This window comes from Acinetobacter sp. YH12231, from assembly GCF_013417755.1.
GTDB classification, from domain to species: Bacteria; Pseudomonadota; Gammaproteobacteria; order Pseudomonadales; family Moraxellaceae; genus Acinetobacter; species Acinetobacter amyesii.
Genome location: NZ_VPDJ01000016.1, coordinates 1 through 57,671, shown reverse-complemented (window position 1 = coordinate 57,671; position 57,671 = coordinate 1). Strand labels below are relative to the sequence as shown.

Annotated in this window: 50 protein-coding genes and 3 pseudogenes (1 of these 53 running past the window's edge); 21 read left to right on the top strand and 32 right to left on the bottom strand. The window is 40.2% G+C overall.

Annotated elements, in window-relative coordinates; genetic code table 11:
• The 4 genes from FTV11_RS11100 to FTV11_RS11085 form a co-directional block, all read right to left on the bottom strand.
• Window positions 1-228, bottom strand: partial view of a benzoate/H(+) symporter BenE family transporter gene (locus FTV11_RS11100; protein ID WP_180074002.1) — the beginning only. 942 nt of this gene lie to the left of the window's left edge; only the first 228 of its 1,170 coding nucleotides appear in the window; it begins with the start codon at window positions 226-228; its stop codon lies off the left edge, out of view.
• A gap of 254 nt (window positions 229-482) precedes the next feature.
• Window positions 483-1,133, bottom strand: coding sequence for a leucine efflux protein LeuE (gene leuE / locus FTV11_RS11095; protein WP_180026435.1), 651 nt, complete (start codon window positions 1,131-1,133; stop codon window positions 483-485).
• Between the two features lie 73 nt (window positions 1,134-1,206).
• Window positions 1,207-2,196, bottom strand: coding sequence for a transaldolase (gene tal, locus FTV11_RS11090; protein ID WP_078191801.1), 990 nt, complete (start codon window positions 2,194-2,196; stop codon window positions 1,207-1,209).
• 89 nt (window positions 2,197-2,285) lie between these two features.
• Window positions 2,286-3,176 (bottom strand): LysR family transcriptional regulator, encoded by an 891-nt coding sequence (locus tag FTV11_RS11085; protein ID WP_180026433.1) that lies wholly within the window; start codon window positions 3,174-3,176, stop codon window positions 2,286-2,288.
• 117 nt (window positions 3,177-3,293) lie between these two features.
• Here FTV11_RS11085 and aceI point away from each other — a divergent pair, with 117 nt between their 5' ends.
• Window positions 3,294-3,719 (top strand): chlorhexidine efflux PACE transporter AceI, encoded by a 426-nt coding sequence (gene aceI / locus FTV11_RS11080; protein WP_168377760.1) that lies wholly within the window; start codon window positions 3,294-3,296, stop codon window positions 3,717-3,719.
• Window positions 3,720-3,923: 204 nt separating this feature from the next.
• Window positions 3,924-5,022 (top strand): annotated as a pseudogene (locus tag FTV11_RS11075) (OmpW family protein).
• 68 nt (window positions 5,023-5,090) lie between these two features.
• Here the strand turns inward: FTV11_RS11075 and FTV11_RS11070 are convergent.
• Window positions 5,091-6,611 (bottom strand): acetyl-CoA C-acetyltransferase, encoded by a 1,521-nt coding sequence (locus FTV11_RS11070; protein WP_180074001.1) that lies wholly within the window; start codon window positions 6,609-6,611, stop codon window positions 5,091-5,093.
• A gap of 241 nt (window positions 6,612-6,852) precedes the next feature.
• On the opposite strand from FTV11_RS11070, the gene FTV11_RS11065 reads away from it, so the two are divergent.
• From FTV11_RS11065 to dnaX, 5 genes are all read left to right on the top strand, one after another.
• Window positions 6,853-8,244 (top strand): 3-oxoacyl-ACP reductase, encoded by a 1,392-nt coding sequence (locus FTV11_RS11065; protein ID WP_180074000.1) that lies wholly within the window; start codon window positions 6,853-6,855, stop codon window positions 8,242-8,244.
• Window positions 8,245-8,378: 134 nt separating this feature from the next.
• Entirely contained in the window at window positions 8,379-9,233 is an 855-nt protein-coding gene (locus FTV11_RS11060) for a MaoC/PaaZ C-terminal domain-containing protein (RefSeq protein WP_180010377.1), read from the top strand.
• Between the two features lie 75 nt (window positions 9,234-9,308).
• Entirely contained in the window at window positions 9,309-10,595 is a 1,287-nt protein-coding gene (locus FTV11_RS11055) for a serine hydrolase (RefSeq protein WP_180073999.1), read from the top strand.
• A gap of 84 nt (window positions 10,596-10,679) precedes the next feature.
• On the top strand, window positions 10,680-11,129 hold the full coding sequence (locus tag FTV11_RS11050; protein ID WP_180023492.1) for a copper resistance protein NlpE N-terminal domain-containing protein: 450 nt from the start codon (window positions 10,680-10,682) through the stop codon (window positions 11,127-11,129).
• A 134-nt stretch (window positions 11,130-11,263) separates the two neighbouring features.
• The gene (gene dnaX / locus FTV11_RS11045) at window positions 11,264-13,483 is read left to right on the top strand and encodes a DNA polymerase III subunit gamma/tau (RefSeq protein WP_180073998.1); all 2,220 of its coding nucleotides are present in this window, start codon (window positions 11,264-11,266) and stop codon (window positions 13,481-13,483) included.
• Between the two features lie 20 nt (window positions 13,484-13,503).
• On the opposite strand, the gene FTV11_RS11040 is transcribed toward dnaX, so the two are convergent.
• Window positions 13,504-13,935 (bottom strand): thioesterase family protein, encoded by a 432-nt coding sequence (locus FTV11_RS11040; RefSeq protein WP_180026428.1) that lies wholly within the window; start codon window positions 13,933-13,935, stop codon window positions 13,504-13,506.
• A 36-nt stretch (window positions 13,936-13,971) separates the two neighbouring features.
• Entirely contained in the window at window positions 13,972-15,132 is a 1,161-nt protein-coding gene (locus FTV11_RS11035; protein WP_180026427.1) for an iron-containing alcohol dehydrogenase, read from the bottom strand.
• Between the two features lie 118 nt (window positions 15,133-15,250).
• On the opposite strand from FTV11_RS11035, the gene FTV11_RS11030 reads away from it, so the two are divergent.
• The 4 genes from FTV11_RS11030 to FTV11_RS11015 are packed head-to-tail and all read left to right on the top strand — an operon-like array spanning window position 15,251 to window position 19,017.
• The gene (locus FTV11_RS11030) at window positions 15,251-15,766 is read left to right on the top strand and encodes a low molecular weight protein-tyrosine-phosphatase (protein WP_111884272.1); all 516 of its coding nucleotides are present in this window, start codon (window positions 15,251-15,253) and stop codon (window positions 15,764-15,766) included.
• A gap of 9 nt (window positions 15,767-15,775) precedes the next feature.
• Window positions 15,776-16,813 carry a UDP-N-acetylmuramate dehydrogenase gene (murB, locus tag FTV11_RS11025; RefSeq protein WP_180026426.1) on the top strand — a complete coding sequence of 346 codons (1,038 nt, stop codon included), beginning with the start codon at window positions 15,776-15,778 and terminating at the stop codon, window positions 16,811-16,813.
• Window positions 16,814-16,834: 21 nt separating this feature from the next.
• A complete protein-coding gene (locus tag FTV11_RS11020; RefSeq protein WP_180026425.1) occupies window positions 16,835-17,974 on the top strand; it encodes a YdcF family protein in 1,140 nt (379 codons plus the stop codon).
• Window positions 17,974-19,017 carry an alpha/beta hydrolase gene (locus FTV11_RS11015; protein ID WP_180026424.1) on the top strand — a complete coding sequence of 348 codons (1,044 nt, stop codon included), beginning with the start codon at window positions 17,974-17,976 and terminating at the stop codon, window positions 19,015-19,017. Before FTV11_RS11020 ends, FTV11_RS11015 begins: the two co-directional genes overlap by 1 nt.
• A gap of 450 nt (window positions 19,018-19,467) precedes the next feature.
• Here FTV11_RS11015 and FTV11_RS11010 read toward each other — a convergent pair whose 3' ends face one another.
• The gene (locus FTV11_RS11010; protein ID WP_078188593.1) at window positions 19,468-21,138 is read right to left on the bottom strand and encodes an FMN-binding glutamate synthase family protein; all 1,671 of its coding nucleotides are present in this window, start codon (window positions 21,136-21,138) and stop codon (window positions 19,468-19,470) included.
• An 840-nt stretch (window positions 21,139-21,978) separates the two neighbouring features.
• Window positions 21,979-22,977 (bottom strand): YafY family protein, encoded by a 999-nt coding sequence (locus FTV11_RS11005; RefSeq protein WP_180026423.1) that lies wholly within the window; start codon window positions 22,975-22,977, stop codon window positions 21,979-21,981.
• Window positions 22,978-23,351: 374 nt separating this feature from the next.
• Between FTV11_RS11005 and FTV11_RS11000 the strand changes: the two are divergent.
• The 4 genes and pseudogenes from FTV11_RS11000 to FTV11_RS10985 form a co-directional block, all read left to right on the top strand.
• A pseudogene (locus FTV11_RS11000) lies at window positions 23,352-24,785 on the top strand (circularly permuted type 2 ATP-grasp protein); the annotation flags it as partial.
• A 22-nt stretch (window positions 24,786-24,807) separates the two neighbouring features.
• Window positions 24,808-25,410, top strand: coding sequence for an alpha-E domain-containing protein (locus FTV11_RS10995; protein ID WP_168377743.1), 603 nt, complete (start codon window positions 24,808-24,810; stop codon window positions 25,408-25,410).
• Window positions 25,407-26,186: a transglutaminase family protein gene (locus tag FTV11_RS10990; RefSeq protein ID WP_168377742.1), complete on the top strand. Its 780-nt coding sequence runs from the start codon at window positions 25,407-25,409 to the stop codon at window positions 26,184-26,186. The genes FTV11_RS10995 and FTV11_RS10990 overlap by 4 nt, the downstream gene beginning before the upstream one ends.
• A gap of 17 nt (window positions 26,187-26,203) precedes the next feature.
• The gene (locus tag FTV11_RS10985) at window positions 26,204-26,938 is read left to right on the top strand and encodes a proteasome-type protease (RefSeq protein ID WP_180010367.1); all 735 of its coding nucleotides are present in this window, start codon (window positions 26,204-26,206) and stop codon (window positions 26,936-26,938) included.
• A gap of 96 nt (window positions 26,939-27,034) precedes the next feature.
• On the opposite strand, the gene alr is transcribed toward FTV11_RS10985, so the two are convergent.
• The 14 genes from alr to ppsA form a co-directional block, all read right to left on the bottom strand.
• Window positions 27,035-28,108 (bottom strand): alanine racemase, encoded by a 1,074-nt coding sequence (alr, locus tag FTV11_RS10980; RefSeq protein WP_180073997.1) that lies wholly within the window; start codon window positions 28,106-28,108, stop codon window positions 27,035-27,037.
• 48 nt (window positions 28,109-28,156) lie between these two features.
• Entirely contained in the window at window positions 28,157-29,596 is a 1,440-nt protein-coding gene (gene dnaB, locus FTV11_RS10975; RefSeq protein WP_078188586.1) for a replicative DNA helicase, read from the bottom strand.
• A 237-nt stretch (window positions 29,597-29,833) separates the two neighbouring features.
• Window positions 29,834-30,280, bottom strand: coding sequence for a 50S ribosomal protein L9 (gene rplI / locus FTV11_RS10970; RefSeq protein ID WP_078188585.1), 447 nt, complete (start codon window positions 30,278-30,280; stop codon window positions 29,834-29,836).
• Window positions 30,281-30,289: 9 nt separating this feature from the next.
• Window positions 30,290-30,517, bottom strand: a complete 228-nt coding sequence (gene rpsR / locus FTV11_RS10965) for a 30S ribosomal protein S18 (RefSeq protein ID WP_004278792.1) — start codon at window positions 30,515-30,517, stop codon at window positions 30,290-30,292.
• Between the two features lie 12 nt (window positions 30,518-30,529).
• Entirely contained in the window at window positions 30,530-30,916 is a 387-nt protein-coding gene (rpsF, locus tag FTV11_RS10960) for a 30S ribosomal protein S6 (protein WP_004696436.1), read from the bottom strand.
• Window positions 30,917-31,073: 157 nt separating this feature from the next.
• A complete protein-coding gene (locus FTV11_RS10955; protein WP_180026460.1) occupies window positions 31,074-31,862 on the bottom strand; it encodes a DUF3142 domain-containing protein in 789 nt (262 codons plus the stop codon).
• A gap of 6 nt (window positions 31,863-31,868) precedes the next feature.
• Window positions 31,869-33,986, bottom strand: a complete 2,118-nt coding sequence (locus FTV11_RS10950; protein ID WP_180073996.1) for a hypothetical protein — start codon at window positions 33,984-33,986, stop codon at window positions 31,869-31,871.
• 102 nt (window positions 33,987-34,088) lie between these two features.
• Window positions 34,089-34,967 carry a heme o synthase gene (gene cyoE, locus FTV11_RS10945; protein WP_180073995.1) on the bottom strand — a complete coding sequence of 293 codons (879 nt, stop codon included), beginning with the start codon at window positions 34,965-34,967 and terminating at the stop codon, window positions 34,089-34,091.
• A gap of 10 nt (window positions 34,968-34,977) precedes the next feature.
• Entirely contained in the window at window positions 34,978-35,304 is a 327-nt protein-coding gene (locus FTV11_RS10940) for a cytochrome o ubiquinol oxidase subunit IV (protein WP_078188582.1), read from the bottom strand.
• Window positions 35,304-35,924, bottom strand: coding sequence for a cytochrome o ubiquinol oxidase subunit III (gene cyoC / locus FTV11_RS10935; protein ID WP_078188581.1), 621 nt, complete (start codon window positions 35,922-35,924; stop codon window positions 35,304-35,306). The genes FTV11_RS10940 and cyoC overlap by 1 nt, the downstream gene beginning before the upstream one ends.
• Window positions 35,925-35,928: 4 nt before the next feature.
• The gene (cyoB, locus tag FTV11_RS10930; RefSeq protein ID WP_078193968.1) at window positions 35,929-37,917 is read right to left on the bottom strand and encodes a cytochrome o ubiquinol oxidase subunit I; all 1,989 of its coding nucleotides are present in this window, start codon (window positions 37,915-37,917) and stop codon (window positions 35,929-35,931) included.
• 3 nt (window positions 37,918-37,920) lie between these two features.
• Window positions 37,921-38,988, bottom strand: coding sequence for a ubiquinol oxidase subunit II (gene cyoA, locus FTV11_RS10925; RefSeq protein ID WP_078188579.1), 1,068 nt, complete (start codon window positions 38,986-38,988; stop codon window positions 37,921-37,923).
• Window positions 38,989-39,290: 302 nt separating this feature from the next.
• Entirely contained in the window at window positions 39,291-40,073 is a 783-nt protein-coding gene (locus FTV11_RS10920; protein ID WP_180005233.1) for an RDD family protein, read from the bottom strand.
• An 82-nt stretch (window positions 40,074-40,155) separates the two neighbouring features.
• The gene (gene ppsA / locus FTV11_RS10915) at window positions 40,156-42,534 is read right to left on the bottom strand and encodes a phosphoenolpyruvate synthase (protein WP_180073994.1); all 2,379 of its coding nucleotides are present in this window, start codon (window positions 42,532-42,534) and stop codon (window positions 40,156-40,158) included.
• A gap of 153 nt (window positions 42,535-42,687) precedes the next feature.
• Here ppsA and FTV11_RS10910 point away from each other — a divergent pair, with 153 nt between their 5' ends.
• Entirely contained in the window at window positions 42,688-43,524 is an 837-nt protein-coding gene (locus FTV11_RS10910) for a pyruvate, water dikinase regulatory protein (RefSeq protein WP_078193964.1), read from the top strand.
• 1,001 nt (window positions 43,525-44,525) lie between these two features.
• On the opposite strand, the gene FTV11_RS10905 is transcribed toward FTV11_RS10910, so the two are convergent.
• The 5 genes from FTV11_RS10905 to FTV11_RS10885 all read right to left on the bottom strand — a co-directional run bounded on the left by FTV11_RS10905 (window position 44,526) and on the right by FTV11_RS10885 (window position 48,488).
• On the bottom strand, window positions 44,526-45,098 hold the full coding sequence (locus FTV11_RS10905; protein ID WP_180073993.1) for a flavoprotein: 573 nt from the start codon (window positions 45,096-45,098) through the stop codon (window positions 44,526-44,528).
• A 260-nt stretch (window positions 45,099-45,358) separates the two neighbouring features.
• Window positions 45,359-45,835: an inner membrane protein YiaA gene (gene yiaA, locus FTV11_RS10900; RefSeq protein WP_180065293.1), complete on the bottom strand. Its 477-nt coding sequence runs from the start codon at window positions 45,833-45,835 to the stop codon at window positions 45,359-45,361.
• A gap of 233 nt (window positions 45,836-46,068) precedes the next feature.
• Complete coding sequence (locus tag FTV11_RS10895) at window positions 46,069-47,076, bottom strand: LLM class flavin-dependent oxidoreductase (RefSeq protein WP_180073992.1); 1,008 nt, start codon at window positions 47,074-47,076, stop codon at window positions 46,069-46,071.
• Window positions 47,077-47,269: 193 nt separating this feature from the next.
• On the bottom strand, window positions 47,270-47,773 hold the full coding sequence (locus FTV11_RS10890; protein ID WP_180073991.1) for a hypothetical protein: 504 nt from the start codon (window positions 47,771-47,773) through the stop codon (window positions 47,270-47,272).
• Between the two features lie 286 nt (window positions 47,774-48,059).
• Window positions 48,060-48,488 carry a glycine zipper domain-containing protein gene (locus FTV11_RS10885; protein WP_078193959.1) on the bottom strand — a complete coding sequence of 143 codons (429 nt, stop codon included), beginning with the start codon at window positions 48,486-48,488 and terminating at the stop codon, window positions 48,060-48,062.
• Between the two features lie 368 nt (window positions 48,489-48,856).
• Between FTV11_RS10885 and prfA the strand changes: the two genes are divergently transcribed.
• Together prfA and prmC are read left to right on the top strand one after the other, a co-directional pair.
• Complete coding sequence (prfA, locus tag FTV11_RS10880; RefSeq protein WP_078188570.1) at window positions 48,857-49,945, top strand: peptide chain release factor 1; 1,089 nt, start codon at window positions 48,857-48,859, stop codon at window positions 49,943-49,945.
• Window positions 49,945-50,763, top strand: a complete 819-nt coding sequence (gene prmC, locus FTV11_RS10875) for a peptide chain release factor N(5)-glutamine methyltransferase (RefSeq protein WP_180026412.1) — start codon at window positions 49,945-49,947, stop codon at window positions 50,761-50,763. The genes prfA and prmC overlap by 1 nt, the downstream gene beginning before the upstream one ends.
• Before the next feature lie 76 nt (window positions 50,764-50,839).
• Here the strand turns inward: prmC and FTV11_RS10870 are convergent, their stop codons facing one another.
• Entirely contained in the window at window positions 50,840-51,193 is a 354-nt protein-coding gene (locus FTV11_RS10870) for a hypothetical protein (RefSeq protein WP_180026411.1), read from the bottom strand.
• Between the two features lie 200 nt (window positions 51,194-51,393).
• Complete coding sequence (locus tag FTV11_RS10865; RefSeq protein WP_180040374.1) at window positions 51,394-52,428, bottom strand: AraC family transcriptional regulator; 1,035 nt, start codon at window positions 52,426-52,428, stop codon at window positions 51,394-51,396.
• 141 nt (window positions 52,429-52,569) lie between these two features.
• On the opposite strand from FTV11_RS10865, the gene FTV11_RS10860 reads away from it, so the two are divergent.
• From FTV11_RS10860 to FTV11_RS10850, 3 genes are all read left to right on the top strand, one after another.
• Window positions 52,570-53,340 carry a 3-hydroxyacyl-CoA dehydrogenase gene (locus tag FTV11_RS10860; RefSeq protein WP_078188564.1) on the top strand — a complete coding sequence of 257 codons (771 nt, stop codon included), beginning with the start codon at window positions 52,570-52,572 and terminating at the stop codon, window positions 53,338-53,340.
• A 318-nt stretch (window positions 53,341-53,658) separates the two neighbouring features.
• Complete coding sequence (locus tag FTV11_RS10855; protein WP_180073990.1) at window positions 53,659-54,795, top strand: acyl-CoA dehydrogenase family protein; 1,137 nt, start codon at window positions 53,659-53,661, stop codon at window positions 54,793-54,795.
• A gap of 311 nt (window positions 54,796-55,106) precedes the next feature.
• Entirely contained in the window at window positions 55,107-56,750 is a 1,644-nt protein-coding gene (locus FTV11_RS10850) for an AMP-binding protein (RefSeq protein ID WP_180073989.1), read from the top strand.
• A gap of 162 nt (window positions 56,751-56,912) precedes the next feature.
• Here FTV11_RS10850 and FTV11_RS10845 read toward each other — a convergent pair whose 3' ends face one another.
• Both FTV11_RS10845 and FTV11_RS10840 read right to left on the bottom strand, forming a co-directional pair.
• Entirely contained in the window at window positions 56,913-57,428 is a 516-nt protein-coding gene (locus tag FTV11_RS10845; protein WP_180026408.1) for a pyridoxamine 5'-phosphate oxidase family protein, read from the bottom strand.
• 133 nt (window positions 57,429-57,561) lie between these two features.
• Window positions 57,562-57,671, bottom strand: a pseudogene (locus FTV11_RS10840) (IS5/IS1182 family transposase); the annotation flags it as partial.

The following is a 57,671-nucleotide window of genomic DNA, read 5'->3' as shown; positions in this document are numbered from 1 at the left end:
GGACCATGAAGTCGCAACGGGATATTTAAATTTCCAAGACAGAATCAGCCCGCTTAAGCCGATACCCAAACCTAGAGCCCAAAACCAAGAGGTTATTTCTGCTGTGTTGGCACCGAGCAGTTGTGCAGATTGGATCACTAAAACAGCCGAGACACTGATCCCGACTAAGAACGTAATAAAACCTGCAAAAGCAGCTGGAATGGAGAAGTCTTGGAGTAGTTTTTGCATAATGATCGAGCTATGACTATAGTTGGCGCAGATTTAGGATGTCATTTTTCAGGATGATACGCTCAAGTCCTGTACAGTAAAAGTGCTTAACAAGATGTTAGGGAAATACTTTATTTATTCAAGAACGACACTTTAATAAAAGGCACTTTAATAGTACGAACCGAAAACATAGATTGTGGATGTTTCATCCATTCAAAAGTTTAAAGGCATATAGATTTTTAAGTAAAAAAACAGAAATACTTTGCCCATGTCGGTTACATGGTAGATGTCGCAAGCTTTAGACCAAATCCACAAAATAGAAGACCAACTGCTGCTACACAGCATGCCGTAAATTTATAGCGATGGCTAAAATAGGTAGCCAGTTTTGCACCCGAAAAGATCAAAATCGTTAAATAGCTCATACTGATAATTTGCAATACGATCGCGAGTACGGTGAATGTAATCGCAGGATATGGATATGCAGGATCGACGAATTGTACAAAGAACGATAAGTAAAAAAGAATGGCTTTAGGGTTTAAAATACTGATGGTTAATGCAGTCTTAAACGGTTTCAGTTCGCTCAAACTCAGTTGTTTGGTGTCGAGTTGTTCTGGCGTTTGAACGGCATTCCAAGTTTGGTAGGCAGCCTTGAAAAGTTTGATACCTAAATAACTTAAATACAGCGCACCCACAATTTTTAATAATAAGAATAACCAAGGGAAGGCATGAAGTAAGGATGCAGCGCCGAGAGCAGTGAGTAAGATTAAGATCAAATCGCCAGTATAAACGCCAAAAGCACCTAAATAGCCGACCTTAATGCCATAGCGAGAAGCAACAGACATGACATAAAGTGAATTTGGCCCGGGTAAAATCACAATTAATATCGTACCAATAATAAAGGTCGTTAAGTCTGTGATTCCAAACACTGAAGACACTCAAATAAAAAACCGAAGCTGTAGTATACAACTTCGGTTCTAGATGAAACTGAAAATTTCTAATTTATGCTTTTATTTCAGCATCTAAGCCAAAAGTTTGACGCAGTAAGCTACTTAATTGCTCACGGGCTTTAATAAAACCATCAATACCGCCTTGTAATAGTTGGAAAGACATTAAGTCTTTTTCAACTTCAGCTTTGAAAGTTTGCTTGTCGAGCACTTGTACATCGTGTTGACAGTGTGCATGCGCATGATGATTAGACAATTGCACTTCCACGGTACGCTGATCTTTTTCCAGTTCTGCCAATAAATTCGGTGAAACCGTCAATAAATCACAACCTGCTAAACCAAGCACTTGATCAATACTACGGAAGCTAGCACCCATAATCTCAGTTTTGATGTCATGTTGTTTGTAGTAGTGGTAAATCTGCTTCACTGATAACACGCCCGGATCTTTCTCAATCGGGTAGCTATCCACATTTTCAGCTTTTTTGTACCAATCTAAAATACGACCAACAAATGGCGAAATCAGCGTGACTTGAGCATCTGCACAGGCTTGAGCTTGATGTAAGCCAAACAATAACGTCAGATTACAGTGAATGCCTTCAGCTTCAAGGGCTTTAGCGGCTTGAATGCCTTCCCATGTTGAGGCAATTTTAATTAAGATACGGTTTTGATCGATACCATACTGTGCATATAAAGCCAATAACTCTTTAGCTTTTGCAATGGTGGCATCAGTATCATAAGACAAGGCTGCATCGACTTCTGTAGATACACGTCCTTCGATCAATTTTAAAATTTCAACACCAAATTTGACCGTAAGAATATCGATGGTGCGCTCAACCAGCTCATCGTTTTGATAACCTTCTTTACGCGCTTGTTCAAAAGCACTTTCAATCAGTTCTTTATTTTCAGGTTGATTTGCCGCTGCTGTAATTAAAGATGGATTTGTAGTCGCATCCAATGGACGGAATGTATTAATCGCAGCTAAATCACTGCTGTCAGCAACAATCGTTGTTAGGCTTTTTAATTGGTTTAACGCATTTTGAGTCATTTGAAATCTAGTTCTTAATGTTCTTGGTGTACATACTTTTATAACACAATCTGTTTAGAACCCAACCAAAAACTGCCCAATTAGGCGGTCTAAATCGTAGTTTTTCGTGAATTTCGGATGTGATTAATCAAAAAATGAGCAGCCGAGCCGAGAGGTTTTTCACGGTTCCAGACCAAGTCGACGAAATATTCAAATTTGGGTGTGAAATCTTGAAAGCTTAAGATTTTGAGTTGATCTTTGAGCGTCGGATTTTCATTAAACATCTCGAGGGGAAGCACACCCCAACCCAGACCTTGAATAATCATAGAACAGGCTGAGTGGTGGTTATCTGTACGCCAACTGTGTTTGGAAAATAACAATTCTGGTTTGATGCTTTTATCACGACTTGCAACCACGATTTGCCGACTTTGCAAAATTTGCTCAAAACTGACTTGCTTAAATTTAGACAGGGCATGTTTTGTCGCTGCAACAGGAACCAATGCTTCACGCTTCAATTCGACAAATTGTTCATAACTCTCAAGCTGTTCACGTTCAAACATTAGAGCAAGCTGCGCTTGACCCTGTAATAACATCTTTTGAGCATCTTCTTGAGGCGCAGAAAAAATATTGATTTGCAAAGATGGAAAATGAGTTTCTAGCAAAGAGATATAGTCGGTCCACTGCGTATGAAGCAGTTCTGATACCACCACGATATTCAGTGAAGACTCTAAACCATGACTCAGCGCAATCGCATGCTGTTTCCACTGATTGATTTCTATCAATAATTGTTCAGTTTTTTCATACAGGTTAAGCGCTTGAGTGGTGGGCACAGGCTCACGACCAACGCGCTCAAACAGTTTAAGGTTGAGATCAATTTCGAAATTCGCAATGGACATGCTGACAGCCGAAGGTACTTTGCCGAGTTGTCTGGCAGCTGCGGAAAATGATCCTGTTTCCATGACTGTTTTAAAAATCATCAGTTGTTCTTGATTAATATTCATGTGCATACAGAAAAAATAAAGGAATACAACCTTTCAATAATATTGAAAGAACCTAACTCGATTAATCAATAATATAAAAATAAAATAAGTTTTTTACAAATAATAGAGTGTTTCAAAATGACGATTTCCAAGAGAAGGATTATTCATGCGCTAAGCTATGAGATCATCCTATTGGTGATCATTGCTATTGCTTTAAGTTTTATTTTTAAAGTTCCGATGGAGGTGACAGGTACGCTCGGTATTGCAATGGCGGTCACTTCTGTGATTTGGAACATGATTTTTAATCATTATTTTGAAAAATTTGAAGCAAAAAGAAAGTTAAAAAGAACCTTTGGTGTACGTGTTTTACATGCAATTGGATTTGAGGGCGGTTTAATGCTTGCAACCATCCCAATGGTGGCTTATGCCATGCATATGACCTTATGGCAGGCGATTTTGCTCGATTTTAGTATGACCATGTGTATTTTAGTCTACACATTTATTTTCCAATGGTGCTATGACCAGATCGAGGCGCACTTGGGTTACCAACCACAATATCGTTAAATTTCAACAAGAAAATCACATTGGCCTGTATTGATAAGTACAGGCCTTTTTTGCATTAAAATAGTGCAAAAGTTTACAAATAACAATATATAAAAACATAATATAACTATAAAAAATTATACTAATTACATAACTTTTAAATATAAGAACAAAGAATGTTTTTATAAGTTGATTAAAAAAATATGCAAGACAAGGAGTTAGCATATGAAATTGATAAAAATTGTCACACCTGTTGTTTTACTTGGGCTTACACAATTTACATTTGCAGATGGTAACTTTAAACGTTTTTCTGTATCTGCGGGTTGGATGCATGTGATGCCGCAAGGAAAGGCAAATCCATTTAATATTAATACTGCGGTAGCAAATGGCACACAGGCTGAAGTAGGCACAATTAGTACTGAAGGTTTTCTAAAAGCGATTGATCCGAATGCAATTTATAATGAAGGGAGTAATTCTGCGAATCTTAAGGACACTTTAACCAACCTTGTGAATGGCCCTTTGGGAGGATTAATTAAATAAAGATAAGGATGGCAATATCAAGTCAGAGATTGCAGGGGTCGCAACGATTAATGGACTAGATAATTGGTCAGCTGAAGGGACGGGGCTTGAAGCAGAAGATGTTGATACATTAGGTTTAACATTTAACTACCATATTAATGATAATGTTTCTTTGCAAGTGATTGGCGGCATCCCACCTGAGGTAGATATTAAAGGTAAGGGTATGATTACCGCGCCATTATCTGGTCTAGCAGAGCCAGGTGGTCTAGGCGGTTTATTATTCCCTGATGGTTTGCCACTAGATTACGCAGTACCCATTACGGATTTATCATCTTATGGTAAAGCGGCGAGTGCGAGAGCTTGGACGCCGGTATTTCAGGCACAGTACCAATTTGGTCAGTCGGGTGTAAATAAGTTTAGACCTTATGTGGGCGCAGGGATCATGTATGCTTATTTTAATGATATTGAACTCAATAAAGGCATTGAATCTGACTTAATTGCTGCAGGGCATATGATTCAAAACATTAAAGATAATAATGCAGGTGCAGCACTCGATGGTAAAGAATCATCTGGAAAAATGGTGGTCGATGTCGATGATGCGATTGCTCCAATTGTCACACTCGGATTTACCTATGACTTCACCCCAAGTTGGTTTACAGTTGCTTCGGTGTCTTATGCGAAGTTAAATAACAAAACCAAGATTGATGTGATTAACCAAACGACGGGTGAACAATTAATTCATGCAACGACCAAGATCGATATTGATCCGCTGATTACTTATTTAGGTGTTGGTTATCGTTTCTAAAAATTTACGGAATCAAAGAATAAAAAAACCGCTCTCAAGAGCGGTTTTTTGCTTTAAAACATAAAGGATTATTTTTCAATAATTGCTGTTACGCCTTGACCACCCGCAGCACAGATCGATACAAGTACACGGCCTGAACCTTTTTGGTTCAATAGTTTTGCAGCAGTTGCAATAATACGACCGCCAGTTGCAGCAAATGGGTGACCTGCAGCAAGAGATGAACCTTTCACGTTCAATTTAGAACGATCAATTGAACCCAATGGGGCATCTAAGCCTAAACGTTCTTTACAGAATTTAGGATCTTCCCATGCTTTTAGTGTAGATAATACTTGAGATGCAAACGCTTCATGAATTTCATAGTAATCGAAATCTTGTAGCGTAATACCTGCACGTTCAAGCATACGAGGCACTGCATACGCAGGCGCCATCAATAAGCCTTCTTTTTTCTCTACAAAGTCAACTGCCGCAGTTTCTTGGAAAGTTAAATAAGCAAGAACTTCGTGACCGTTTGCATTTGCCCATTCTTCAGAGGCAAGAAGGACACATGACGCACCATCAGTCAGTGGAGTCGAGTTACCCGCAGTCATCGTACGCGCATCGCCTTTACCAAATGCTGGTTTTAACTTCGCAAGTTTTTCTACTGATGAGTCTGCACGTAAGTTGTTGTCACGCTCTAAACCAAGGAATGGCGTAATAAGGTCATCGAAGAAACCTTCTTCATAAGCAGCTGCCATTTTTTGATGCGAAGATGCAGCAAGTTCATCTTGCGCTTCACGAGAGATACCCCATTCAAGCGTTGTAATTGCTTGATGGTCACCCATAGAAAGACCTGTACGTGGTTCACCGTTCTTCGGTGCATCCATCAAATCTTTAACATTAATTTTAGTTAATGCTTTTAGGCGGTCTTTACCTGTTTTAGCAATATTCAATTCAAGTAAAGCTTTACGTAAACCATCACCAAAAGCGATTGGCGCATCAGATGTTGTATCTACACCGCCTGCAACACCCACTTCAATTTGACCCAAGGCAATTTTGTTTGCAACAAGGAATGCCGCTTGTAAGCCAGTACCACATGCTTGTTGAATATCGTAAGCAGGTGTTTCAGGAGCAAGTTCTGTATTCAGTACACACTCACGAGTCATGTTAAAGTCACGACTGTGCTTTAAAACAGCACCAGCAACAACTTCACCTAAGCGTTGACCTTGAAGATTAAAACGTTCAACAAGACCATTTAATGCCGCGGTGAACATATCGCTGTTTGAAGCAGTGAAGTAAGCGCCGTTAGAACGAGCGAAAGGAATACGATTACCACCGATAATAGCAACGCGGCGAACTGTGTTTTGACTCATGGTATTATCCTGTTGAACAGACGTTTGAGTTGTTGATTTTGAAGCTGTTTTAGTATTTGAAGCTGGTGTTTTAGTACGAATAGATGCACTACGAGGACGAGTCGTTTTAGCCGCACCACTGGTTGACTTGGTTGCTGCGCCAGTACTTTTAGCGGTACGTGGTGTACTCTTTGATGTATTTGACACAGTTTCCGTGGTCGGAGTTTCGACTGCTGGATTTTCTTGAGTTGTTTTGCTCATAAGGCTTTTCCAAGCATGTGGATGATCTTCTTGTTGGGTACATTAGCATATTCACCAAAGTGGTAAATTGACTAAAATGACATTAGCAAAAGCATTCAGGTCAAGCCATCCGTGGTTTAACTCAAGTATGATTCCATGGAAACTGATGGAACTATTGAAATATAAGTATCTGACATCATCTTGAAGTTAAAGGGATATCTTCAGATCCATCAAAAATTAATCCGTATGAGAGATAATAAACATGACTGATCAATATCAAACATTTGCAAAATCTCCTATTGGTAAATTTGTCATCAAAAATTTAGGTTTACCATCACCGACTTTCTTAGAGCGTTTTGAGTCTGCAACACCTGTAGTAAAAGGCGCTGTTTTATTAGGTGCGGCACCAGCTTCAACATTGTCAGGTGCAATTGCTCAAGTATTGGCAAATATTCATGCCAACAGTTATGCAGGTAATAATGCGGAACTACAGCAAGCTGCTGCCAAGTCAGGTTTAAACCTAAGTGCTTTTAATGAAGGTGATAAAGAGTCTAAGTTTAAAGTTGTAGTTTTTGATGCATCTGGTATTCAAAATTCAGAGCAACTTCATACGCTTTATGCATTCTTTAATCCAATTGCTCGTCAAATTCAGGCATCTGGTCGTGTTGTGGTTGTGGGTACAACCCCTGAAACAGCGAAGACCGTGAAACAAGCTATTGCACAACGTGCGCTTGAAGGTTTTGTGAAGTCTATCGGTAAAGAATTCAAAAAAGGTATTGCTGCTCAACTTGTCTATGTAGATGAAGGGGCAGAAGCAAACTTAGAGTCTGCGCTGCGTTTTGTTATTTCACCACGTTCAGCTTATGTATCTGGTCAAGTAATTCGTGTTTCGAAAGCAGACGTTGTTGATGTTGATTGGAACAAACCGCTAGCAGGCAAAACTGCGGTTGTGACGGGTGCAAGCCGTGGTATTGGTGAAGCAATTGCGCATGTATTGTCACGCGATGGCGCACATGTGATTTGTTTGGACGTTCCACAACAACAAGCCGATCTTGACCGTGTAGCAGGTGAAATTTGTGGTTCAACACTGGCAATTGATATTACCGCAACTGATGCAGGTGAAAAAATTAAAGCAGCTGCAGCGGCACAAGGTGGTTTGGACATCATCGTACACAACGCAGGGATTACCCGTGACAAGACTTTGGCGAATATGAAGCCTGAACTTTGGGATCTGGTAATTAACATTAACTTATCTGCAATTGAGCGTGTAAATGATTACCTTCTTGAAAATGATGGCTTCAATGCAAATGGTCGTATTGTTTGCGTGTCTTCCATTTCAGGTATTGCAGGTAACTTAGGTCAAACCAACTATGCGGCATCGAAAGCAGGTGTGATTGGTGTAGTGAAATTCACAGCACCATTACTTAAAAATGGTGTAACCATTAATGCGGTTGCTCCAGGCTTTATTGAAACGCAAATGACGGCAGCAATTCCATTTGCAATCCGTGAAGCGGGTCGTCGTATGAACTCGATGAGTCAAGGTGGTTTACCTGTTGATGTCGCAGAAACAATTGCAATGTTTGCATCTACTGCTTCTACGGGTTTAAACGGTAACGTGGTACGTGTTTGTGGACAAAGCTTGTTAGGGGCTTAATGTAATCCCTCCCGATCTCCCTTTGAAAAAGAGAGGAGAAGTCCCCCTTTATCAAAGGGGGATGAGGGGGATTTAAAATATCCTTCTTTAAAAGGAAGGGAACTTTATAAAGATAAAACTTCCAAAGGTTTAGTATGAATACTCGCCATTTTAGTCAACTTCCAAAACCTTATTTAGCCTATCCAAAAGTGATTCAAGGCTTGATTTTTAAAAAGCCTAAAGCTGAAAAAGTGCTGCCGCAAGTTGAATATGTGGTGGATTCATTTAAGGTCGATCAAAAACATTTAAAAGCCTATAACGAAGTATGTGGCTTTAAAAACAATGGTTATATCCCAGCGATTTATTTGGCTGTGCTTTCTCAAAGTTTGCAAATGCATATGATGACTACGGAAGCTTTTCCATTTGCGATCTTAGGTTTGGTACATATTCGTAACCAAGTGAAGCAATATCGCAAAGTCGGTGTGAATGAAACACTGTCATTGTCATGCAAATTTGGTGAATTACAGCCACATGATAAAGGTGTGCAATTTGACTTTATTACCACTGCAAAAGTGGGCGATGAAGTGGTTGTAGAATCATTAACCACGTATTTAGCACGTCAAAAAACAGAGAACAAAGCTGCGGCAAAATCTACCGAAACAAAGCCAGCAGAGTTGCAAGTTCAAGCTGAATGGAATGTTTCTGAAAATACCGGTCGCCGTTATGCGTTGACTTCTGGTGACTTTAACTTAATTCATATTCATGCTGTAACAGCAAAAGCGTTTGGTTTTAAACAAGCCATTGCACATGGTATGTGGAGTAAAGCCAAAGCTTTGTCGAGCTTAACTTTGCCAGATGCCTATGAAGCAGATGTATGGTTTAAATTACCAATGTATTTGCCTTCTCAAGTTGAGTTCCTTACTGCACAAACGGGTAAAGATACAGAGTTTGCCATTCGAAATAGTAAGAACAAAAAACCGCATGTCGCGGGAAATGTGAAGGCACTTTAAGACTTAAGCCTAAATCGATATCGGTTTAGGCTTTTTTGTTTTAATCTCAAGCGATTCATATTCAAAGGAATGATGATGCAGGCGCTCAAAGAATATCTATTTGCACAGAAGAATAATTATCAAGGTACAGTCGACGAGGCGTTTCAAGATTTGGCGGCGCAATTTAGCCGGATGCAGGATGCTCGAAGCCACTTAGGCGGAGCAGCCTTAGTGGTATATTTTAAAGGTCAAAAAGTCGTAGATATTTGGACTGGTAAAAAGTCAGCCGAAGAAGCTTGGCAGGCCAATACACCCTCGGTCTGTTATTCCACGGGTAAAGGTGTACTTGCAACGCTTGCACATATTTTAGTGAGCGAAGGCTTTCTTGATTACGATACTCCCGTTGCAGCATATTGGCCGGAGTTTGCTCAAAATGGCAAGTCGGATATCACATTAAGGCACATGCTGAGTCACCAAAGTGGTTTATACGATATCCGTAATATCATTGAAACGGCATCTGAAATGGCAGATTGGCCACATATGCTTAATGTCATCGAACAAGCTAAGCCACGTTTTGAGCCGACGACTGATGCGGCATATCAACCGTTAACCTTCGGCTGGCAAGTAGGTGGTATACTTGAAAAGGCCACAGGTCGACCGCTTGCTGAATTGATGCAACACTATTTGGTTGAGCCTTTGGCATTGGATCATGCATTTTTTGGCGTACCAGAGCATCAACTTAGTGAGGTTGCTCGCTTGATTCCGAAAAAGAAACAAGTAGAACGTGCTGTAGATACATCTGCACAAGAAAATACCCAAGCGCAGACAACGAAAAAAAAGACAGAGACACGAAAACCGTCAATCTTTGATCAGCTTCTGCAACTTTCTGGACAAAATTTGCAAGACTTTCAAGATGGTATGATTCCTAAAGGAATGCGCAAGTTTTCATTTTTTAGTGATGACGGTTTACAAGCCATTATACCTGCGGCTACTGGTGTATTTAGTGCCAATAGTTTAGCGAAAATCTATGCAATGCTGGCTAACCAAGGGCAGTGGCAGGGACAGACCTTAATCACGCCACAAGTTTTTGAATCTTTAAGTAAAATTCAATATAAAAAACGTGATCGTATTATGCCTTTACCGATGAATTGGCGTTTGGGATATCATCGAATTTTAACTTTAGGCAAATCTAGTCAAGGTTTTGGACATATAGGTTTTAATGGTTCTGGGGCGTGGTGTGATCCGCAGCGTGATTTAAGTTTTGCATATACACATAACTTTGCGACGGGTTCGATCACAGGCGATTATCGCTTATGGGGCTTAACTCAAGAAACGCTACGTTGTGCAGACAAAGCGCTAAAGGGACGAAAGGGCTGGCTTTAAGATTCTTTGGGATAGAACAGAAATTGGGGAAATGTGAAAAATATGCTATTTTCCCTCGCAGTTTTAGACCGCTGTGATATCCCTATGAAAAAAGTTGTTTTGATTCCCTTAGTCGCAACATCGGCAATGTTGGGTTGTCAGGATTCAACTCAAACGAAAGCAAAAGAGATAGAAGCGATTACTGCCGAAAAACAGCAAGCTGCATGGGTCGGTGATTTTAAAGGTACCACGCCGTGTATGGGCTGTCTTTCTCGTTGTGAAGATTGTCCTGGCATGGCTGTGGCTCTAGAGCTACATGAAGACCAAACCTATACACTTACTCGTGAAAGTCTAAGTGGTCATAACGAAGTAGAAGTGCTAAAAGGTGTAATTCGTTTTAAAGATGAATCAAAGCAGCAGCTAGAACTTATGAATGTGCAAACGCGCAATCTATTGTATGTAGATTTGGATCAGCAATTGCTAGAAATTCGTGAAGACCAGACGGCGAAACGCTATCAAATGCAGAGTGATTTCCTTTTAAATAAAGCAGTTTAAGCATTCGTAATTTATATTAAATTTGCCTGATCATTGTGATAGCTCAAGATCGGATTTTTATTGTCCAAACTCTGCCATTTATTTCACTATTAGACAAAAAAACAGTATGCTTACACCTGTAAAAAGGAGCATACATGTATCAAGTACTTGCACGAAAATACCGTCCACGAAATTTCATTGAACTCGTGGGGCAAAACCATGTGTCACGCGCACTTACCAGTGCCTTAGAACGTGGTCGGTTACATCATGCGTATTTATTTACAGGTACTCGAGGTGTGGGTAAAACCACCATTGCCCGTATTTTGGCAAAATGTCTGAACTGTGAAACGGGTGTAACTTCAACGCCGTGTGAAGTCTGCCCAACGTGTAAAGCAGTAAATGAAGGCCGTTTTATTGATTTAATTGAAATCGATGCTGCATCACGGACCAAAGTTGAAGATACTCGAGAACTTCTCGACAACGTTCCTTATGCTCCAACCCAAGGTCGCTTCAAGGTTTATCTAATCGATGAAGTGCATATGCTCTCTACGCATTCATTTAATGCGTTATTAAAGACTCTAGAAGAACCGCCAGAGCATGTGAAGTTCTTATTTGCTACTACAGATCCTCAAAAATTACCGATTACTGTCATTTCACGTTGCTTGCAATTTACTTTGCGTCCTTTAGCCGTGGATGAAATCACCACACATCTGACTGATATTTTACAAAAAGAACAAATTCAAGCCGAGCAAGATGCGATTTGGCAAATTGCTGAATCGGCTCAAGGCTCTCTGCGTGATGCATTGTCACTGACTGACCAAGCCATTGCCTATGGTCAGGGTTCAATTCAGCACCAAGATGTTAAAGACATGTTGGGCCTAATTGACCGTACGATTATTTATGATTTGATTTTAGCCATTCATCAAAATCAGCGTGAACGCGTGAGTGCTTTACTCATGCAATTCCGTCAACAAGCACTGGATGTTTCACTGGTATTGGATCAGTTAATTTCGACTTTGCATGAACTGGCATTATTACAATACTTGCCAGACTTAGCGTTGAAATATAGCGCTGAGATCAATCAAAAAATTATGCAATTGTCGCAGTTAATTTCAGCTCAAGACTTGCAGTTGTATTATCAAGTCGCATGCAAAGGTCGGGCAGACTTGCAGTTGGCAGTGACGCAAGAGCAAGGTTTTGAGATGTGTGTGCTACGTCTATTAGCATTCCGTCCATTACAGCCAAACGAAATGTTGGTTTCTGCCGTACAGCAAGAATCAGCCGCACAGCCACAGCTTGCTCAAATTCAAGTCAATACAGTTCAGCCGACTCAAACACAGTCTTTGCAGCAACCCAATACCGTTGTTGAGTCTGCTGCACAGGTTGCCACTGTTGAGCAGCCTGAAGCTGTACCCGCTGTAGACACATCGCCAGCTTTCGATGATTTTGATGATTCACATTATGATGACGATGATGGCTATGTTTCTGCACCTGCAGCCGACGAACCTTCATCTGATGATTTTTTAGATGATCCTGAAGAAGACGCAATAAGCCAAACTTCTACAGCATCTACAGCAAATGGCACTCTAGATACGCAAGAGGTTGCACCGGTTGAGTCTGTATCGACACAGCAAAATGACACGCTTGTTATGGATGCCGTGGCAGAAGATACATTATTTGATTTAGATCCGACGCCGAGTACTGAAACTGAAGAAGTTGATGTGAGCGCTATAAATTTTGAAGATATTGCACCTTTAGAACCAACAGCTTTAGAGTCAAAAAGTGTAGAGCCTGAAACAGCTCAGCCACATTTGATAAATGCCATTGAACCACAACATGTGGTGAATGAATCAGTTTCGGGTGCTCAAGGCGACAATGGTTTTGATCTAGCATCACCACAAGTTACGCAAAGTTCCGTTTCTTCGGATGTTGTTCAAACGGGTTCATCTTCTCCCTTGATGCCACAAGATATTTTGACTTTACAGCCTCAAACCCTTGAAGGTGAGTGGACGGTCGAAAAGTGGGAGTATTGGTTCCGAAATAGTCAACTTTCACCTGCGGTACAAGAGTTGGCGCAGCATGGCATTATGCGCGGTACGATTGACGGTGAATCGACTTTCCATATTCCAAAGCGATACGAAGCTTTAGTGACTCAATTACAGCATGTATTGGAACAAGCCATTCATGCACAATGGTCAAAATGTCGTTTCCATATCAGCTTTGAAGATGTCGAAGAAACCACACCGTATGCTTTACAGCATGTCCGCAAAGAAAAGGCCTTTGCACGTGCAAATGAGTTATTACATGCAGAGCCTGTTGTGAAAGACTTACTCAAAAGCTTTGATGGTGAGTTGCAAAATATCCAGCTCAAATAAGTTTCAAGCTGGATATAAAATTAAAGTAAAAATTGAGTTAAAGCATCTCGCATATCATCGGGTATCGAGGTGCTTTTTCGTGTTTGGCGGTCGACAAACACATGCACGAAATGTCCTTGGGCTGCGGCCTCATTTTGTCCTTGTTTAAAAATAGCCAAGTCATAGCGCAGTGAAGAATTACCAATTTTTTCAATCGCAACTCCAACTTCAATGATTTCAGGATAGGACAGTTCCTGTAAAAAGCTGCAGGCTGAATCGACCACTAAACCGATGATCGGGGTCTTTTGCAAATCAAAACCAGCATGTTGAATCAAGAGTGCATTTGCAGCGGTATCAAAATAGCTGTAATAGGTGACATTATTGACATGGCCATACATATCGTTGTCTGCCCAACGCGTTTGGATTGGAAATAAAAATCGATAGTTTTGGTGGCGTTTAGTTTCAGGTTTCATCGTTGGTATTTTCTTTATTTCAAAAATGAGTGAACTTTAGGCATAAATTGATTGGTAAATCTGGCGAGCGTCTTCAAACTGCAGTTTTCGCGGATTATTTTGTAATAGTCGCGTTTGTAATAACGCGTCTTCTGCTAAACGATCGAGCATATTTTCAGGCACATTCAGTTGGCTGAGTTTTAGCACCAAACCACTCTGATCTAAATGATTTTGCATATGATCAATAAATAAATCACATAAACCATCGGTACAGCCCGTACTGTATGGATCTAGCCAACTCATAAGTTCTGCATAATGCTGTTTGGCCTGAGGTGCATTAAACTTTAACACTTCAGCGAGAACCAGTGCATTGGTATGACCATGCGAGAGATGAAAGTGTCCACCGAGTGGATAGGCGAGTGCATGCACCGCTGCAACTGGTGCATTAGCAAAGGCCTGACCTGCAAGCATTGAACCGACTAGCATGTGCTGACGCGCTTCGAGGTTATGTCCATCTTGTAAAACCAGTGCTAAGTTTTTATTTAATAAACGCAAAGCTTGTTTGGCGAGCATATCCGCATACGGATTTTTTTTAATTTTTGACGTATAGGCTTCAATGGCATGCACCATGGCATCGATACCTGTCGCTGCGGTAATATGTGCGGGAAGATTTAATGTAAAGTTCGCATCGAGGATACAGACATCGGCATACAGTACAGGGGAGACGATACCTGTTTTGGTGGTTTCACCTGTAGTGACGATAGAGATTGGTGTGACTTCAGAGCCGGTCCCTGCCGTTGTCGGAATCAAAATGAGCGGTAAGCGTGGTCGTTTTGCATTAGCTACACCATATAAATCACTGATCTGCTGTGTTTGCTTAGGATGAGCCAAGATCGCAATAATTTTAGCTACATCCATTGAACTGCCACCGCCAAAACCAATAATCAAATCCACTTTTTCATTCTTGGCAAATTGAACTGCATCCAAAACTATATGTTCTGCAGGGTCAGCTTGAATACTGGAATAAATCACATAATCTTGATGGATACTTTCTAAAATATCCAAAATGGGTAAATGTAATTGTTGTTGCAACATACCGGGGTCGGTCACAAGCATAACACGCTTGGCTTGAAAGTCGCCTAGGACCTCTCTCAGTTGGGAAATAGAGCCTAAGCCTGAAATAATATTGCTGACGGTTTGAAACTGAAATTGACTCATTGGCTTATCCCTAATTTTTTATATCCAAATAAACATTATTCTTGAGTGTTGATATAGGATTCATCCTGTAAATAACTTAACATAAGACGCTTGAAATAAAAGTAGTCTTGAGGTTGTTATGTCATCCAGCACGCCATATAAGGTGTTGTGTGTTTGTTTAGGAAATATTTGCCGTTCACCTACGGCTGAAGTGGTTCTCAGACATTTTTGTGATGAAGCGCAACTCAATATTCACGTCGACTCTGCGGGTACGAGCAATTATCATCCGGGCAAAGCGCCTGATCTTCGTAGCCAACAGCATGCAAAATTACGAGGCTATAACTTATCTGCATTACGCGCACGTCAGTTAACGGTTCATGATTTTATTGAATTTGATTTGATTTTGGCCATGGACTACGAAAATTTAGACAATATTCAAAACCTCATGCAAAAGGCGCAGCAACAATTCGGTCAACTACGTGCCCAAGTGTCTTTGATGAGTCAACATGATCACCAATATCCGCAACAAGAAGTACCAGATCCGTACTATGGTGGTGATGCAGGGTTTGAACATGTATTAGATCAATGCGAATCTAGCAGTCAGGCTTGGGTCAATTATTTAAAAACTCAGTTACAAGCACAGCAAAAAAATTAAGGTTTAAGAATGCAAATTCAAACACAGGTTCAGCTTAAGCCATTTAATACATTAAGCCTCGATGCTGTTGCATCTCATTATGTACGTGTTCAATCTGTCGAAGATATCCAAGCAGCGCTCGACTTTGCCAAAGCTGAGCAATTAAATGTATTGGTGCTTTCAGGGGGCAGTAATATGCTGTTGCCTGAGCAAATACATGCTTTAGTGATGCACATGGATATTCAAGGTATTGAATATGTACAAGACGATGCCGCAACCCAAACTTTAAAAGTGGGTGCAGGGCAAGTGTGGCATGACTTTGTGCTATGGACGACGGCACACCAGTTTTATGGCTTACAAAATTTAGCATTGATACCTGGTTTAGTCGGTGCTTCACCTGTGCAAAATATTGGAGCTTATGGTGTTGAGGCGGGTGAATTTATTGAATCTGTGCAGGTCTATGACCGAGTAACAGAACAGCAAAGTAGTATTAGCGCTGCCGATTGTCATTTTTCATATCGCCATAGTATTTTTAAAGATGAGCCAGAGCGTTTTATTATTACGCATGTCACGTTTAAACTTTTAAAACATGCCGATTTAAAATTAAATTATGGTGATTTAAAGCAGGCGGTAGGCGAAGACTTAAGTGCAGAAAACCTACAACAACAAGTCATTCATATCCGTCAAACCAAACTGCCAGATCCCAAAGAATTTCCAAATGTCGGAAGTTTCTTTAAAAATCCCGTGATTAGCCAGCAAGTCTTTGACCAAATTGCGCTGCAATTTCCAAATTTACCCCATTACCCGCAGCCGAATAATGCGGTAAAACTGGCAGCGGGCTGGTTGATTGATCAAGCGGGTTGGAAAGGGAAATCTGTGGGTTCAGTGGGTATGTTCCATAAGCAAGCTTTGGTATTGGTCAATTACCAAGACGGCACGCTGCAAGATGTACGTACAACATACAAAGCTGTACAACATGATGTTTTTGAAAAATTTAATATTGAACTACATCCTGAGCCTGTATTATTTGATACAAATGGCTTGATTCGATCTCACGCAGATCAATAACAACACTTAGGTTTTAGATTTATGCATAAAACACATTGGATGGTTCGCTTAGTACAAATTGCCGCAGTGCTATTTGTACTTTTGGGCTGTCTAATGATTTTTATCTATACGCCGTTTTATTCTAAATTGATCGTTAAAAGTTTAAATTATTTCGTTCCTGTAGAAGTCAATCAGCTTGCAGCGCAAAGTCAAAAACTCGGTGCTTTGAGTGACGATGATAACTATGAGCCGGGTTCTGACTTATGGATCGCGCGCCAAGCGTATTTAAAACTCATGGAGCAAGCCATACAGTCTGATGAGCCTCAAGATTTAACCCTTATACAAGCACGTTATAAGGCGTTACAGCAGCTCATTGAAGGAGAACATGAAAAAGAAAAGAATGATAGTCAAAAGGACATGCCGAAAGTTCCTTTGCTGAATCCTTCTGCGTCCGAGGCGGCATCTTCTGAGGCATTGGCGGAAAATCCTGCTCAAAAAATGAAAGAGCTGCTTGAGCTCAATAGTGCGGAAAATAAAGGCCTGATGACTCAATATACTGAGTTCTTAAAAACCCATGAAATTGAGCAAGCTGCTTCAGAAGCAGAACCGATCGATGATGAAACCTATCTTGATCTTGCCAAAATGAAAGATAAAACCCTGAAGCAGCCAACGGCAGAGCCGTATGCGATCGTGGTGCTAGGTGGTGGTTTAACCTTAGATAAAAATGATAAAGATATCGTAGTGAATGACTACACACGACTTCGACTGGAAAAAACACTCGATGTTGAACGAGCCAATAAGTTACCGATTGTACTGAGTGGTGTGGAAGCACCGTATATGCAAGCTTGGTTGAAGCAATATGATGTCGATGCGAAATTGCTTGAAGACCGCAGTATGAATACTTGCGAAAATTCGCGTTTTAGTTCGTTGCTTTTACAGAAAAAAGGTGGGGCACCGACGGTTATTTTAATCACTGACCAATATCATATGCCTCGAACACGTCGTTTATTTGCATTAAATGGTATCGAAACCATTCCTGTTGTTGCACCTATGCCAACAACATTAACTACATGGCGACCAAGTGAAAAAAATTATGACCATAGTCGTCGTGCTAATTATGAATTATTAGCTACCTTACGTGACGTTTGGTTTGGCTCAAGTGACTGTCGGGAGGTCCCATAATGTCAGATATCCCATTTCTTAATCCTTCGATCCTTAAACAATTAGATCTTCCTGTTCCAAGTCGAGAATTAACCCCACAATTATTAGAACCGCTAAATTTAAATCGGCCGTTTGAGCCTAGTGTCGAAATACAATCTTATCGACGACTCTACGGCTTAGATGCCTTGAACTGCGAACATTGGCAAGGCTATGTGGAAATGCCTTTGTTCAAATTACATGTACAAGTATTTCAACCGAAACTGAAAACTGAAACGGATGTCATTAAAGGCACTGTATTTTTATTGCATGGTTATTTAGAGCATAGTGGAATATATCAGCCGATTATTCGTGAGCTCTTAGATCAAGGTTTTAGTGTTTTGACCTATGATTTACCGGGGCATGGTCTAAGTAATGGATCGCCAGCCAGTATTCAAAACTTTGATCATTACCAACAAGTTTTGGAAGCGGTATATCGTTATGTGAAACATGCAGCTCAATTACCGACACCGTGGTTAGGGATTGGGCAGAGTACGGGTGGGGCGATTTGGCTGCATCATCTGTTAGATTTTGCTGAACATCGCAAAAACCCTTATGTCGAACGAGTTTTATTATTATCTCCGCTGATTCGCCCTGCAAAAACGGCATGGTGGCATAACTCGGTTGGATTAGGCATTATTCGTCGTATTAAACGTGAAGTGCCACGTCATTTTAGACGGAATAATCATAACCCTGAGTTTTTGCGTTTTGTACGTTTAAAAGATCCTCTACAACCTCGAATGATGGGGATGGACTGGATTTTGGCCATGTCAAAATGGATGCAGGAAATGGAAGAGCGACCTGCATGTCGTATTCCAGTGTGGTTAGCTCAAGGCGCACAGGATCAGACGGTGGATTGGCGTTATAACATTGAGTTTATACGTCGTAAATTCCGTTTACAGACGCTTCTCATGCTTGAAGAAGGTTCACATCAGCTGATTAATGAACGTGCCGATATTCGTGCTGCATTAACAGGTTTGATCCCTGCATTCTTGCATGCTCAATCGAATAGTAAGTCTTATTACTAACTGATGTTACGCACTAACATCAGGAGCGTAATTTGATTCAAATAAAAGTACGATACGCGGGAAGGTCATCCGCAAGTATTTGAGACTGGACTACTCCTAATCAAAAATGTTTTTGCAATACTTTGAATAATTTGACGCTAGTGAACGAGTTTTGTTGGTGAGGTGCATTGCACCGCAAGATGGTTTCCTTGCGAAGCACGCTTCTCATTTTACCAAATGAGAAACAACGTTTCGTAAGAGTACCTCCAGCCGAAGGCTAATCCCGTTATTTAAGCCCTAGATGTAAGACTCCGTCGAATAGGCTTAAAAATTATTTTAAAAATGCGTAATTACTTTTACGCGCGTAACATCAGTTACTAATTGACGATTGAGCACAGCCTACCTTAATCGGTGTGATGGATCTAGACGAAAAAAAGAGGCGTAGTCGCCTCTTTTTTTATGGGGTAGGAATCAGAACTTTTCTAGATGTGCCATATTCCACATACGGAAATAGAAGTTTTCTTCATCTTTATTTTCACAGCTGAGTAACTCCCCATCTTTTAACCAAAAATGTAGCTGTGCATAGTTTTTAATTTCACGGTTGTTAATACGCTGTGCTAGATGGTGTGCACGGATATCCGACGGGTGTTGTAAACCCGCAGAGGCAATAAGTTCAGATAAACCATGCAAGGTATTTTTGTGGAAATTAAAAACACGCTCTGCTTTAGTTGGGACATGAATGGCTTTTTGACGGTCTTTGTCCTGCGTTGCAACGCCAACTGGACATTGGTTGGTATGACAGCTTTGAGCTTGAATACACCCGACTGCAAACATAAAGCCACGAGCTGAGTTGACCCAATCTGCGCCAATCGCCATGGTACTAGCAATATCAAAAGCACTAATAATTTTACCACTGGCACCGACTTTAATTTTTGAACGCAAGCCTGCACCAATCAGGGTGTTATTGACAAAGAGTAGGCCTTCACGCAGTGGTGTCCCCATATTATCAATCAGTTCTATAGGTGCAGCGCCAGTCCCACCTTCAGAACCATCCACCACGATAAAATCAGGTGTAATCCCCGTATGTAACATGGCTTTTACGATACTCATAAATTGCCACGGTTGCCCGATACACAGTTTAAAACCCACAGGTTTACCTTCGGAAAGCTCGCGCAATTGCTGAATAAATTGCATCATTTCTATAGGGGTGCTAAAGGCAGGATGGCTAGATGGCGAGATACAGTCATGTTCACGGCTGACACCACGGATTTGAGCAATCTCTTCGGAAATTTTGTCTTTAGGTAAAATGCCACCATGGCCTGGTTTTGCACCTTGAGATAATTTGATCTCAATCATTTTGACTTGAGGGTGCTTGGCTTGTTCAGCAAAACGTACAGGGTCGAATTGACCATCAATCGTACGGCAGCCAAAGTAACCACTACCGAGTTCCCAGACAATGTCGCCACCATTTTCCAAGTGATACGGACTAATACTGCCTTCACCGGTGTCATGGTAGAAATTGCCCATTTTTGCGCCTAAGTTTAAGGCACGAATGGCATTGGCACTTAAACTACCAAAGCTCATCGCAGAAATGTTTAATATCGATGCGCTATACGGTTGCTTGCATTGTTCATTGCCAATGTTAATACGGAATGTTTCAGGAATGGCAGGAATGCAAGGTGACAAGGAGTGATTAATAAAGCGGTAATCATTTTGGTAAACATCAACAATTGAACCAAATGGTTTATCTGCATTTTGGTTTTTTGCACGTTGATAGACCAAACTACGCTGCATACGAGAAAAGGGCAGAGCATCTTGATCAGATTCAATAAAATATTGGCGAATTTCAGGTCGAAATTCTTCAAATAGAAAACGAAAGTGCCCCATGATGGGGTAATTTTTTAAGATCGAATGTTTGTTTTGTATGACGTCATACAAACCCAATAAACTCAAAAGCCCAGTAATGACCCAGATACTATTCAATAAGGTTTGTGGAATGAAATATTGAATATAACGAGGGGAATAACCTAAATGAAAACTCGAAATGAGTAGGAAGATAAAAATACAAGCAAACCAAATGGAATGCCGAGAAAAAAAAGTATTTAGTAGCTTGTGGCGAATAGTTTGCGCTGGACTGGCCATATTTTGAAAAATCTTATTCAGCTCATTTGCTCATAATTTGCCGAGTTTATGCACAATGCTCAAGCTTTAATTTGTTGATTCAGTGTAGCATTTATAAAAAACAGCACTGAAGTTGGATGAATTTTTCATTTAAAGCCAAATGAGATAAGAAAAGCAGGAATGTTCTTTAAGAAAATTTGTGAAAAGTAGCGCGGTTCTTGTTATTTCACAGTGCACAAAATGGAGGTTAAAGTGATTTTACTTTCTAAACACGAGGTGCTGAATATGACTATGAAATCTATTCGTTATAATAATGCCGACCTAGCCTGCCTATGTCAGTAATTGATTATAGCCATGAGAAATTAGCGCTACGGCATAAGGTATTCAGCAGGTACTTATGCTGTAGTTCCTTTGACCTAAACGACTAAAATTACAAAAATATTCTAAGAAATTATCCAGTCCCAGCGTTGGGACTTTTTTATGTGTTGATATTTTAAGGGAAAATCTAAGCATAAATAATGTACTAGATATTCATTATGCGTTAGAAGTTGTCACCTCAAATAAAAGAATGATACGCGGTAAGGTCATCCGCAAGTGTTTGAGACAGGACTACATTTATTTAAAAATGTTTTTGCGATACTTTGAATAAGTAGACGTTAGTGAACGAGTTTTGCGGATGACAATGGTTTTGGGTACTTTTGCCGAAACAAAAGTACCTCCAGCCGAAGGCTAATTCCTTTATTTAAACCCTAGATGTAAGACTCCGTCGAATAGACTTAAAAATCATTTTTAAAATGCGAAATTACTTTTATGTGCGTAACATTAGTTAGTATTTAAGGTAGCAGAAAACCTTAGATCGGTTTAATCATTGCGTTGTTGTACAACTATAGCGACTTCTTCAGGTTCAATTTTCTGAATCTTTTTACCAAAACTACGCAGCCACCATGTTAATTGAGAGGTAAAAGGTACTGTTGCACTAACTTCAACCGAGCCATCTTCGGTTTTTTGAATCACTTGATCTTTACTTAGCTGACTTTCTTCAAAATAAACAGCCTCTGCTTCAGACATGGTTAATTTGAGCTGAATCATTTCTGTAGGTTTATTAAAGTCTACACGGAAGCCAAGCGCTCCAGAGTCAATATAGGCATCAATATCAAAATCGACAGGGTGTAATGCACGTGAATTTAAGACCGTAGCTGATTTAAATCGATGTAAAGCAAAGGTTTGGATGTCTGTTTTGTCATGACGTGTGCACACCAAATAAATAATTGCACCTTTTTGGACCAAAGCGAGTGGATTTAAAATATAGGTCTTTTCTTCGCTTTGTTGTCCACGACCTTGATAAAGACATTCGAGTTGTTTGTCTTGTAGTAAGCCTTCATAAATTGATTGCTGTGCAGCTTTTTCAACCACAGGGGGAATCAATGGCTGAGTTGCTGGCACGATTCGCACGCGGTTAATCCACTGACGGACATTATTTTGCGTCGACAGGCTCCGACGTGCGAGGTCAAACCAAGGATTCATTTCTTCAATTAAGCTCGGCGGAAGCAAATGTTTTAGGTGTTCCTCAACCATCATAAAGGTGACCGCCTGCGAGCTGGTCATATGTGGCAAGCTTTGAATCGGTGCATCAGAACGCCAACGCCAGCCTTGCGGCGTTGTTTTACTGCTCTCAATTGGGAAACGTAGAGAAATTTGGTTTAAGTCACGCTGAATGGTGCGTAGGCTGATATCAATGCCTTCACGGTTCAGTATTTCTTGTAATTCACGCGTACCCATCCACTTACCTGTGGACAGTCGTGAAAGAATTTGCCACTGACGATAGAGGCTGTTCGACGTTTCTTTTTCTTGTGAAGACATAATCTAGTGCTTGAACTTGGACTTAAATGAATAAAATGATGCTGTGGGACACAATAAGAAATCTTCCTGCGTTAAGCAAGTCTTCATCTGAAAAAACTAAGATGATTTTAATAACGCAATTTGACACAACTTGAGCAGTTACATGCTGTACCACTTTGCAAAAATGATGCATAAATAATCAAAGAGAAGCAGCATATGTATTGATGGCATATATATTGCTTTATCTAGTTCATAAAACATGAGAAAAACATGGAGTTGCTATGCTGAAAGAAAATCGTAATACAACTTCAAATGGAATTGAGGGTTATGAGGCAAAGTTGGTCAATACTTCTGTCTCTACATTAAAAAATTTACCTCTTGCTCGAGGACATGCGCTGTTTAATCAATTTAATTCGAATTTTTTTAATGAAATGCGCGACAGTAAAACGGTAGCTAAAGAATCATGCCAACGGATAGAGCAGTGGTTATCACAGCATACACTTGATGAATTAAAACAACTAAATCAGGTGGCAAAACAACATTTTATCTATGAGGGTATTACCTTTACAGTGTATGGCGAAGATGAGGGCATTGAACGCACTATTCCTTATGATCTTATTCCTCGTGTGATTGCACGAAAGGAATGGAATAATTTATCACTGGGCTGTGCACAGCGCGTGAAAGCTCTCAATCTGTTTTTACATGATGTCTACCATCAACAAGATATTTTAAAAGCAGGAATTATTCCTGAACTGCAAGTCTTAACGCATGAAGCCTATTTGCCACAAATGTATATGCATGGGCTAAAAGGTAAAATTTATAGCCAAATCAGTGGCATTGATATCATACGTGATCAATCAGGCGAATTTTACGTCCTTGAGGATAATCTTAGAACACCGTCGGGTGTGTCATATATGCTAGAAAGCCGTAAGATCAGTCAAAAACTGATGCCTGAACTTTGCCAGCAAAGCAACATTATGGGGATTGAGCAGTATCCGCAGCTTTTACGTGAAATTCTTGCAGAAAATGCCTACGTCGATAACCCGTTTATCGTGGTTTTAACCCCAGGGCGTTTTAACAGTGCGTATTATGAACATGCCTTTTTGGCAAGGGAGATGGATGTACCCTTAGTGACATCGCGTGACCTTTATGTAGAAAACGATAAGGTTTATGTGAAAACCATCAAAGGTCGACAACAGGTTGATGTAATTTATCGTCGTGTGGATGATGCTTTCCTCGATCCATTATGTTTCAAACCTGACAGTACTTTGGGTGTAGCAGGGCTCATGTCAGCGTATATGCAACATAATGTGATCATTGCAAATGCACCGGGAACAGGCGTAGCAGATGATAAATCGATTTATCCATATGTGGATAAAATGATTCATTTCTATTTAGGCGAACAAGCGATCCTGAAAAATGTGCCGACCTATCAATGTCGTGAGCAGAACGAATTGGATTATGTGCTCTCGAATATCGAAAAATTGGTGGTCAAAGAAGCGCAGGGTTCAGGTGGTTACGGCATGCTGATCGGTCCACAAGCTTCTTTACAAGAATTAAATAGCTTTAAAGATAAAGTGGCCGCAGCACCACATTTATATATTGCACAGCCGACTTTAAATTTATCTGTCAGCCCAACCCTAAGTGAGGCGGGTGTTTCGGAACGCCATATCGATTTACGCCCATTTGTACTGAGTTCACCATATCGAACTGAAATTGTACCGGGTGGCTTAACTCGTGTCGCGATGCAAGCAGGTTCATTGGTAGTGAATTCTTCTCAAGGCGGCGGCATTAAAGATACGTGGGTAGTAGACGATTTACGCTCATAGCACTCCAGTGAAGGAGCAAAACATGATTTTATTAAACAGTAATGCAGAACATATTTTTTGGTTGGGGCGTTATTTAGCACGTACTCAATATTTATGCAGTATTTTCCCTTTTCAAGATGTTGATACGGCATTGAACTATGCACATGCTTTTTGTTTGCCAGCATTTGATGCCGACTCAATGAATGAGTTAGTTTTAAATGCGGAGCAGCCGGCGTCATTTTCCAGCCAATTTCAATATGCGCAAAGTAATATTCAGGACTTAAGGGGTGTACTTTCAGCAAAAAGTTATGCAGAACTCAGCCGTTTAATTCGTAATGCGAGTGATAACCCAGGTTATATCTGTGACGTGGTAACAGATTGCCAAGATGTTTTAGAGTCCGAATCTGAAGATGTATTTTTATTTTTTAGTTTAGGACAAGCCATAGAGCAGCTTGATCGCCAGTTACGCATGCAGCAGGACATTCAACACACCCTAGCGAAGATTGAACATATTGTCATGGCTTTGGTTCAGTTTGGATGGGAAAGCGTGCAAGAGGCATGGTTGGCACTTAAACAGCAGCCGAATAGCCAAAACTTCTACCATTTCAGTGATCATATCCAAAATATGTTTGAGGTGGCTGTATGAGGCTCATGATCAACCATCAGACCCATTATGTTTACACTGATGTGGTAAACAGAAGCATTCAATATATCAAAATGACCCCGTCCACCAATGCACACCAACAGGTGCAAAATTGGGATGTGAGTGTGCCGGGGCAGCGTGATATGCAATTGGATACTTTTGGTAATGTGTGGTTGACCACAACGCAGCGCGAACCTTATCTGCAAATGACCATTATGGCGCAGGGCATCGTAGAGATGAATTTGAGTTCAAATGATTCAAATGCGGATGATTTAAACCCGAAATTGTTTTTACAGCCAACGCCGAGTACGCAGTACGATATTCACATGAAAAGTTTTGCCGATTGCTATGTCCCTCGTATCAATCGTGCCAATCTGATTCGTTTGGCTGAAGCGATATTGGCGCATATTCCCTATGTATCGAATCAAACATCGGTACATACTTCAGCGATTGATGCTTTTCATCATAAGCAAGGGGTATGTCAGGATCATAGCCATGTCATGATCGCAATGTGTCGCTATTTGGGTATTCCTGCACGTTATATTTCTGGGTATTTATTTGTGCCGAATAGTAGCCACCTTGCCAGTCACGCTTGGGTAGAAGTCTATATCGAAAATAAATGGTATTGTTTTGATGTCAGTAATCAGCTATTTACACCACAATCACATATTTATGTTGCGATTGGGCGGGACTACTGGGATGTAGCTCCAGTTCGAGGCGTTCGTGATAAAGGTGGTATTGAGTCTATGAGCTCAATTGTACAAGTGCTGAGTTGTTAATCATTTGAGAGATAAAAATGACCTATTGTTGTGCATTACGGTTAAAAGATGGCATGGTATTTATCAGTGATACACGGACAAATGCAGGTGTTGACCATATTTCAGTTTTTCGCAAACTTTATTCCTTTGGTATTGTGGGTGAGCGATTTATTACCATCCAAACCTCTGGAAATTTAGCCACAACACAAGCGGTCATTGGGCATTTACAAAATCAGCTAGAGGTCAAACAAGAGCCGAATTTATATAGTGTAAATACGATGTTCGAAGTGGCTGAATTGGTCGGGCATACCTTAAAAAAAGTCATCTCAGATGTCACATCAGATACTTTAGAACAAAGTAATTATTACTGTAGTTTATTGGTAGGCGGTCAAATTGGCAGTGCGGATATGCAGTTATATAACATCTATCCACAAGGCAACTTTATTTGTGCAACACCTGATACCCCATATTTTCAAATTGGCGAAAGCAAATATGGCAAGCCGATACTCGACCGAACTTTGCGTTACGATATGCCACTCGATGAAGCAATGCGTTGTAGCTTAATTTCTTTTGATTCAACGATACGCTCAAATGTATCTGTAGGTATGCCTTTAGATGCTTTGGTTTATAAAAAGGACAGTTTAGAAATACCAAATGGTAAGCGCATTTATGAAGAGGACCCATATTTCACCATGATCAGTAAAGGCTGGTCAGAAGCATTGCGTCAGGGTTTGATTGAATTGGCAAAACCAACAGCTGACTATTTTCAATAACCATTTGATCAACAAATCGATCAATTTAAAAAGTGAATAAAAAAAGCGAGATAAAAAAAAGCCCAGATTTGATCTGGGCTTTTTGATTTGGCGTAATTAAGCTAATTTACGTACAGGGCGCGCGCTCATACGGCATAATAATTCATAGCCAATGGTTCCGTTCGCTTCTGCAACGTCATCAACCAGACGATCTTTGCCCCAAAGCTCAACTTCAGTGCCTATCGGTGCATGCATACCGGTGATATCAATCGCAATCATATCCATGGCAACACGGCCAATCACACGCGTTTTCTGTCCATGGATGGATACATAGTTTTGTTTAGGGAAGGCACGTGGATAACCGTCACCATAACCAATCGACACAATCGCAAGATTCATTTCTTGTTCTGCAACGAAAGTCGATCCATAACCCACAGATTCACCAGCTTGAATGGTATTTAAAGCAATCACTTCAGCGGTAAAGGTCATCACCGGTTTAAGATCTAATGCTTCTACAGAACGGTCTGAGAAAGGTGTCGCGCCATATAGCATGATGCCTGGGCGAACAAAATCAAAATTCAGTTCTGGCCATTTGAAAATCGCAGCCGAGTTACAGCACGAACCCATGATTGGCGCACAAGCTTCTTTTACGTGTAAGAATTGTTCACGTTGTTGGTCATTTAAAGGATGATTTTCTGCGTCGGCATTGGCAAAGTGCATCGCCAGTACGCAAGTAAAACCTTCCGCCTTTAATGCATTGATGACATCAATAATTTCAGGCACTTTAAAGCCTAAACGGTTCATACCGCTGTTGAGTTTGACCCAAACTTTTAGACCTTGAGCGATATAGGCATCTTTATGCGCACGTAACCAATCTAGTTGTTGCTGATGATGCACTACACATTCAATTTTTTTATCGATGATAATTTGCATTTCATCATCTGAGAAAATACCTTCAATCAACGTAATGGGTTGTTCATAACCCAACTCACGAATTTCTAAGGCTTCTTCTAGGCAAGCAACACCGAAGGCATCACTGTCTTTTAAGGCTGCTAAGCAGTCTTTAACTCCATGTCCATAAGCATTGGCTTTCACCATGCTTACAATTTTAGCGGTTGGGGCAAGTTGTTTGACACGGTTTAAATTATATTGAAGTGCTTGTTGATCAATATAAACTGTAGCTTGGCGCACCCTAAATACTCCTACAGGGTCGATGAATTAATGGATGATAAAGAGTCTTTACTCTTCATCATCATACTGAGCATAAAACTCAGGGGAGAGGTTACTAAATTTGGTGTATTGACCTTCGAAGGCAAGACGCACAGTACCAATTGGACCGTTACGCTGTTTACCAATAATAATTTCTGCAGTACCTGCTTCTTTAGACTCTTTGTTATAAACCTCGTCGCGGTAAATAAACATGATCAAATCGGCATCCTGCTCGATCGCACCCGATTCACGTAAGTCGGACATCACTGGGCGTTTATTAGGACGGTTTTCCAGTGATCGGTTCAACTGTGACAGTGCAATTACTGGGCAGTGCATTTCTTTAGCCAGTGCTTTTAAGCTTCGGGAAATTTCTGAGATCTCGCCAACACGGTTATCGCCCATACCGGGTACTTTCATAAGCTGCAAGTAATCGACCATGATGCAGCCAAGTTTACCGCCGTGCATTTTGGCAATTCGGCGCGCGCGGGCACGTACTTCCGTTGGAGGTAGTGCAGACGAGTCATCGATATACAAATTCTTTTCTTGGAGATGCACAATGGTACTGGTTACTTTCGACCATTCATCTGCATCCATTTTACCTGCACGTAAATGCCCTTGGTGTACACGACCGAACGAGGATATCAAACGCATTGCAATCGAGTCCGCGGGCATCTCCATAGAGTAAACTAGAGCGGGCAGGTTGTTATTAAACAGCACACTTTCAACCAAGTTCATGGCAAAAGTAGTTTTACCCATCGATGGACGGGCCGCCACAATAATCAAATCGCCTGCTTGCATACCTGAGGTTTTATTATCAAGTTCTACAAATCCAGTGGTTAAACCCGTGATACTGCCTTCAGTTTGAGAAAGTTCATTCAACTTATCAAATACACTAGCAACGACAGAGTTAATGGCTTTAGGGCCTTGAGCTTTGGCGTTGTTGTTGTGTTGCTCGGCAATAGAGAAAATATTAGTTTCTGCTAGATCTAAAATTTCACTGACCGTACGACCTTTGGTGTCATAGGCATTTTGTAAAATCTCCGAGCTGACTTTAATCATGCTGCGTAAAGTTGAAAACTCTTTAATTTTTGCAGCATAAGTTTCAAGGTTATAGAAACTAGAAGGTGAATCTGACATCAGTTGCATCAGGTATTCTTCGCCACCAGCAGCATCGAGCAAGTTTTGTTTAATTAGCCAGTCATTGACTAAGACCGCATCATAAGGTGAGCTATCTTTTGATAGTTGATCGATTGCTCGGAAAATATATTTATGACGGGTCGCATAAAAATCAGCTTCAGTCAGTACATCACCCACTTGCTCAAATGATTCTGCAACGGTCATCAGTGCAGCAAGCACAGCTTGTTCAATCGCAAGGTTATGGGGTGGGGTACGAAACTCTTTCAACGAACTTTGTTCTGTGGTTTTTGCTGTTGGCGTAGAGTTTGGCTTGCTGGCATTCGCCTGTGACATAAAAATCCCTGATGCTGAAACCATTTAATGTGATGGAAATGGGTGCTAATTACAGTTTTTTCAACTCTTCATTAAACTGAAATGATAGGCGTTTTCTACAGAAATGCGAACAAGTATTTCCGATTAATTCGTCACACATTGAATTGAATGAAGAGTTGAAAATGTAAAAAAGTGGAGCACTATTTTTTACAGATAAAAAAAGAGCATGCGTAAGCATGCTCTTTTCTTTGCAAGAAATTACTCAGCTACGATAGTAACTAGAACTTCTGCAACAACATCATGATGCAATTGGATTGCGATGTTGAATTCACCAGTGTTGCGAAGCGCACCATTTGGTAAACGAACTTCTGCGCGGTCTACAACAAGACCAGCATTAGTTAACGCGTCAGCGATGTCACGAGTACCGATAGAACCGAATAGTTTACCTTCGTCACCAGCTTTAGCAGTGATTACGATGTTAACTTCGTTCAATTGGTCAGCACGTGCTTGAGCAGCAGCTAATACTTCAGCTTCTTGTTTCTCAAGTTCAGCACGACGAGCTTCAAATGCAGCAGTGTTAGCTTCAGTAGCAGCAACTGCTTTACCTTGAGGGATAAGGAAGTTACGGCCGTAACCAGCTTTAACTGAAACTTTATCGCCTAATTTACCAAGGTTTTTAATGCGTTGTAATAAGATAATATCCACAGCTCAACCTCACTTATGATTGTCAGTGTAAGGGATCAAAGACAAGTAGCGAGCTTGTTTGATAGCAAGCGCTAATTGACGTTGGTAACGAGCTTTAGTACCTGTAATACGGCTAGGAACAATCTTGCCGTTTTCAGTGATGTACTGTTTTAAAGTGTCGATATCTTTGTAGTCGATGTACGTAACGTTCTCAGCTGTAAAGCGGCAGAACTTGCGACGACGGTAAAAACGTGCCATGTTATGTTCTCCTTATGCTTCAGCAGAGTCTTGAGCTTGTTGTGCTTCTTCACGTTGAGCTTTACGCGCACGTTTTTCTTCAGCACTCTTAGCCAATAGTGACTCTTCAGTGATAGCGTTTTCACGACGGATGATAAGGCTACGAATGATTGCATCGTTGTAACGGAACAATTCTTCTAGCTCATCAAGAGTAGTTTGACCACACTCAACATTCATAAGAATGTAGTGAGCTTTGTGGATCTTGTTGATTGGGTAAGCCAATTGACGACGACCCCAGTCTTCAAGACGGTGGATTTGACCTTCAGCTTCTTTGATGTGAGTTAGGTAACGTTCTACCATACCCACAACTTGATCGCTTTGGTCTGGATGTACCAATAGTACGATTTCGTAGTGACGCATTGTCAGCTCCTTACGGTTTAGGCAGCCCCAATCATTAATTGATTGAAGCAAGGAGTCACAACCAAAGTTGTGTCGCAATAATTGCGAAGCGTGAATTTTAGAGCGTTTAGGTTTGAAATACAAGGCATGGATTTAAAATGCTTGAATTATTTATGGTTTAAGGCCGATTAGCGGTACGTAATAAAAACACCACATAACCTTTAAAATAAGGATCATTAATTAAATGTTGAGGTGCGTGCCAACGGCCATGTTGTACGAGGCCTATTTTATAGGGTAGTTTCAATTTTGAGACTTTATTCAGATAACTCGTGTAATTCTCGATCGTGGCACTACCACGATAAGTTTGAATGGCGATCTCATCAATATTGCGGCGCAATATACTGAGCGTTTGCTGATCTTGAACATTGGTCCAATCCATTAAACCAGTAATGCTTAAACGATATTTTTGAGGTAGTTGCTTTCGTATATTTTCAAGGAATAAGGCATATTGATGAATGTTTTTAGTTTTGGCGTCAAAATCGATTTGTAAGCCTTGGATCTGATTGCCGTTATTTTCCCAATGTTTAAGCCGCTGCAAAATTTGCTGAATATTGTTATTTGACCATTGTAAATGATGGCTACGGATTACAATCCAAATTTTCTGCTGTGGTTTATGGAGGACTTGAATGCCTTGAGGGATAAACTCGGATCGTTTTAAAGGTTTATTCCAATTCAATTCACCTTGTAAAATATAGAGCTCCGTGGCTTGCTGTAAGTAGGGGCTACTAGAAATATTGCCCCAAATCCAAAAACTTGAATAATGTGCTGCATCAACACGTTGCTGTAATTTGGTTTGAGCCTGTTGTGTTTTTCCAGATTGGGCAGGTGTGCAAGCAGAGCACAAACCTATACTCAAGATAAGCAAAAGTCGAAATGTTCTTGACCACTTGATCACCTGCAAAATCATCATCAATTACCAATAATATTTTAGAGATTTAGCCCAGCTGGTTTCTGGATAGTCGCGTTTGATTTGATCAAACCATTGTTTTCGAACCGACTTATTTACATCTTTGTCTTGGCATTCATTATTGCCACTTGGCGCATAACATTGAATGGCACGGTACAGCGCATAAGCCGTTAATTCAGATTTTGTCCCTGTTTTAATAATGTTTTTATATACATCGCCACGGGCAAAATAAGTACCCTTGAAACTTTGCAGTGAATGATCAGGCAGGTAGTTGAGATTTAGTATGGTATAGGCTTGTGAACTACGCGCATATTCACCTAAGCATAAATTAAGGCTCAGGTCTTTTGGGTTGACTTGCAATTGTTGGGTCAAAGTTGCCAAGTCAGGACATTTAATCGAATTGCTCACGCTTGCACCTTTCCATAAGAAATTTGCAAATGATGGCTGATTGCGAAACTTCTCTGCAGTGTTTTGTTCAGTATTAAATTGAGCCGCGTTGCTTGGTAATTCACGATACGCTTGGTTAAATAAATCAAAGTTTTGATAAGCCAATGACTTATTTAGTAGGGTATAAAGCGCAACATTTTTTTGATCTTGCGTGGCCACGTTATTTTTGACCACAGACATTAAACTTTGTTCATTCGCTGCATCGACTAAATATTGTTGCTGTAGATAAGCTTGCTTGATTTTGGCTGAAGAACCAATAAATTGTGCAGTATTTTGCTGTTGAGCATAGTAGCGATAGAGCATAAGTTCAGCCAATCCACGTTGTTCGGCGGTTTTGCTGATGGAAAGTAGGTTTTCCCAATATTTTTGAGTGGTTTGATTTCGCCCACTAGCTTCCAGAATGCGGCCTTTAAGTAGTAGCTGACTCAACTGTAGGTAACTGTTGATGCTGCTCGGTACTTGTTGTGGCAGATATTTGAGTGCTTCTTGTGCTTTGTTTTGCACATAAAATAAGTGATTTGCCTGCAAATACTGGAACAGTTCTAGTGAATCTTTAAAATAATTTTTCTGTGCGTTTAACTCAGCCCATGAAATGACCACATCATCTGCCGTTTCTTTTTTGCGCATATGCATAAGGTCATAAATGCTAAGAAAAAATGGATCTTTCAAATTTTTGACATTGAGTCTATTACTTTGAAAAACATGTCGATCTAATTCATAAGGTAGATTTGGCAATTCTAAATTATAGACGCTGGATGTTGGATGATTGATTTGCCAAACATATTCATTGATCAGTAAATCGTGTTTACCGCTGAGCCAAAAACCACGTCTTAATAAACCGCGTGCGCTTGCAGCATATTGACCCTGCGGATAGAGCTTAAAGTACTGAGTAATGTTATTAAAAAAAGTGGTTAATAAGTTTTGATTGAGTTTGTCATGTACTAAATCACCATATTCACCAACACCACTTTGATAGGCTTCATTTAAGGTGCTACGAATAAGCATATATTGAGAAGTTTCTTTTAACCACGCTTGATCAACATTGGTTAGTACTGAATAAATCTTAGTCGCTGTGGAAAAGTGAGTATTATAAAAAGAGATCGTTGCATTTAGATAGGATACATATTGACGTGCAGCGGCAGACCAATTTGGATTCACGCTCAGTAAAGCTAATGTGTTTTCACAATTATTAATTTTTTCACGCTCATGGATCAACATGTCTTTTTCACTGCTTGAAAGCTTAGTGTCCGTTTTGACTTGTTGAATAAACGCGTGCGCACCATTTTGCAGGCTATTGCAATGTTCGTTATAACTTAAATCTGGTGCTTTTAGCGGTTTGCGCGCATTTGGCAATTTATTGTGGCTATTCACTAAAAGACTGGAAACTTCAAAAGGAACTTTGCTATAGCTAGTTGTCCATAAAGTGGATTTTTCTTCTTGAATATTAAATTTGGCAATGCCTAAATCGCTAAGCAACAGCAGCATATTGGTTTGATTGTCATTTGCCGGCGTGAGCGCAGGCAATTCATTGCATGCAGTATAGGCAGTGGTCTGAATTTCAGTCGAAGGTTCACAATAGACATCCATACCTGCATGACTGTGTGCACTAAAGAAAATGCCAAAAGGAATAAATGATGTGAAAAGAGCAGAGCGAAGAATTTTTTTTTGAGAAGACATAAGGCACAGTTATTTATAATTGTAGGTGCAATGATATCAAGTGGGGAAAGTTGATTGAAGATGCCTAGAAATAAAAAAAGATAGAGTAAAACTCTATCTTCTTTAAAAAAATACAATTGGCTTTAGAGGGGCAGTGGAAGTAAAACTAAAAATTAAACTAATCACTGTGATCAATTTGACCGAAAACATGAAATATTGTTTTGCCCAAACTTGATCATCTTCAGCTTTGAATCCTTGAATGGTTAAATAAATCCAATACAGACTTAAGGCATTCAGGACAATCATATAAATCCAATTGGCATAACCATAAAAGTATAAACCGTTCATGGTGATGCAGAACAAAATCACGTAAACCAAAGATTCAACCTTGGTTCGATGAATTGAACGTGCTACAGGTAAAATTGGAATTCCTGCATTTTTGTAGTCATCAAATCGGTAAACTGCAATTCCCCAAGAATGAGGCATTTGCCAAAATGCATAACCAATAAAAATCAGTAATGCACCTAAATCAAACTGGTTTGCAACAGCCGTATACCCGATTACAGGTGGCGCTGCGCCAGAAAGACTGCCGATAATGGTTTGATGAATTGTTGTTCGTTTTGTCCATAAGCTGTAAAAACCAACGTATACGACAAAACCAATAACAGCAAAAAGAAAAGCGTAAGCATTTACCCAGAACCATAAAATACTAAAACCAAATACACCTAAAACTAAAGCAAAAACTAAAGCAACAGGAATCGAGATTGATTTTTTAACCATCGCACGATTTTGTGTGCGTTGCATTTTTGAGTCGATGTCTTGGTCAATAACGTTATTGACAACACATCCAGAAGCGACCACAAAGAGGGTGCCTAAGAGGGTAAGAAGCAACAGAAGGAAATCTACAGAACCTTGGGCAGCTACAAAGTAGCCACCCAAAGCGGTAACAAAGTTACCAAAGAGAATTCCTGGTTTAGTCAGGAATAAATACTTTTTCAGCATGACGACCAGTTTAGATCATCATGTTGAAGTGAAGGTAGTTCATAATCCACACAGAACCTACTAAAAGGATAGCAATTGTGAGGATTGTATAAACAAATGCAATCACGTTCCAGCGTTGCTCTGAAGAAGAGTTCATATGCAGGAAGTAAACTAACTGAATAAGAACCTGAGCAACCGCAGTAATCGCAATTACGGCAACCAATAGACCGCGGCTAAAACCACCTGCCATTACCATACCGAATGGAATTACGGTAAGTAGAACAGAAAGGATAAATCCGATTGTATATTGTTTAACGTTACCGTGAGCTGCACCAGCAGAGTTATGATCGTGACTCATTAGATAACTCCCATCAAGTAAACAACGCTGAATACGCAGATCCAAACGATGTCAAGGAAGTGCCAGAACAAGCTTAGGCAAGCAAGACGACGAGTGTTTGGAAGTGTCAAACCATATTTCTTGATTTGGAACATCAACACAAGCATCCATACCAAACCAGAAGTTACGTGAATACCGTGCGTACCAACTAAAGTAAAGAACGCAGATAAGAACGCACTTGTGCTTGGGCCATGACCAGCATGAACTAAATGATTGAACTCATAAAGTTCCATGCCAATGAAGGCTGCACCAAATACCCAAGTAACTGCTAACCAAGTTAAAACTTGACCAACATTTTTCTTGTATGCTGCAAGAACAGCAAAACCAAAAGTTACAGAAGAGATAAGAAGGGCGAAAGTTTCAGTTAAAACGAAACCTAAAGATTCACCAAATAGCTCTTGTGCACTTGGCGTACCCACTGGAACGTGGCTACTTAATACAGCGAACGCGATGAAGAGTGTCCCGAAAAGAACCAAGTCACTCATCAAGTAAGTCCAGAAACCAAAGACAGTGATGTCAGTATCATCGTGATGATGATGTTCGTCATGTCCGTGGTTGTCGTGATGAAGTACTTCAGCCATTGTCTTAGTCCTTCTTCAAATGTTTTTCAAGAAGCGCGTAGCGTTCATTTTCAATACGTTCAACTTCTGCAGCTGGAACATAGTAGTCAACTTTCTTAGTGAAAGAAGAAACGATGAAGCTGATAATTGAAGCAATGAAAGTTACAACGACTAACCACCAGATATGCCAGATTAATGCGAAGCCCATAACTGTAATAAACATTGCAATTACGAAACCTGCCGCACGGTTTGTAGGCATATGGATGTCTTCGTATGTAGTTGGCTTAGCGTAAGCAACACCATTTTCTTTGTCAGTCCAGAAAGTATCAATACCATTGATCTTTGGAAGATAAGCAAAGTTATAGAATGGTGAAGGAGATGAAGTAGCCCACTCAAGAGTACGACCATCCCAGATATCGCCAGTAACGTCCATGTTGTCTTTGCGTTGAAGGAAACCAACAACGATTTGCATAACAAAACAGAAGATACCGATAGCAACCAATACAGAACCAAATAAAGCGATCGCTAAGTACGGATCCCATTCAGGGTTGTCATATGTATTCAAACGACGAGTCATACCCATGAAACCAAGGATATAAAGTGGCATGAATGCAAAGTAGAAACCGAAGAACCAGAACCAGAACGCTGCTTTACCCCAAGTTTCATTCAATTTCCAACCAAACATTTTTGGCCAGTAGAAAATGATACCCGCGAACATCGCGAACACTACACCACCAATAATTACGTTATGGAAGTGAGCGATAAGGAATAAAGAGTTGTGTACTAAGAAGTCCGCTGGTGGAACTGCCATTAATACGCCTGTTAAACCACCAATACCGAAAGTCACAAGGAAGCCAAGTGTCCAAAGCATTGGAGTTGTATAGGTGATGCGGCCCTTGTACATAGTGAATAACCAAGAGAAGATTTTCACACCAGTAGGGATCGCAATGATCATGGTCATGATACCGAAGAACGCGTTAACGTTGGCACCAGCACCCATTGTAAAGAAGTGGTGAACCCATACAACTAGTGAAAGAACACCAATTGCTACAGTTGCGTACACCATTGATTTGTAGCCGAACAACGCTTTGCGTGAGAACACAGCAGTAACTTCTGAGTAAATACCAAAAGCAGGTAATACCAAGATGTAAACTTCTGGGTGACCCCAAGTCCAAATCAAGTTTACATACAACATTGGGCTACCACCCATGTCATTTGTAAAGAAATGGAAGCCGAAGTAACGGTCAAGTGAAAGCATTGCAATAGTCGCAGTCAAAACTGGGAAAGTTGCAACGATAAGCACTACAGTAACTAATGCAGTCCAAGTGAAAATAGGCATGTCCATAAGTTTCATGCCAGGCGCACGCATTTTAATGATGGTAACGAAGAAGTTAACACCAGTAAGAAGCGTACCTAGACCAGAAACCTGAAGTGCCCAGATATAGTAGTCTACACCTACACCTGGAGAGTATTCGATGCCAGAAAGTGGAGGGTAAGCCATCCAACCTGTTGCAGCGAATTCACCAATTGCAAGAGAAGCCATCATTAAGCCCGCTGCGCCGGCGAATAACCAGAAGCTAAGAGAGTTTAATAATGGGAATGCTACGTCACGTGCACCAATTTGAAGTGGTACAGCAACGTTCATTAAACCAACAACTAGACCCATTGCTACGAAGAAGATCATGATTACGCCATGGGCAGTAAAGATCTGGTCATAGTGTTCTGGGTGTAAGTAACCTTCACCGCCACCTTTTGCAAGGAACAGTTGAAGACGCATCATAATCGCATCGGCAAAACCACGCACAAGCATGACAATTGACACGAGGATATACATGATACCAATTTTTTTATGGTCTACAGATGTGAACCATTCGTTCCACAAGTAGCCCCATTTTTTAAAGTAGGTGATACCAGCAACAATTGCGATACCGCCAAGGATCATCATTGCAACAGTAACCAACACGATTGGATCGTGTGGAATTGCATCTGGTCCTAACTTACCTAATAAGCTCATGTCTTATTCCCCTGCAACAGTCGCATGTTCAACGCCTGCATGAGCTTCAGAAGCAGCAGCTTCGTGTCCAACAGTAGCTGTATGATCAGCACCGTGGTAGTTACTCATGTATTTATTGATCACTGATTCGAACAATTTAGGTTCTACTGAAGAGTAATAAGTCACTGGATGTGGCTTAGTAGGGTAAGGCTTCATTGCTTCAGCTTTAGCCTTTTCTTCAGGAGTAGTTGCTCTAGCAACTAAAGCTTCGATCTGATGTTTAGAGCGGTCGCCGTCTTTAAGAGTTTGGAATTCAGCTTGGTCTAAAACAGTTTTTTGAACTGCTTGTGGATTCACTGAAGTACCATTACCAGCTTTAACAGCAGAAACCCATTCAGCAAACTGAGTATCTGTCACAGAGTGAGCGCGGAAGCGCATTTGTGAGAAACCGTAACCTGAGTAGTTAGATGAGAAACCACGGAAGCCTTCAGCAGGACTAAGTTCGTCAGCTAAAAGGTTCAGGTGAGTTTGCATACCCGCCATTGCATAAATCTGACCACCTAACGCAGGGATGAAGAATGAGTTCATCGTAAAGTTAGATGTAATACGAAGCGATACCGGAGTTTTCTCTGGGAAACGCATTTCGTTTACAGTCGCGATGCCTTGTTCCGGGTAGATAAAGATCCATTTAAATTGTTCAGCAATAACTTGAACTGTTAATGGTGCTTTTTCTGATTTTAATGGTTTGTATGGATCGTACTCGTGTGAGCCCCACCATGTTAATGCCGCTAAAATACCAATAATAATGACAGGAATACCCCAAACTACAACTTCAATTGCAGTCGAGTGTGCCCAAGTAGGTTTATAGTCTGCATCTTTATTTGACGCGCGATATTTCCAACCAAACCATAACGCCATAAGTGCTGATGGAATAACGACCAACAACATTAGGTAGATCGCAGTAAGCATGAGGTTTGATTGACCTTCAGCAACTGGACCTTTTGAGTTTAGAAGTACCATATCACCACCACACCCAGTTAAGAGTGCAGCGATCGCAGATAAAGACAATACAGCTAAAATTGTTTGTCTCATTTTACAACCTCGGTGAAGAGTCCCATTCCCTAAATTTAAAATTTGGGATAGCGAATAAAGTGTCGCATGATTGTGATTTTTTCAGACATGAAAAAACAGTCACAATGATGCGACACCGCTACGTTGTAGGGCATTATGCCTGATATCGGCAAACTAAGCTATACATAAAGATGCTTTAAATGACTGTATTAAAACCCTATTTTGCTAGTCGGGATTGTATTTTTTTTATCTAAATTTTATTTTAATTTCAATATAATGCACAAAAAAGGGATGAAAAAATCATCCCTGAATAAAAGTGAAAATTATTGGTTTATTACCTTGGTTTTTGCCAATTTGTCATGCAAGGTTTGACGCTTCTTGCCGAAAATGAAAACGGAATCGATGATTACGCTTAATGGCATTGATAAAAAGTTCAGGAAAATAAATAAAACACTGCGTAAAGTGAAGCCACGCATGAGGTTTACAGGTTGACTGGTTTCGGCATCTACAATTTTAATCTTGGTGATTTTTTTACCAATGCTTTGACCTGATTTAGCAATCAAATATGCTTGAATGAAAAGCATAATGAAGAGATACGCAAACATTGCAATCCAAGCTTGGTTGGGAAACATTTCAACCATTTGTGTTTGTAGTGCTTGTAAAACATTGGGGTCAGCATTTGGGGTCATCACAGCTTGCATAAACTGTTCATTCAGATTTGCAAATTGTGTCTTTTCACTTGGACTAAAAAATGCCGTTAAGATAAAAGTTGCTGGTATCCAAAGCAGTAAATCGACGATTTTCGCCAAAACACGTTTAGGAATACTAGCTAGGCTAGTTTGCTCTTGTACCGCTTGAGGCTGTGCATAGGTATTTGATGGCGTAGTTGCAGTTTGATTTGATTCGAATGCTGTTGGTGCAGTATATCCTGCAGGCATATAAACCAACTGACCTTGAGTGAGTTCACCCAAAGCTTTCCATTCGGTCATACCTTGGTGCCAAACCAAGTCCGTGAGTAACACTTGTTGGCTCGCGAGCATTTGGTTAAGTTGTTCTAAGGTGTAGGGACCAGCTTGTTGGTTATTTCGTGCCAAGTAAATCTGCATAAAACTAAAATCTCAAAAAACGTCTGTAAAAGTATAAATAAAAAAAAAGACCCACATGTGGGTCTTTTTTTAACACAGTTTATTAAGCTTGTTGAGCTTTTTCTTCAGAAAGGAAGAACCATGTGTCTAATACTGAGTCTGGGTTAAGCGAAACAGACTCAATGCCTTGTTCCATTAACCATTTAGCTAGGTCAGGGTGATCTGAAGGACCTTGACCACAAATACCTACGTATTTGCCAGCTTTACGACAAGCATGGATTGCCATTGAAAGAAGTGCTTTAACGGCTGGATCACGTTCATCAAATAGGTGAGAAACGATACCAGAGTCACGGTCTAGACCGAGTGTTAACTGAGTTAAGTCGTTAGAACCGATAGAGAAACCGTCGAAATGTTCAAGGAACTGTTCAGCCAACAATGCGTTAGTTGGAAGTTCACACATCATGATCACTTTAAGACCATTTTCACCACGTTTAAGACCGTTAAGCGCTAACAATTCAATAACTCGTTTCGCTTCAGCAACAGTACGTACGAAAGGAATCATGATTTGAATGTTAGTTAAGCCCATTTCATCACGTGCTTTTTTCAGTGCGCGGCATTCAAGTTCGAAGCAGTCACGGAAGTTGTCAGACACATAACGGCTTGCACCACGGAAGCCAAGCATTGGGTTTTCTTCTTCAGGTTCGTATAACTTACCACCGATTAAGTTTGCGTATTCGTTTGACTTAAAGTCAGACATACGAACAATCACTGGTTTGTCAGCAAACGCTGCAGCAAGAGTAGAAATACCTTCAACTAGTTTTTCAACATAGAATTCGATAGGGGATGCATAACCCGCAGTACGTGACATTACAGCAGCACGAGTTTCACGTGGTAAGCTGTCAATGTTAAGCAATGCTTTAGGGTGTACACCGATCATACGGTTGATGATGAACTCAAGACGAGCAAGACCAACACCTTCGTTAGGAATTTGAGCAAAGTCAAATGCGCGGTCAGGGTTACCTACGTTCATCATGATTTTGAACGGAAGTTTAGGCATAGATTCGATAGAGTTGCGTTGGATTTCAAAGTCCAAAGAACCTTCGTAAATAAAGCCTGTGTCACCTTCAGCGCAAGACACAGTCACTTCTTGACCGTCAGTCAATACTTCAGTTGCATTACCACAACCTACGATTGCAGGAACACCAAGTTCACGTGCAATAATCGCAGCGTGACAAGTACGACCACCACGGTTAGTGACAATCGCAGCAGCACGTTTCATTACTGGTTCCCAATCTGGGTCAGTCATGTCAGATACAAGTACGTCGCCGTCTTGAACTTTGTCCATTTCTTTGATTGAAGTCACGATACGCACGCGACCAGAACCAATACGTTGACCGATTGAACGACCTTCACAAATCACATTACCTTTTTGTTTAAGAAGATAGCGTTCCATTGTGCCTACATTTTGACGGCTCTTCACAGTTTCAGGACGTGCTTGAACGATATAGATTTGGCCATCATCGCCATCTTTCGCCCATTCGATGTCCATTGCTGAACCGTAATGGTTTTCAATGATCAATGCTTGTTTAGCAAGTTCTTGAAGTTCGTGGTCATTTAAAGCGAATTGTTGACGATCTGCTTTTTCAACGTCTACAACAACCACGGATTTACCAGCAGCGCCTTCTTCACCATAAATCATTTTTTGGTGTTTAGAACCAAGGTTACGACGTAATACAGCGTGTTTGCCTGCATTTAGAAGTGGTTTAGATACATAGAATTCGTCAGGGTTAACTGCACCTTGTACAACCATTTCACCCAAACCATAAGAAGCAGTAATGAATACAGCATCACGGAAACCAGATTCTGTATCTAGGGTAAACATTACACCAGCAGCGCCAGTTTCTGAACGTACCATACGTTGTACGCCTGCAGACAAAGCAACGACATCGTGGTCAAAGTTTTGGTGTACACGGTAAGAAATCGCGCGGTCGTTATAAAGTGAAGCAAATACTTCTTTAATCGCAACAAGGATGTTGTCGATACCACGGATGTTCAAGAAAGTTTCTTGTTGGCCGGCAAATGAAGCGTCTGGTAAGTCTTCTGCAGTTGCAGATGAGCGAACGGCAACCGCGATTTCAGGGTTGCCGTTTGAAAGAGCTGTGAAAGCTTCACGAATTTCTTTTTCAAGTTCAGCAGTCAGCGGAGTGTCTACAATCCATTGACGGATTTTCGCACCAGTTTCTGCAAGTGCATTTACATCGTCAACATTGAGTGCAGCAAGTTCAGCGTTAATTTTAGCGTTTAGGCCACTTTGCTCGAGGAATTCACGATATGCTTGAGCTGTAGTAGCAAAACCACCAGGAACAGATACACCAGCATTTGCTAGATGGCTGATCATTTCACCTAATGATGAGTTTTTACCACCCACGAGTTCTACGTCGTGTTTCCCTAATTTTTCTAGACCAATTACGCGCGCTTCCAAAGTTGTTACTCCACTTTTGCAGTATTAATCACTATCTTGGCATGAAATTATAACAAATTACTTAGCATTCTAAATTTACTAAGTGACAGTCATGTAAGATGGTTTACTATAAAGATTATATAGCACTAAGACAAATTTTGGAGGAGAATTTTAATGTCAGAAGGTAAACAGATTCAGCGTAGTGTTTTCTTTGTTTCGGATGGGACAGCGATTACCGCAGAAACGCTTGGTCATTCACTGTTAGCCCAGTTCCCTCATGTAGATTTTGACATTCATATTATTCCATATATTACCTCTGAAGAAGCTGCTACAAATGTGGTTGCAGAGATCAATCTTAGAGCGCAGCAAGACGGTCAAAAGCCTTTGGTGTTTGATACCCTTGTAGACCCGTATGTACGTGACATTATTAATACTGCAAATGCGATAAATCTTGATGTTTTTGAAGGGCTTATTAGTAAACTGTCTGACGAGTTAGGTACTGCGCCTACGACTTTAGTCGGTCAAACCCATGCAGTAACAGATTCTGAGTCTTATAAAGCACGTATTGATGCGGTGCATTTTGCTTTAGATAACGATGATGGGGCACGTACTCGTCATTATGATAAAGCCGACTTAATTTTAATCGGGGTATCACGTTCGGGTAAAACACCAACTTCCATCTATCTCTCTTTGCAATTTGGTATTCGTGTAGCGAACTATCCGTTGACAGAAGAAGACTTGGATGACAACCGTTTACCTGCAGTTTTACGTGAGCATAAACATAAGTTATTTGGCTTGATGATTGATGCAGAGCGCCTTGTAGCAATTCGTTCAGAACGTAAGGCCAATAGCCGTTATGCAAGTTTTAGTCAGTGCCAAATGGAACTACGTGCGATTGAAGGTATTTATATTTCAGAAGGAATTAAATACTTAAACGTGTCGGAAATGTCGATTGAAGAAATTTCAACACGTGTTTTACAAATGACAGGACTGAAACGTCGCATTGGTTAAGTGTAAATTGAGCCACTTCGGTGGCTCTTTTAATGATAATAAATTACTGTATAAATTATATAAAAATAGTATTAATTTCTGGTTTGTCATACTTTTAATGAATGATAAATATTTAAGATATTGATGAAAATTTTCCTCAATATTTAGACTTAAAATTTAAGCAAATTCTGTATTCAAATGTGTACCAATTTGATGAATTTTTTTGGCTGAAAATTTATAAAATATGGCCTAATTGACAGCTTCAATCTTTTAAAATAATCCGTGTATTGCTGTGTTTTTATCTATGAATTAAGCCTGAATAATCTACTTGATAAGAGTAGTGTATATACTAGATTTAGCACATACAGTTTAATATTTGATCATAATTTTAAAAAATACTGATTTAAATGCTAAAAAAATAGGCAGAAAATAGAATAAAAAATAATCAAACAGTCGCTTTTAGGTGTTAAATCTCAAGAAATGGCATCATTTATTTAATTGATGTGGGTGGGGAATGCTCGAATTGAGACTATTTAGGCTTTAAAAGCAGATATGAAGTGATATTAAAATTGGATTTTTAGCAGTTATTTTCTTATTGAATATAGATTAGAACATAAGTAAATGTCGGCTGAATATGAGCATCGGTATAAATTTTCCTACTTATAATTAGTCATTAAAAGAGTTGTGTAAGACAAAATTAAGAGACTGAAAATTTATTGGTTTGAAATAAAATTTTCATGAAGAATTGATCATAACTATTCAAAAATCGCACTTCTATAAATGAACTGTAGCTGATGATGCAGGTCGGAGGCATGATTTAAGTCTGAGCGCTGAAAAAGCATGTAGCACGATTAAAGCTATTTTCATTTATGGATTTTTAAGAATCCTTAGCCTTACCGAATAGAAGTATTCAATAACGTAGGGGATCTAGCAAAAGCCACCAGAGATGGCTATTGGTGTTGTGAGTTTTGATCAATCGGATAAATTCTAGTAATTGTCATGTGAAAATAATTGCAATGTAATTACTTTTCTTTAGGCTGGTTAGATTCGCTGCGCACAATGACATCACACTCAAACGTATGCTCATCTAAAGCCGTGATTGAATTACTCTGAATTTTTGCAATAGGCCAAGTGTTTAAGATGCAGTTGGGCTGCTGTAATGCTGCATAATAATGATCCGATTTTAGGAAGGTTTTGTTCTGAATTGCGGTATTTGGACTGAGTAAATGTCTTAACCAATGGTTCGGCACTTGATCTTCTAAAAAGCGAATCGCCAAAATACTCTTAATACGATTGCTAAATAAACGTCGATTTTTTGCAATCAGTGGATGTTGAATTAATTTATTCAATAGACGTTCAGTACGCGGTAAAACAAATTGCGGTTTGATTTGATAGACCATGATGTTATCTGCAACCTGACATAGATGATGTAGTTCAGAGACCACATGCTGATCTATCCCAATAATGGCGATTTTTTGATTCTTAAAATCATAATCTTTGATCTGTTCTGAACCGATGATCGTTCCACGAAAGTGTTCAAAATCGTCTACATGATTATTAAAAATATGGTGGGTTGCATCCTGCTTGTTGGCCATATTTATTCCTTATCTTTTCTTTTTTTAGTTGAGTCTTAGATAGGAATATATTCTGTGATGGGCCAGTTGGGGTAAAGCGTTTTTTCAGTCTGATGAGTCATGCAATTTGTCTAGAATTGATTTGCTTGGCCCTTGTCATTTATAGATTTCTAGGAGTGAACTGATTTTTTTATGCGTTGAAGTTCATCTTTCGCTCAAGCAGGTCGAAATAATGAGCGACCTGCATGAACGGCTTTTGAGATCTATAAATTTTGTGAGTTTTAAAGTGGTTCATCATCTTGTGAGCTATAGTCAAGCTGACTCGTGGTTGAATGTTTAAGTTCGGGTTGGTCGGTATGTGTACGTAAATAGTCCATATCACGAATATTTTTTTGTACAGCAACTGCACCAAACAGACTCATTAGGAAAGCCATCATGTAAAACCCTTTTTCACTTAATGCCAGTTCAGCATTCCATAGACCAATGGCAAGAAGTACGAGGCAAATAATGACGGATGCCCAGCACAGTCCAAAGTAGATTGCAGTGACATGCATTCCTTCTAAACGGTCACGAATGATTTTTTGTAGTGAAACCGATGAAAATAATCCATAAAGCAATAAAATGAGATAAAAGCCTTTTTCATTCAACATCATATTTGCATTGAATAAACCTATGCAAAACACCACAGCGCCTAAGATCAGTGCACACCAACTTGCTGCGATAAATGCGGGTGTGGGTTTATTAATATATTGGCTCATCTTCTTATTTTTCTCTTTGTTTTGCTTATGTTTAATATTTATACAGCAATAAAAACGAGTAAAGCAATTATTTCGTTGAGGCAATGATGGTTTTTAAGTACAGGTTTGGTCGTTGTTAGCCGAAACCATATTATCTGTTGACTGCTATCCGTCTAAAGAGCCACAAAAGACGCAATCACAATTCTACCTTTAGACGGATTAAATGCTTGGATTAGATCATTAAGTTTAGAGTCTTAAGCCAGATCATTTTTGATTTGCATTAAACGTTCGAAGTTTTCAATGCGCTTATCGGTATCGTAAATGTCGCAGGTGAAAATAAATTCATCAACGTCATATTTGGTGAGTAGGTTTTCTAAACCTGCTCGAACGGTTGCATTTGAACCGACTTGTCCCATAGCGTAGAAATTATCAACAGACATCTTCTCTGCAGCAGACCATAAGCCTTGCATACTGTCGACTGGAGCTTTGAGTTTTAAACTTTGACCACGCATTAAACCTAAAACGCGTTGATAAGCACTCGTTGCTAGATATTCTGCTTCTTCATCTGTTTCAGCAACAACCGTTGGTACGCCCATAGACACATAAGGTTGATCTAAATATTTGGATGCTTGGAAATTTTCACGATAGAGCTGAATTGCTTGTCCAAGCATGCGTGGTGCGAAATGTGAAGCAAATGAATAGGGTAGACCTAAACGTGCAGCGAGTTGTGCACTGAACAGACTTGAACCTAAAAGCCATACAGGAACATGTGTATTTTGTCCCGGTGTAGCAATGATGCGCTGCTGTGGCTCAGGTGCTTTAAAGTATTGCAATATCTCAAGGACATCTTGTGGAAATTGGTCTTCGGTTTCCTGACGGCCACGGCGTAAAGCGCGCATGGTGGTTTGGTCAGTACCCGGCGCACGACCTAAGCCGAGTTCAATACGGCCGGGATATAGCGTTTCAAGCGTGCCAAATTGTTCAGCGACAACCAAAGGTGCATGGTTGGGCAACATAATCCCGCCTGAACCGAGCTTGATGGATTGTGTATTTGCTAAGAGATAACCGAGTAAAACCGCAGTTGCAGAACTTGCGATGCCATCCATATTGTGGTGTTCGGCTAACCATAGACGCTCATAGCCAAGTTGTTCTGCTTTCTGTGCTAACTGGAGTGCATGTTTGAGTGAAAATTCGATGGTTTTATCATCTCGAACAGGTGCGAGTTCAAGTATTGAAAATTTTGTATCGGCTAGAGTACGCATGTTTTCTCTCAGAGATCTTTATATCGAAATAATACGATATAAATGGCCTAATGTATATCGAATAAATTCGATATGGTGGTGGGACGCTGTAAAAAAGTTAATTTTAGATATATCTAAAGTTTTTTATGAACATATTTCTATAAACAAAAAAAAGCACCCGAAGGTGCTGATTTTTTTCATTGAAATATATCGATTAACGTTTACCGTTTTTGTACCAACCTAAGTGACGACCATTGTCTCCACGGTAGCCTCGGTCGTTGTAGCTGTAATTATTGGTACGATAGCCACGGTTGTTATAATGACGGTCATAGCGATCATCATAGCGACGGTCTTCAGACACTTTTTTACCTAGTGCAGAACCACCGGCTGAACCAAGTGCAGCACCGATATAACCACCGTTTGTGCCGCCCATGTTTTTACCTACGGTATAACCACCCGCGCCACCAAGTGCGCCACCAATGATGGCACCATTACGGTCACGTTTGTTTGCTGATGCTGCAGCACCTGCACCACCACCAATTGCCGAACCAATCATTGCGCCAGTTTGGCCGCCAACTTGGTTACCGATTGCTGCACCAACTACACCGCCTAAAGCAGATGTTAATGCAGTATTGGTGCTATTACCTGCATGTGTTGCAGTCATAGTAAGTGCTGAAGCGGCAATTGCTGCACTGAATAGAATTTTATTAATTTTCATTTTTAAACTCCTTACGAAGCATGATGTTTATCTGTTGATATCAATATATGAAAACACATAGCAAATATTTGGAGCGTGATGTGAAATAAAATACGTGTTCCGTTGCTGCAATGTAAATTTTGCACTTTATTTCTACATGATTGATTACATGGATAGAGTGGATCAACTCTACATATTTGAGGTGCAATAAATAAAGTTGTACTTATCATTTGAAAAAAGGCGATACATAAAAAAAGCACCCGAAGGTGCTCTTTTCACGATCCAATAAGGACTCACTAATTTTGAATTAGTGACGACGACGGTAACGTTTTTTGTATTTACGTTCTTGGTGTTTGTCGTAAGCTTTATCTTTAGAGATTTTATTACCTAGAGCAGCACCACCAGCAGCACCTAGTGCAGAGCCGATGTAACCACCGTTTGTACCGCCCATGCTTTTACCAACGGTATAACCTGTACCACCACCTAAAGCACCACCGATTGCAGATTCTGTACGGTTACGTTTATTACTTGCTACCGCAGCACCACCAGCACCACCAAGAGCAGCACCAATTGTAGCGCCGGTATTACCGCCCATGTTTTTACCAATTGCAGTACCTGCAACACTACCTAATGCACTAGCTGCAGCAACGCGTGTTGTACTATCTGCATTTGCAGACACAGTGAACATAGAAGCAGTTGCTAGAGTGGCTGTCATTAAAAGAGTATTCAGTTTCATAGTTCACTCCATGTCCTTCATAAACGCGAGGACTTTTTCATAATCATTTCGATGGCAGTAAATGTAACAAAACTATTCGCTATAAATATGGAGAGCTTTCACTTTATTTAGTGATTTGAGTGTCTAGTTTGTATAAGTTTTATTAATATTGTGAAAAAAACGGTCGAATGCTGAAAATCTGTACGACTTTATGGAGAAAGGTAGGAGTGATGAAGTTCACACTTTGATATTTCGGGTCATCGATAGGCCAAAAAACAATATATATGTCATTTCAGACCCATTATCGGTACACTAGCGCCATTATTTTGAATTTTGGCATATCCGTGAAAGTTTAGCGGTAGAGCCTGTGTATTGAGATTTTTTGAAAAATGAAAGAATCGTTACGTTTACGATTAGATCAGCTCTCTGACCGTCACGAAGAATTAAATGCATTACTCGCAGATGTAGAAGTCATTTCAGACAATAAACGTTTCCGTCAGTTGTCTCGTGAGCATAGTGATTTATCTGAAATCACTGAAGTTTGGAAAAAATACCGTCAAGCAGAAGAAGATATTGAAACTGCTGAAGTGATGATGACGGATCCAGATTTCAAAGAAATGGCCGTTGAAGAAATTAAAGAAAATAAAGCTTTGATTGGTCAGCTTGAAGCAGACTTAAACATTCTGATGATTCCAAAAGATCCGAATGATGCGAACTCTGCCTATTTAGAAATCCGTGCCGGAACGGGTGGTGACGAAGCTGCCATTTTCTCGGGTGACTTGTATCGAATGTACAGTAAATATGCTGAATCACAAGGTTGGCGTATTGAAGTGTTGTCTGAAAATGACGGCGAACATGGCGGTTATAAAGAAGTAATTTGCCTCATCAATGGTGAAGGCGTATATGGCCGCTTAAAATTTGAAAGTGGTGCGCATCGTGTACAGCGTGTTCCTGCAACTGAGTCACAAGGTCGTGTGCATACTTCGGCATGTACTGTTGCGATTTTGCCGGAAATTGATGTAGACACCAGTGTAGAAATTAATCCTTCAGAACTACGTATTGATACCTATCGTGCATCAGGTGCGGGTGGTCAGCACATTAACAAAACTGACTCTGCTGTACGTATTACCCATATTCCAACGGGTACAGTTGTAGAATGTCAGGACGAACGTTCACAACATAAAAACAAAGCCAAAGCGATGGCGCTATTGGTTTCTCGTTTAGAAAATGCTAAACGCGCAGCGGCAGATGCAGCGACGTCTGAAATGCGTCGTGACTTGGTAGGTTCTGGTGACCGTTCTGAGCGTATTCGTACCTATAACTATCCACAAGGTCGTATGACTGATCATCGTATTAACTTAACACTGTATAAGTTAGATGCAGTGATGGAAGGTGATTTGACTGAATTGCTAGATAGTTTGCATCGTGAATATCAAGCCGATCAGTTGGCATTATTAGCACAGCAGAATGGTGGCTAATGAATATTGCACAGGCTTTGGCCTATCGTGGTGAACCTGAAAGTTATGAACGTCAGGAAAATGCGTGGTTGTTAGAGCACATCACCAAGATTGATTCTTTTGATTTAATCATGAAAAAGGATCAAGAATTGACGGCAGAACAAGAACAACTCTATGTCGACAGTCTTGCTCGTATTGCAGCAGGTGAGCCTTTGGCTTATGTCACAGGTTCTCAGCCATTTTGGACGCTAGATTTAAAAGTGACTAAAGATACTTTGGTTCCACGTCCTGATACGGAAGTACTCGTTGAAACTGTACTCCGTTTAGAACTTCCTGAAGATGCTCGTGTGGTCGATTTAGGAACAGGAACTGGTGCTGTAGCCTTGTCATTAGCCAGTGAACGTCCAGATTGGTCAATTGTAGCTTCGGATATTTACGAACCTACCTTGGAAGTTGCTGAGTTTAATGCCAAAAAGCATGATCTTGAACATGTGCAGTTTGTCTTAGGTTCTTGGTTGAAACCCTTTGGTCGTGCTTTCTTTGATGTAATTGTGTCAAATCCGCCGTATATCGATGCTGATGATGTACACATGAAAGATTTGGCGACAGAGCCTGAACGTGCTTTGGTTGCGGACAATCATGGGCTTGCAGATATTGAGCAAATCATTCTTCAAGCCAAAAAACATTTAACCGTGAATGGGTGGGTGGTGCTTGAACATGGCTATGACCAAGGTGAAGCAGTCAGACATTTGTTCTTACGAGTTGGATATCGAAATGTTCGGACTGTAAAAGATTATGGTGGCAATGACCGTGTCAGCTTAGGTCAGTGGCAACATTGATTTGGTATTAGAGATAGTCAAAAATAAAGCGCATTGAATGCGCTTTATTTTTTTGTTTTTGATATTCGATCAATACTTACATTGGGTAGTCTTGTAAGCTATCGAAAACTTCAACTTGTTCTAAAGCTGATGTTTCTACTGCAAGACAGTACGCAATAATTTTTGCAGTTGCATTTACTAAATTTTCATCTTTTAGATTTGCACCCGCTTGAATTGCTTCAATGTCATCCGCTTGGATATCCAGTGCATGAGCAACTTCAACTGCATTTTCAGTGCTAAAAAATTGTGAGATCAAATTTTGCAAATCGATATCTGCGACAGTTTTAAGCTGTTCATGAAACAGTTCATCAATTGCGTCAATCTGAGTGAAAAGAGAATCTGAAAAGTTTTGAACAAGTTGCTGTTCAAGAACATCAATCATCTTAAGCATAGGAAAGCCTTTCAAGGAGATGCAGGAGAATTGGAAAATAAATAAGCAAAACGCTTTAAATTGAGTGAAAAATAACCTAATTAGACTAAAGTAGCAATCATTCAAGGATGAATGGTCAGTCTATTTATTGAATATTTTTAAGTTATTGATTTTCTATTAATTAGATGAATATTCAATTTATAAATAGCGAATATCAAATTCTAGGCCTTGAATTCAGGCGCATTATTTTGTCGATATGCACCAGGACTGACACCTGTCCATTTTTTAAAAGCCCGATGAAAAGCACTCGGATCATGAAAATTTAGTTCTTCACTGATATCTTGCAAACTTTTATCGGTATGGGTTAAAAAATCGATGGCAGTATCACGTCGGATATCATTTTTGAGTTGTTGATAACTCACACCTTCACTTTTAAGACGGCGATGCATGGTGGCTTCCGACATATTCATTTTGACCGCCAACTCATAAAACTCTAACCATTCGGCAGGAGAAACGTCTAACAGTTGTTTACGAATTTGGCTACTGAGCGCATACGGGTTTTTAAAGCGCACCAAAAGGTTTTCAGGCGTTTGTTGTAGGAATTGATACCATGAACGTGTGTCTTGTTTGATTGGCAGGGTTAAATAACTGGCATCTAGTTGTATATAGTTTTGACTGGCTTGGTAATGAATATTTTCACAAAAGCGAACTTTATAGTCGTGATCATCAAGCGGCGCATCACATTTGAATTGGATTTGATTTAACAAAATTCGTTGTCCACTCAGCCAGCACAGTAGCGTATGGATGAGCATTAAATAAGTTGCATAGCTGAACATGCGTTTAGGCGCTTGTTGGTCATAGATCACGATATAAGCAAAGTGATCTTCAATGGTTAAATCACTATGCAATTCATCTAAAACCAGATTTAAAAACTGCAAAATTTGCTTGAGTGCATCTCCCAAAGTGCTGTTATGCATGACCATTTTTGAAAGCAGTTTGAAACTACCACGTCGCATGGCATGCCGATCCATGCCAAAAAATTCATCATCCATCACATCTGCAAGATGAGTCCATAAAGCCGCATATTGTGAAACGGAAACTCTGGTTTTACTCGATAGCAGTAACTCAGAGGGAATACCCGCCTTTTGTAAAATAGCAGAAATATCAAATTGCTTTTTTTGCGCATCGTATAATGCTTCATGCACCAAGTCGATTGAAATCGTCCCTTTGCTGTATTCGAGTCCATGCTTCGGCATATGTGCGGATAGGTCCTTGTTCAGAATTGTCCAAATACATCAGAAAAGATGCAACATTTGGAAATTGTACTGAATAAATTCTCTGTTTACTCTGCATCTTAAGTCGAATTTAAAACAAGACATCGTAAATAGGGAATTGATATGGACATTAAAGGAAAAGTTTTTGTTGTGACTGGTGGTGCATCAGGACTAGGCGCTGCGACAGCAACACATCTGATTGGCCTGGGTGCAAAAGTGATTATTGTGGATATGAATCATGAGCATGGCGAAGCGATGCAACGTCAACTGGGTGATCATGCCAAATTTGTTCAATTGGATGTCACTGATGAACAAGCGGTCGGCGCTTTCTTTGCACAAGTTGAAGCGGAATTTGGTCAACTTAATGGCTTAGTGAACTGTGCAGGTATCGCACCTTCTGCAAAAGTTTTAGGTCGTGACGGATTACATGATTTGGCGATGTTCCAAAAAGTATTAAATATTAATGTTTCAGGTACATTCAACATGCTGCGCTATGCGGCACAACTGATTGCTAAATATGAATTAAAAGCAGGTGAAGAAGAGCGTGGCGTGATTGTGAATACGGCGTCGGTTGCAGCTTTTGATGGTCAAATTGGTCAGTCGGCTTATGCAGCATCTAAAGGGGCAGTGGTTGCAATGACATTACCTCTTGCACGTGAGCTTGCACGTGAGTCGATTCGTGTGATGACCATTGCTCCGGGCATTATGGAAACGCCGATGCTCAAAGGCTTGGCACAAAATGTACAAGATGCTTTGGGGCAAATGGTGCCTTTCCCACCACGCTTAGCAAAACCACAAGAGTTTGCAAAATTAGTGACGCATATTTTTGAAAACGCTTATCTCAATGGCGAAGTGATACGTCTTGATGGCGCGATTCGTATGCAGCCTAAATAGTTATTTATTAAAACTGCTTATTCAGGCTTCTACGACGGAGTCTTATCGAGAATAACTTCGTTGACAGTAGCCCATCTCATTACTTTTGTTTCGGCAAAAGTAACCAAAACCATTGTCATTTGCAAAACTCGTCATCAAGTATTTATTGATTTATAGGTCGCAGAAACATTTGAGATTAATGGCGTCCTGCCTCAGACAGTTGCAAATGACGTCGTCGTGTATCCAACTTTGCTTTATACAGCCAAAGTATTTTTAATTCCGCAGTTATCCAAAAATTAAAGCTATACACGCTATAAAAGATTTAGAAAAGGAAGTCTCATGATTTTAAATGATGAACAAAAAATGGTTCAGGACATGATGCGAAGTTATTCGCAAGAAAAACTGAAACCGACGGCAGCAGAGCGTGACAAAACGGCATCATTTCCTGCACAAGAGCTAAAGGAACTTGGTGAGCTGGGTGCTTTAGGCATGACGGTTTCGGACGAATGGGGTGGTGCAGGTTTAGACTATGTGTCTTTGGTTGTTGCCTTAGAGGAAATTGCTGCAGGTGATGGTGCGATTTCGACAATTGTCAGCGTACAAAACTCACTGCCATGTGGCATTACGCAGCGTTATGGTACAGAAGCACAAAAAGAAAAATACTTAAAAAAATTAGCCACTGGCGAATGGTTAGGTTGTTTTTGCCTAACAGAACCACAAGTGGGTTCAGATGCGAGCGCACTGGAATGCAAAGCGGAGCGTGATGGTGACGAGTGGGTATTAAATGGCACCAAGCAATTTATTACCACAGGAAAACATGCCCAAGTAGCCTTGGTTTTTGCGGTAACGGACAAGTCTGCAGGTAAAAAAGGGATTTCGTGCTTTTTAGTGCCGACGGATGCACCAGGTTATATCGTATCGCGATTAGAAGAAAAAATGGGTCAGCATTGTTCCGATACAGCAACTATTGTTTTAGATCACTGTCGTATTCCTGCAGACAGTCTCTTAGGCCAAGAGGGTGAAGGTTATAAAATTGCCTTATCAAACCTAGAGTCAGGTCGAATTGGTATTGCAGCGCAGTCTGTGGGTATGGCACGAGCAGCATTAGATGCTGCCGTTGAATATGCCAATGAACGCAAGGCATTTGGGGTGGAGATTGTACAGCATCAGGCCGTGGCATTTCGCCTAGCAGATATGGCCACCCAAATTGAGGCAGCACGCCAATTGATCTTCCATGCAGCGACGTTAAAAGATGCCGGTTTTCCATGTTTAAAAGAAGCCTCAATGGCGAAACTTTTTGCATCGACGATGGCTGAACGTGTGTGTTCAGATGCCATTCAAATCCATGGGGGCTACGGTTATGTATCTGATTTTCCAGTAGAACGAATATATCGTGATGTGCGTGTCAGTCAAATTTATGAAGGTGCATCGGACATTCAGCGGCTGGTGATAGCACGTGAAGTAACCAAAAGATAGCTGATTAAAAAATAGACTTTAGTCGATGTTCAAACCCTGCAATGGCGTTGATGGTTATGGAAATTGCAGGAGATATCCAAACATGGTTATCTAGGTATAGACAGTCTAAGAATAGGTAATTTACGAATAGATAGTTTAACAAAGTATAAGTTACAAAACTAAAAACCGACATTGCAATCGGTGTATGGAATAGCAGTAAAAGCGAACGTGGCAAAGGAATCGTCACGGATACGCAGCGGTATAACAACAAGATCAATAAACCTCAAAGTATTGCACTTTGAATCATAGAGAACAGGATAGGAATTGTCGTCATGAAGACACTAGAACAAGCATATCGTGATTTTAATTTTGAAAAGATTGTTACAGAACAATTGGTCGGTACGCCAAGTTCAATCAATGCTTATGATGAATGTTGTGGGCGCTATGTTGGGCAAAATAGAACTGCGCTGATCTGGGAAAGTAAAAATAGTGAATCTGAGCAATGGACTTTTGAGCAATTAGATTTAGCTTCTGCACAATTGGCGAATTATTATCAGCGCATTGGACTGAAAGCAGGTGATTGCATTGCAGGTCTATTACCACGCACAGCAGAGTTGTTGATTACTATTTTGGCAACATGGCGTATAGGGGCAATTTATCAGCCGTTGTTTACGGCATTTGAGTCTAAAGCGATTGAACATCGGGTGCAAACTGCGGGAACAAAGCTGATTGTAACCAACACTGAGCAACGCTCAAAACTCAATCATATTGATTTACCACATATTTTAACCGTGCATGCCGATCAAGCAATTCAGACAGATCCTGACTTTTGGTCAGAGCTGCAACTTCATGACACCACGTTTAACTCAGTACCCCGTTCTTTTGATGATGAATTTTTAATGATGTTTACTTCAGGGACGACGGGTTTAGCCAAGTCTGTACCTGTGCCACACAAAGCGTTGTTGGCATTTAAAGGGTATATGGCACATGCGGTTGATTTGCGTGATGAAGATTCATTTTGGAATTTGGCAGATCCGGGTTGGGCTTATGGTTTGTACTATGGAATTGCAGGGCCTTTAAGTTTGGGGCACAGCATTATTATGGATGAACGGGCTTTTAGTGTAGATCATGCACTTCAAGTCATCAAAAAATATAAAGTCAGCAATCTGACCGGTTCACCAACGGCATTTCGTATGTTCTTTGGTTTTAAAGAAAAATTTGATGAATCAATAAAATCACATTTACGGGTTGTGAGTAGTGCAGGCGAGCCGTTAACGCCCGAAGTAATTCAATGGTTTAATCATGACTTAAACGTCAATATTTATGACCAATATGGACAAACAGAACTTGGAATGGTGATTGCAAATCATCATGCTTTAGAACACTACAAAAAAGTGGGTTCAGCCGGTTTTGCTATACCGGGACATCGTTTCGCGGTGCTTAATAAAGACCATCAAGAAATTGAACGCGGTGGCATTGGAACATTGGCATTAGACTGGTCGCAATCACCACTCATGTGGTTCACAGGCTATGGTGGCAATAACCGTAAAGCCTTTGTCGGGAACTACTATTTAACTGGTGATACTGTTCGTTTAAACGAAGAAGGCGGCATTGATTTTGTAGGACGTGCTGACGATGTCATTACAACATCAGGCTATCGTGTAGGACCTTTCGATGTGGAAAGTACATTATTAGAGTGCGAAGAGGTTTTAGAATCGGCAGTTGTCGGTAAGCCTGATCCTGAGCGTACAGAATTGGTCAAAGCTTTTGTGGTATTGAAACCACAATATCAAGCAAGTTCAGAACTCATGGACAAGCTACAAGCTTATGTACGATCTCGTTTATCCAAGCATGCTTATCCAAAAGAAATTGAATTTGTAGATGGGTTGCCTAAAACATCGAGTGGAAAAATCCAACGTAATCTGTTGAAGCAACAAGAAGTGGCCAAAGCTCAATTAATTCAAAAGGTCAGTTGAGTCAATTTATATACGCAAGAAAGGCTGCATGATGCAGCCTTTTTTAAATTGATGTTTGAGCTGGTGAAACCATTCATTCGAGATCATATATGTATTTGACTAACTATGGGACAATCCAAATTAACCTAAAATTAAAGCATTCATTCAAATCAATAAAATCATTTATTTTAAGTTCAGGGTATTATGTTCAGTATCAAGTTCTTGAGTTTTACCCGTTAAATTGCCCTTCAAAACTTTGAATAAATGGGTGACTTTATTGTCTTTGACATTCCAAAATTCTGCACTAATAGCATTAGCTATCAAAACGCGAACAGTAGGATCAGTCTTGCCATCGAACCAGTTTTCAGCCCAAGGATTCCATAATTTATCGATTAGGGCCGCATCTGTACTGATTTCTCCATGAGCACTAATTGATACATAAATATCGTCTGAAGATTTAGCGAATGCTAATCCAAGATGATTACGACCTGCATTGACTGCCTCTACAAGGTCATTATTTTCTTTCATAAGAAAATAGATATTTTCATGCTCATTCATCTTATCAGAATTAAGCATGGTCATGGGTTGAGAATGAATTTCTTGCTTGTCAGTAACATGGCTAATCATGGTGAAACGCACGTCTTTAATGAGTTCCCATAATTTTTGTCGCTGATCTTGTTCAACGTATTCTTGTGACATTTTATTCTCCACTTTTAAGTAATCACTTTGGGGTAAAGGGGTAAATATGACTGAGCACAAAGTATTTGAATAATGTGTGTTAGCTCATAAGTTTATCTAACATATTGTGTCAGCAATAGATTTCTTTCATAAGTCATTTTTCACTCAGCTCCAAGTTATAAATTCCAGCAATTAGATTGAATCTTAATGCTAGTCTTTTGCCTCGATTGCGATATCGCTCAGCAAGAATTTTGAAGGTTTTCA

Bases quoted from the DNA above. Each gene is read 5' to 3' on its own strand.
- tal (WP_078191801.1), bottom strand. From the start codon at position 2,196: ATGACTCAAAATGCGTTAAACCAATTAAAAAGCCTAACAACGATTGTT.
- FTV11_RS11085 (WP_180026433.1), bottom strand. From the start codon at position 3,176: ATGAATATTAATCAAGAACAACTGATGATTTTTAAAACAGTCATGGAA.
- aceI (WP_168377760.1), top strand. From the start codon at position 3,294: ATGACGATTTCCAAGAGAAGGATTATTCATGCGCTAAGCTATGAGATC.
- FTV11_RS11070 (WP_180074001.1), bottom strand. From the start codon at position 6,611: ATGAGCAAAACAACTCAAGAAAATCCAGCAGTCGAAACTCCGACCACG.
- FTV11_RS11065 (WP_180074000.1), top strand. From the start codon at position 6,853: ATGACTGATCAATATCAAACATTTGCAAAATCTCCTATTGGTAAATTT.
- FTV11_RS11060 (WP_180010377.1), top strand. From the start codon at position 8,379: ATGAATACTCGCCATTTTAGTCAACTTCCAAAACCTTATTTAGCCTAT.
- FTV11_RS11055 (WP_180073999.1), top strand. From the start codon at position 9,309: ATGCAGGCGCTCAAAGAATATCTATTTGCACAGAAGAATAATTATCAA.
- FTV11_RS11050 (WP_180023492.1), top strand. From the start codon at position 10,680: ATGAAAAAAGTTGTTTTGATTCCCTTAGTCGCAACATCGGCAATGTTG.
- dnaX (WP_180073998.1), top strand. From the start codon at position 11,264: ATGTATCAAGTACTTGCACGAAAATACCGTCCACGAAATTTCATTGAA.
- FTV11_RS11040 (WP_180026428.1), bottom strand. From the start codon at position 13,935: ATGAAACCTGAAACTAAACGCCACCAAAACTATCGATTTTTATTTCCA.
- FTV11_RS11035 (WP_180026427.1), bottom strand. From the start codon at position 15,132: ATGAGTCAATTTCAGTTTCAAACCGTCAGCAATATTATTTCAGGCTTA.
- FTV11_RS11030 (WP_111884272.1), top strand. From the start codon at position 15,251: ATGTCATCCAGCACGCCATATAAGGTGTTGTGTGTTTGTTTAGGAAAT.
- murB (WP_180026426.1), top strand. From the start codon at position 15,776: ATGCAAATTCAAACACAGGTTCAGCTTAAGCCATTTAATACATTAAGC.
- FTV11_RS11020 (WP_180026425.1), top strand. From the start codon at position 16,835: ATGCATAAAACACATTGGATGGTTCGCTTAGTACAAATTGCCGCAGTG.
- FTV11_RS11015 (WP_180026424.1), top strand. From the start codon at position 17,974: ATGTCAGATATCCCATTTCTTAATCCTTCGATCCTTAAACAATTAGAT.
- FTV11_RS11010 (WP_078188593.1), bottom strand. From the start codon at position 21,138: ATGGCCAGTCCAGCGCAAACTATTCGCCACAAGCTACTAAATACTTTT.
- FTV11_RS11005 (WP_180026423.1), bottom strand. From the start codon at position 22,977: ATGTCTTCACAAGAAAAAGAAACGTCGAACAGCCTCTATCGTCAGTGG.
- FTV11_RS10995 (WP_168377743.1), top strand. From the start codon at position 24,808: ATGATTTTATTAAACAGTAATGCAGAACATATTTTTTGGTTGGGGCGT.
- FTV11_RS10990 (WP_168377742.1), top strand. From the start codon at position 25,407: ATGAGGCTCATGATCAACCATCAGACCCATTATGTTTACACTGATGTG.
- FTV11_RS10985 (WP_180010367.1), top strand. From the start codon at position 26,204: ATGACCTATTGTTGTGCATTACGGTTAAAAGATGGCATGGTATTTATC.
- dnaB (WP_078188586.1), bottom strand. From the start codon at position 29,596: ATGTCACAGGCGAATGCCAGCAAGCCAAACTCTACGCCAACAGCAAAA.
- rpsR (WP_004278792.1), bottom strand. From the start codon at position 30,517: ATGGCACGTTTTTACCGTCGTCGCAAGTTCTGCCGCTTTACAGCTGAG.
- rpsF (WP_004696436.1), bottom strand. From the start codon at position 30,916: ATGCGTCACTACGAAATCGTACTATTGGTACATCCAGACCAAAGCGAT.
- FTV11_RS10955 (WP_180026460.1), bottom strand. From the start codon at position 31,862: ATGATTTTGCAGGTGATCAAGTGGTCAAGAACATTTCGACTTTTGCTT.
- FTV11_RS10950 (WP_180073996.1), bottom strand. From the start codon at position 33,986: ATGTCTTCTCAAAAAAAAATTCTTCGCTCTGCTCTTTTCACATCATTT.
- cyoE (WP_180073995.1), bottom strand. From the start codon at position 34,967: ATGCTGAAAAAGTATTTATTCCTGACTAAACCAGGAATTCTCTTTGGT.
- FTV11_RS10940 (WP_078188582.1), bottom strand. From the start codon at position 35,304: ATGAGTCACGATCATAACTCTGCTGGTGCAGCTCACGGTAACGTTAAA.
- cyoC (WP_078188581.1), bottom strand. From the start codon at position 35,924: ATGGCTGAAGTACTTCATCACGACAACCACGGACATGACGAACATCAT.
- cyoB (WP_078193968.1), bottom strand. From the start codon at position 37,917: ATGAGCTTATTAGGTAAGTTAGGACCAGATGCAATTCCACACGATCCA.
- cyoA (WP_078188579.1), bottom strand. From the start codon at position 38,988: ATGAGACAAACAATTTTAGCTGTATTGTCTTTATCTGCGATCGCTGCA.
- FTV11_RS10920 (WP_180005233.1), bottom strand. From the start codon at position 40,073: ATGCAGATTTACTTGGCACGAAATAACCAACAAGCTGGTCCCTACACC.
- FTV11_RS10910 (WP_078193964.1), top strand. From the start codon at position 42,688: ATGTCAGAAGGTAAACAGATTCAGCGTAGTGTTTTCTTTGTTTCGGAT.
- FTV11_RS10905 (WP_180073993.1), bottom strand. From the start codon at position 45,098: ATGGCCAACAAGCAGGATGCAACCCACCATATTTTTAATAATCATGTA.
- yiaA (WP_180065293.1), bottom strand. From the start codon at position 45,835: ATGAGCCAATATATTAATAAACCCACACCCGCATTTATCGCAGCAAGT.
- FTV11_RS10895 (WP_180073992.1), bottom strand. From the start codon at position 47,076: ATGCGTACTCTAGCCGATACAAAATTTTCAATACTTGAACTCGCACCT.
- FTV11_RS10890 (WP_180073991.1), bottom strand. From the start codon at position 47,773: ATGAAAATTAATAAAATTCTATTCAGTGCAGCAATTGCCGCTTCAGCA.
- FTV11_RS10885 (WP_078193959.1), bottom strand. From the start codon at position 48,488: ATGAAACTGAATACTCTTTTAATGACAGCCACTCTAGCAACTGCTTCT.
- prfA (WP_078188570.1), top strand. From the start codon at position 48,857: ATGAAAGAATCGTTACGTTTACGATTAGATCAGCTCTCTGACCGTCAC.
- prmC (WP_180026412.1), top strand. From the start codon at position 49,945: ATGAATATTGCACAGGCTTTGGCCTATCGTGGTGAACCTGAAAGTTAT.
- FTV11_RS10870 (WP_180026411.1), bottom strand. From the start codon at position 51,193: ATGCTTAAGATGATTGATGTTCTTGAACAGCAACTTGTTCAAAACTTT.
- FTV11_RS10865 (WP_180040374.1), bottom strand. From the start codon at position 52,428: ATGCCGAAGCATGGACTCGAATACAGCAAAGGGACGATTTCAATCGAC.
- FTV11_RS10860 (WP_078188564.1), top strand. From the start codon at position 52,570: ATGGACATTAAAGGAAAAGTTTTTGTTGTGACTGGTGGTGCATCAGGA.
- FTV11_RS10855 (WP_180073990.1), top strand. From the start codon at position 53,659: ATGATTTTAAATGATGAACAAAAAATGGTTCAGGACATGATGCGAAGT.
- FTV11_RS10850 (WP_180073989.1), top strand. From the start codon at position 55,107: ATGAAGACACTAGAACAAGCATATCGTGATTTTAATTTTGAAAAGATT.
- FTV11_RS10845 (WP_180026408.1), bottom strand. From the start codon at position 57,428: ATGTCACAAGAATACGTTGAACAAGATCAGCGACAAAAATTATGGGAA.